Origin of the sequence: Pseudomonas sp. H3(2019) (genome assembly GCF_007713465.1) — a bacterium.
GTDB lineage: Bacteria > Pseudomonadota > Gammaproteobacteria > Pseudomonadales > Pseudomonadaceae > Aquipseudomonas.
Genome location: NZ_VMSG01000017.1, coordinates 55,537 through 112,736, shown reverse-complemented (window position 1 = coordinate 112,736; position 57,200 = coordinate 55,537). Strand labels below are relative to the sequence as shown.

51 protein-coding genes and 2 pseudogenes (2 of these 53 only partly in view) are annotated in these 57,200 nt (G+C 60.5%); 27 read left to right on the top strand and 26 right to left on the bottom strand.

All coding sequences use genetic code 11. The annotated features are described in order from the left end of the window. The 3 genes from FPT12_RS18060 to FPT12_RS18050 form a co-directional block, all read left to right on the top strand. Positions 1-718, top strand: partial view of a LysR family transcriptional regulator ArgP gene (locus tag FPT12_RS18060; protein WP_054593769.1) — the 3' portion only. Its footprint begins 176 nt before the window's first position; 718 of the gene's 894 nt are visible here — the last part of the coding sequence; the start codon falls outside the window, past its left edge; the stop codon is at positions 716-718. A 71-nt stretch (positions 719-789) separates the two neighbouring features. After that, positions 790-1,788: an NAD(P)-dependent oxidoreductase gene (locus FPT12_RS18055; protein ID WP_145018030.1), complete on the top strand. Its 999-nt coding sequence runs from the start codon at positions 790-792 to the stop codon at positions 1,786-1,788. Positions 1,789-1,888: 100 nt separating this feature from the next. Next, complete coding sequence (locus FPT12_RS18050; protein WP_178098803.1) at positions 1,889-2,731, top strand: ATPase; 843 nt, start codon at positions 1,889-1,891, stop codon at positions 2,729-2,731. Between the two features lie 59 nt (positions 2,732-2,790). Here the strand turns inward: FPT12_RS18050 and FPT12_RS18045 are convergent, their stop codons facing one another. Continuing rightward, the gene (locus tag FPT12_RS18045; RefSeq protein WP_145018027.1) at positions 2,791-4,308 is read right to left on the bottom strand and encodes an MDR family MFS transporter; all 1,518 of its coding nucleotides are present in this window, start codon (positions 4,306-4,308) and stop codon (positions 2,791-2,793) included. Positions 4,309-4,387: 79 nt separating this feature from the next. Next, on the bottom strand, positions 4,388-5,581 hold the full coding sequence (gene pobA / locus FPT12_RS18040) for a 4-hydroxybenzoate 3-monooxygenase (RefSeq protein WP_145018024.1): 1,194 nt from the start codon (positions 5,579-5,581) through the stop codon (positions 4,388-4,390). A 177-nt stretch (positions 5,582-5,758) separates the two neighbouring features. Between pobA and FPT12_RS18035 the strand changes: the two genes are divergently transcribed. Continuing rightward, positions 5,759-6,655 (top strand): helix-turn-helix domain-containing protein, encoded by an 897-nt coding sequence (locus FPT12_RS18035; protein ID WP_145018021.1) that lies wholly within the window; start codon positions 5,759-5,761, stop codon positions 6,653-6,655. 9 nt (positions 6,656-6,664) lie between these two features. Here the strand turns inward: FPT12_RS18035 and FPT12_RS27680 are convergent, their stop codons facing one another. Beyond that, positions 6,665-6,838: a hypothetical protein gene (locus FPT12_RS27680; protein ID WP_020723547.1), complete on the bottom strand. Its 174-nt coding sequence runs from the start codon at positions 6,836-6,838 to the stop codon at positions 6,665-6,667. 167 nt (positions 6,839-7,005) lie between these two features. Further along, complete coding sequence (locus FPT12_RS18030; protein WP_145018018.1) at positions 7,006-7,911, bottom strand: LysR family transcriptional regulator; 906 nt, start codon at positions 7,909-7,911, stop codon at positions 7,006-7,008. Positions 7,912-8,026: 115 nt separating this feature from the next. On the opposite strand from FPT12_RS18030, the gene FPT12_RS18025 reads away from it, so the two are divergent. Beyond that, positions 8,027-8,911: an MBL fold metallo-hydrolase gene (locus tag FPT12_RS18025; protein WP_145018015.1), complete on the top strand. Its 885-nt coding sequence runs from the start codon at positions 8,027-8,029 to the stop codon at positions 8,909-8,911. A gap of 99 nt (positions 8,912-9,010) precedes the next feature. Next, positions 9,011-9,625 carry an NAD(P)-dependent oxidoreductase gene (locus tag FPT12_RS18020; RefSeq protein WP_145018010.1) on the top strand — a complete coding sequence of 205 codons (615 nt, stop codon included), beginning with the start codon at positions 9,011-9,013 and terminating at the stop codon, positions 9,623-9,625. A gap of 66 nt (positions 9,626-9,691) precedes the next feature. On the opposite strand, the gene FPT12_RS18015 is transcribed toward FPT12_RS18020, so the two are convergent. Further along, the gene (locus FPT12_RS18015) at positions 9,692-10,573 is read right to left on the bottom strand and encodes a LysR substrate-binding domain-containing protein (RefSeq protein ID WP_145018007.1); all 882 of its coding nucleotides are present in this window, start codon (positions 10,571-10,573) and stop codon (positions 9,692-9,694) included. Positions 10,574-10,732: 159 nt separating this feature from the next. On the opposite strand from FPT12_RS18015, the gene FPT12_RS18010 reads away from it, so the two are divergent. From FPT12_RS18010 to FPT12_RS17985, 6 genes are all read left to right on the top strand, one after another. After that, positions 10,733-12,370, top strand: a complete 1,638-nt coding sequence (locus FPT12_RS18010) for a 5-guanidino-2-oxopentanoate decarboxylase (RefSeq protein WP_145018004.1) — start codon at positions 10,733-10,735, stop codon at positions 12,368-12,370. After that, entirely contained in the window at positions 12,367-13,815 is a 1,449-nt protein-coding gene (locus FPT12_RS18005; protein WP_145018001.1) for an aldehyde dehydrogenase family protein, read from the top strand. The genes FPT12_RS18010 and FPT12_RS18005 overlap by 4 nt, the downstream gene beginning before the upstream one ends. Before the next feature lie 217 nt (positions 13,816-14,032). Next, positions 14,033-15,136: an ABC transporter substrate-binding protein gene (locus FPT12_RS18000; protein ID WP_145017998.1), complete on the top strand. Its 1,104-nt coding sequence runs from the start codon at positions 14,033-14,035 to the stop codon at positions 15,134-15,136. Between the two features lie 193 nt (positions 15,137-15,329). After that, positions 15,330-16,238 (top strand): ABC transporter permease, encoded by a 909-nt coding sequence (locus tag FPT12_RS17995; RefSeq protein ID WP_103315060.1) that lies wholly within the window; start codon positions 15,330-15,332, stop codon positions 16,236-16,238. After that, entirely contained in the window at positions 16,235-17,083 is an 849-nt protein-coding gene (locus tag FPT12_RS17990; RefSeq protein WP_145017995.1) for an ABC transporter permease, read from the top strand. Before FPT12_RS17995 ends, FPT12_RS17990 begins: the two co-directional genes overlap by 4 nt. Positions 17,084-17,101: 18 nt before the next feature. Continuing rightward, the gene (locus FPT12_RS17985) at positions 17,102-18,157 is read left to right on the top strand and encodes an ABC transporter ATP-binding protein (protein WP_103315058.1); all 1,056 of its coding nucleotides are present in this window, start codon (positions 17,102-17,104) and stop codon (positions 18,155-18,157) included. Positions 18,158-18,219: 62 nt separating this feature from the next. Here FPT12_RS17985 and FPT12_RS17980 read toward each other — a convergent pair whose 3' ends face one another. Then, on the bottom strand, positions 18,220-19,149 hold the full coding sequence (locus tag FPT12_RS17980) for an AraC family transcriptional regulator (RefSeq protein WP_145017992.1): 930 nt from the start codon (positions 19,147-19,149) through the stop codon (positions 18,220-18,222). 335 nt (positions 19,150-19,484) lie between these two features. On the opposite strand from FPT12_RS17980, the gene FPT12_RS17975 reads away from it, so the two are divergent. Next, positions 19,485-19,850 carry a putative quinol monooxygenase gene (locus FPT12_RS17975; protein WP_145017989.1) on the top strand — a complete coding sequence of 122 codons (366 nt, stop codon included), beginning with the start codon at positions 19,485-19,487 and terminating at the stop codon, positions 19,848-19,850. Between the two features lie 9 nt (positions 19,851-19,859). Beyond that, positions 19,860-20,123: a hypothetical protein gene (locus tag FPT12_RS17970; RefSeq protein WP_019693304.1), complete on the top strand. Its 264-nt coding sequence runs from the start codon at positions 19,860-19,862 to the stop codon at positions 20,121-20,123. A 9-nt stretch (positions 20,124-20,132) separates the two neighbouring features. On the opposite strand, the gene FPT12_RS17965 is transcribed toward FPT12_RS17970, so the two are convergent. The 5 genes from FPT12_RS17965 to FPT12_RS17945 form a co-directional block, all read right to left on the bottom strand. After that, the gene (locus tag FPT12_RS17965; protein ID WP_054593751.1) at positions 20,133-20,765 is read right to left on the bottom strand and encodes a flavin reductase family protein; all 633 of its coding nucleotides are present in this window, start codon (positions 20,763-20,765) and stop codon (positions 20,133-20,135) included. 148 nt (positions 20,766-20,913) lie between these two features. Next, positions 20,914-22,233, bottom strand: coding sequence for an MFS transporter (locus tag FPT12_RS17960; protein WP_145017986.1), 1,320 nt, complete (start codon positions 22,231-22,233; stop codon positions 20,914-20,916). Between the two features lie 287 nt (positions 22,234-22,520). Continuing rightward, a complete protein-coding gene (locus tag FPT12_RS17955; protein ID WP_145017983.1) occupies positions 22,521-23,846 on the bottom strand; it encodes a sigma-54 dependent transcriptional regulator in 1,326 nt (441 codons plus the stop codon). Further along, positions 23,840-25,606 carry an ATP-binding protein gene (locus FPT12_RS17950; protein WP_145018129.1) on the bottom strand — a complete coding sequence of 589 codons (1,767 nt, stop codon included), beginning with the start codon at positions 25,604-25,606 and terminating at the stop codon, positions 23,840-23,842. Before FPT12_RS17950 ends, FPT12_RS17955 begins: the two co-directional genes overlap by 7 nt. 155 nt (positions 25,607-25,761) lie before the next feature. Further along, positions 25,762-27,285, bottom strand: a complete 1,524-nt coding sequence (locus tag FPT12_RS17945) for a fumarate hydratase (protein WP_008156025.1) — start codon at positions 27,283-27,285, stop codon at positions 25,762-25,764. A 251-nt stretch (positions 27,286-27,536) separates the two neighbouring features. Between FPT12_RS17945 and FPT12_RS17940 the strand changes: the two genes are divergently transcribed. The 3 genes and pseudogenes from FPT12_RS17940 to FPT12_RS17930 form a co-directional block, all read left to right on the top strand. Then, positions 27,537-28,643, top strand: coding sequence for a diguanylate cyclase (locus FPT12_RS17940; RefSeq protein ID WP_145017979.1), 1,107 nt, complete (start codon positions 27,537-27,539; stop codon positions 28,641-28,643). Beyond that, positions 28,636-29,571, top strand: a complete 936-nt coding sequence (locus FPT12_RS17935) for an iron-sulfur-binding ferredoxin reductase (protein WP_145017976.1) — start codon at positions 28,636-28,638, stop codon at positions 29,569-29,571. The genes FPT12_RS17940 and FPT12_RS17935 overlap by 8 nt, the downstream gene beginning before the upstream one ends. Before the next feature lie 70 nt (positions 29,572-29,641). Further along, a pseudogene (locus FPT12_RS17930) lies at positions 29,642-29,845 on the top strand (enoyl-CoA hydratase); the annotation flags it as partial. Between the two features lie 207 nt (positions 29,846-30,052). Here FPT12_RS17930 and pyk read toward each other — a convergent pair. Continuing rightward, positions 30,053-31,504 (bottom strand): pyruvate kinase, encoded by a 1,452-nt coding sequence (gene pyk, locus FPT12_RS17925; RefSeq protein WP_145017973.1) that lies wholly within the window; start codon positions 31,502-31,504, stop codon positions 30,053-30,055. Between the two features lie 173 nt (positions 31,505-31,677). Between pyk and FPT12_RS17920 the strand changes: the two genes are divergently transcribed. After that, the gene (locus FPT12_RS17920) at positions 31,678-32,052 is read left to right on the top strand and encodes a tol-pal system YbgF family protein (RefSeq protein WP_145017971.1); all 375 of its coding nucleotides are present in this window, start codon (positions 31,678-31,680) and stop codon (positions 32,050-32,052) included. 232 nt (positions 32,053-32,284) lie between these two features. Next, complete coding sequence (locus FPT12_RS17915) at positions 32,285-32,644, top strand: PilZ domain-containing protein (RefSeq protein ID WP_145017969.1); 360 nt, start codon at positions 32,285-32,287, stop codon at positions 32,642-32,644. A gap of 62 nt (positions 32,645-32,706) precedes the next feature. On the opposite strand, the gene FPT12_RS17910 is transcribed toward FPT12_RS17915, so the two are convergent. From FPT12_RS17910 to FPT12_RS17880, 7 genes are all read right to left on the bottom strand, one after another. Then, a complete protein-coding gene (locus tag FPT12_RS17910) occupies positions 32,707-33,096 on the bottom strand; it encodes a DUF6124 family protein (protein ID WP_145017967.1) in 390 nt (129 codons plus the stop codon). A gap of 340 nt (positions 33,097-33,436) precedes the next feature. Beyond that, on the bottom strand, positions 33,437-34,768 hold the full coding sequence (locus FPT12_RS17905; RefSeq protein ID WP_145017965.1) for a DUF58 domain-containing protein: 1,332 nt from the start codon (positions 34,766-34,768) through the stop codon (positions 33,437-33,439). 8 nt (positions 34,769-34,776) lie between these two features. Then, positions 34,777-35,778, bottom strand: a complete 1,002-nt coding sequence (locus FPT12_RS17900) for a MoxR family ATPase (RefSeq protein ID WP_145017963.1) — start codon at positions 35,776-35,778, stop codon at positions 34,777-34,779. Next, positions 35,775-36,932 (bottom strand): DUF4350 domain-containing protein, encoded by a 1,158-nt coding sequence (locus FPT12_RS17895; RefSeq protein WP_145017961.1) that lies wholly within the window; start codon positions 36,930-36,932, stop codon positions 35,775-35,777. Before FPT12_RS17895 ends, FPT12_RS17900 begins: the two co-directional genes overlap by 4 nt. Beyond that, complete coding sequence (locus tag FPT12_RS17890; RefSeq protein ID WP_145017959.1) at positions 36,929-38,467, bottom strand: DUF4129 domain-containing protein; 1,539 nt, start codon at positions 38,465-38,467, stop codon at positions 36,929-36,931. The genes FPT12_RS17895 and FPT12_RS17890 overlap by 4 nt, the downstream gene beginning before the upstream one ends. After that, entirely contained in the window at positions 38,454-39,434 is a 981-nt protein-coding gene (locus FPT12_RS17885) for a stage II sporulation protein M (RefSeq protein WP_145017957.1), read from the bottom strand. The genes FPT12_RS17890 and FPT12_RS17885 overlap by 14 nt, the downstream gene beginning before the upstream one ends. Further along, positions 39,431-40,156: an RDD family protein gene (locus FPT12_RS17880; RefSeq protein WP_145017954.1), complete on the bottom strand. Its 726-nt coding sequence runs from the start codon at positions 40,154-40,156 to the stop codon at positions 39,431-39,433. Before FPT12_RS17880 ends, FPT12_RS17885 begins: the two co-directional genes overlap by 4 nt. A gap of 171 nt (positions 40,157-40,327) precedes the next feature. On the opposite strand from FPT12_RS17880, the gene sbcB reads away from it, so the two are divergent. Further along, the gene (gene sbcB / locus FPT12_RS17875; protein WP_145017952.1) at positions 40,328-41,755 is read left to right on the top strand and encodes an exodeoxyribonuclease I; all 1,428 of its coding nucleotides are present in this window, start codon (positions 40,328-40,330) and stop codon (positions 41,753-41,755) included. Between the two features lie 100 nt (positions 41,756-41,855). Here sbcB and mvaT read toward each other — a convergent pair whose 3' ends face one another. Next, the gene (mvaT, locus tag FPT12_RS17870; RefSeq protein ID WP_005790963.1) at positions 41,856-42,230 is read right to left on the bottom strand and encodes a histone-like nucleoid-structuring protein MvaT; all 375 of its coding nucleotides are present in this window, start codon (positions 42,228-42,230) and stop codon (positions 41,856-41,858) included. A gap of 339 nt (positions 42,231-42,569) precedes the next feature. On the opposite strand from mvaT, the gene purU reads away from it, so the two are divergent. Together purU and FPT12_RS17860 are read left to right on the top strand one after the other, a co-directional pair. Beyond that, positions 42,570-43,418, top strand: a complete 849-nt coding sequence (purU, locus tag FPT12_RS17865; protein ID WP_145017950.1) for a formyltetrahydrofolate deformylase — start codon at positions 42,570-42,572, stop codon at positions 43,416-43,418. A 71-nt stretch (positions 43,419-43,489) separates the two neighbouring features. Then, positions 43,490-43,690, top strand: coding sequence for a hypothetical protein (locus FPT12_RS17860; protein WP_145017947.1), 201 nt, complete (start codon positions 43,490-43,492; stop codon positions 43,688-43,690). Here the strand turns inward: FPT12_RS17860 and FPT12_RS17855 are convergent. From FPT12_RS17855 to FPT12_RS17845, 3 genes and pseudogenes are all read right to left on the bottom strand, one after another. Then, positions 43,677-44,096, bottom strand: a pseudogene (locus FPT12_RS17855) (YbhN family protein); the annotation flags it as partial. The gene FPT12_RS17860 and the pseudogene FPT12_RS17855 sit on opposite strands and share 14 nt — an antisense overlap. Before the next feature lie 221 nt (positions 44,097-44,317). After that, positions 44,318-46,207: a methyl-accepting chemotaxis protein gene (locus tag FPT12_RS17850; RefSeq protein ID WP_145017945.1), complete on the bottom strand. Its 1,890-nt coding sequence runs from the start codon at positions 46,205-46,207 to the stop codon at positions 44,318-44,320. Positions 46,208-46,492: 285 nt separating this feature from the next. Next, the gene (locus tag FPT12_RS17845; protein ID WP_103315022.1) at positions 46,493-46,948 is read right to left on the bottom strand and encodes a DUF721 domain-containing protein; all 456 of its coding nucleotides are present in this window, start codon (positions 46,946-46,948) and stop codon (positions 46,493-46,495) included. Positions 46,949-47,254: 306 nt separating this feature from the next. Between FPT12_RS17845 and secA the strand changes: the two genes are divergently transcribed. From secA to FPT12_RS17825, 4 genes are all read left to right on the top strand, one after another. Beyond that, positions 47,255-49,990 (top strand): preprotein translocase subunit SecA, encoded by a 2,736-nt coding sequence (secA, locus tag FPT12_RS17840; protein WP_145017943.1) that lies wholly within the window; start codon positions 47,255-47,257, stop codon positions 49,988-49,990. A 138-nt stretch (positions 49,991-50,128) separates the two neighbouring features. Beyond that, positions 50,129-51,346, top strand: a complete 1,218-nt coding sequence (gene argJ / locus FPT12_RS17835) for a bifunctional glutamate N-acetyltransferase/amino-acid acetyltransferase ArgJ (protein ID WP_145017941.1) — start codon at positions 50,129-50,131, stop codon at positions 51,344-51,346. Positions 51,347-51,523: 177 nt separating this feature from the next. Then, on the top strand, positions 51,524-52,156 hold the full coding sequence (locus tag FPT12_RS17830; protein WP_145017939.1) for a glutathione S-transferase family protein: 633 nt from the start codon (positions 51,524-51,526) through the stop codon (positions 52,154-52,156). Continuing rightward, entirely contained in the window at positions 52,153-53,097 is a 945-nt protein-coding gene (locus FPT12_RS17825) for a Nudix family hydrolase (RefSeq protein ID WP_145017937.1), read from the top strand. Before FPT12_RS17830 ends, FPT12_RS17825 begins: the two co-directional genes overlap by 4 nt. A gap of 47 nt (positions 53,098-53,144) precedes the next feature. On the opposite strand, the gene FPT12_RS17820 is transcribed toward FPT12_RS17825, so the two are convergent. From FPT12_RS17820 to FPT12_RS17810, 3 genes are read right to left on the bottom strand one after another with little or no spacing between them, the layout of a single operon-like run. Continuing rightward, positions 53,145-53,726 (bottom strand): cob(I)yrinic acid a,c-diamide adenosyltransferase, encoded by a 582-nt coding sequence (locus FPT12_RS17820; RefSeq protein ID WP_145017935.1) that lies wholly within the window; start codon positions 53,724-53,726, stop codon positions 53,145-53,147. 2 nt (positions 53,727-53,728) lie between these two features. Then, on the bottom strand, positions 53,729-55,765 hold the full coding sequence (locus FPT12_RS17815; RefSeq protein ID WP_145017932.1) for a HAMP domain-containing sensor histidine kinase: 2,037 nt from the start codon (positions 55,763-55,765) through the stop codon (positions 53,729-53,731). A gap of 45 nt (positions 55,766-55,810) precedes the next feature. Further along, the gene (locus tag FPT12_RS17810) at positions 55,811-56,728 is read right to left on the bottom strand and encodes a putative 2-dehydropantoate 2-reductase (protein WP_145017930.1); all 918 of its coding nucleotides are present in this window, start codon (positions 56,726-56,728) and stop codon (positions 55,811-55,813) included. Between the two features lie 143 nt (positions 56,729-56,871). Between FPT12_RS17810 and FPT12_RS17805 the strand changes: the two genes are divergently transcribed. Beyond that, positions 56,872-57,200, top strand: the 5' portion of a protein-coding gene (locus FPT12_RS17805) for a YajQ family cyclic di-GMP-binding protein (RefSeq protein WP_019693270.1). Its footprint extends 157 nt past the window's final position; the window shows 329 of its 486 coding nt (coding positions 1-329); its start codon is at positions 56,872-56,874; its stop codon lies beyond the right edge, outside the window.

Below are 57,200 nucleotides of genomic sequence, written 5' to 3'. Positions count from 1 at the left end.
GATTGGCCGGCGTTTGCTCAACCATGTGCAGCAGGTGCGTTTGCTGGAGCGCGATCTGCAAAGCCTGGTGCCGGCGCTGGACGAAGAAGGCTTGCCGGAACGCCTGCGCATCGCTCTCAACGCCGACAGTCTGGCCACGTGGTGGGCCGAGGCGGTGAGTGACTTTTGCGCCGAGCAACATCTATTGCTCGACCTGGTGGTGGAAGACCAGACCGTTGGCCTCAAACGCATGCGCGCCGGTGAAGTGGCGGCGTGCGTGTGTGCCAGTGAGCGCCCGGTGGCGGGCGCTCGCAGCGTGTTGCTGGGCGCCATGCGTTACCGCGCGCTGGCCAGCCCGGCGTTTATTGCCCGGCATTTTCCCCAAGGGGTCAGGGCCGATCAGTTGGCGCGCACGCCGGCGCTGGTGTTTGGCCCGGATGACTTTTTGCAGCACCGCTACCTGGCGTCATTGGGCGTGGAGGGTGGTTTCGAGCATCATTTGTGCCCGTCATCCGAAGGTTTTATCCGTCTGACCGAAGCCGGTCTGGGCTGGGGACTGGTGCCGGAGTTGCAGGTGCGTGAACAGCTTGAGCGCGGTGTGCTGGTGGAGTTGTTGCCAGATAAACCAATTGATGTGCCGTTGTACTGGCATCATTGGCGCAATGGTGGCCAGTTGCTGGGGTTACTCACCGAGCATCTGGTACGTTTATCCAGGCAGTGGCTGGTGCCGTTGGACTGATGGGCAGCGTCAAGAGCACACGAAATTTGTAATGCAACACGCATGAAAAACGAAACACATCGGAGCAAGTCATGAAAATTCTGGTCACCGGCGCAAGCGGCTTCATTGGCGGGCGCTTTGCGCGTTTCGCCCTGGAGCAGGGCCTGGACGTGCGGGTCAACGGCCGCCGGGCCGAAGGCGTCGAACATCTGGTACGGCGAGGTGCGGAGTTCGTTCAGGGCGATTTGAGTGACCCGGAACTGGTTCGCGAGCTGTGCGCAGACGTCGAAGCCGTGGTGCATTGCGCGGGTGCGGTGGGGCTTTGGGGGCGCTATCAGGACTTCCATCAGGGTAACGTGCTGGTCACCGAAAACGTCGTCGAAGCCTGCCTGAAGCAAAACGTCCGGCGGCTGGTGCACTTGTCGTCACCCTCGATCTACTTCGATGGCCGCGACCACCAGGGGCTGACCGAAGAGCAAGTGCCCAAGCGTTTCAAGCATCCTTATGCGGCAACCAAATACCTGGCCGAGCAAAAGGTCTTCGGCGCCCAGGAGTTTGGTCTTGAAGTGCTGGCCCTGCGTCCGCGTTTTGTCACCGGCGCCGGTGACATGAGTATCTTCCCGCGCCTGCTGAACATGCAGCGCAAAGGGCGTTTGGCAATCATCGGCAACGGCCTGAACAAGGTCGATTTCACCAGCATGCAGAACCTCAACGAAGCCATGCTCAGCTGTTTGCTGGCGACGGGATCGGCGCTTGGCAAGGCCTACAACATCAGCAACGGCGCGCCGGTACCGCTGTGGGATGTGGTCAATTATGTAATGCGCCAGATGGAAGTCCCGCAGGTGACTCGTCATCGCTCCTACGGTTTGGCCTACAGCATTGCGGCGCTGAACGAGGGCTTTTGCGCACTCTGGCCGGGGCGTCCGGAACCGACCCTGTCACGTTTGGGCATACAAGTGATGAGCAAAAACTTCACCCTCGATATCAGCCGCGCCAGGCATTATCTGGACTACGATCCCAAGGTCAGTCTGTGGACGGCGCTCGATGAGTTTTGCGGCTGGTGGAAGGCTCAAGACCCGGGCGCAAAATAAACTCTGAACCGAGCTGGCCGCTCAAGGTCGATCAATGCGGCGAGTTCAGGGTTTATACTCGTCGCATTTAGCCATCACTGTGGTTCAGAAAGGTTGCCTCATGTCCATGCGTAACGATGCCAACGACGACTTCGATGATGTTCCGAGCCTGCGTGCCGACCCCCTCGATGACGATTTTCCAACCGCCGCTGCCCGTGAACACACCAGCGTACATGCGCGAAGCGCAAGCAGGGGCACCGTCAAAGTCCCGAACACTGGTCCATTGTGGGCTTTGGTCGGGGCGTTGCTGTTTGCCTTTGCCGGCCTTGCCTGGTGGAGCTTTCAGCAAATCTCGCTGATGGAGCAGCAACTGGTCGCGACCCAGGAAAGTTTTGCCCGCATCAGCGAGGAAGCCGCCGGGCGCTTGCAGGATATTTCCGGCAAAGTGGTCGCCAGTCAGTCGAACGTCACCAGTGACAGCGAAGCGCTGAAACTGAAAATCAAGCAACTTGAAACCAGGCTGGTGGAGCAGAACCAACAGCAGCAAGGCGTAGTCGGCCAGGCGTCGGACCTGGACAAGCGGCTGGCACAGATCGCTGCGCAAAGCGTCGAGCAACATGCCGTCAACACTCAATTGCAAACCGACCTGAAAGCCCTGAGCGCTGACGTGGCGACCCTGAAAAATACCCCGAGCGACACCAGCAAGTTCGATGCCCAGCTGAAAAGCCTCGGTGCCGAAATCACCGCCTTGAAGAAACAAGGCAACCCGAGCGCGGCGATCGAGCGCCTGGAGCAAGAATTGGTGGTGATCAAAAGCCAGCAGGACAGCCGCCCGGCCGCGGCTCAAGGCAGCAACGCCAATGTCGCCGAGTTCGACGCTTTCCGTGGCCAGGTCACGCGCAACATCACCACCTTGCAGAGCCAGATCCAGAACCTGCAACAGCAGCTCAACGCCCGACCTTGATGTGGCTGATCGTTCCCACGCAGAGCGTGGGAACGATCAGTGTAGGCGACTCGGTCTTTCTATCGAACCTTGTCTTCCCGCCCACGCAGCAACATGTTCGGCATCGCAATCGCCGCCGCCAGACCCAGCAACGACACCGCCGCGCTGACCATCAGCAAATGCCGGAAGGTCAGCAGCAGCTCGGCGCGCAAGGCGTTTTGAGTCTCGCCCGGTGCGGCGTTCAGGCCATCGAGCAAAACGTTTCCGGAACTGCCTTCGGCGATCAGCGACGAGCCGGTCAAATGGGCGAAACTCGAATCCTGCAACAGCGCCAGCAACAAGGCCGACATCAATGCCACGCCGACCGCGCCACCGAGTGAGCGAAACAGGTTGGTGGTGCTGGTGGCGACGCCGATGTCGCGTTGTTCCACCGAGTTTTGCGTACCGACCAAGGAGGTCGGGAACTGCATGCCGGCGGCAATGCCGCTGAGCATCATGAAGAAGCTGCTGATGAGCATCGCTTGCGGCGGGCTGAACGCCATGCCGAGAATTGCGATCGGGGTGAGCAGGGCGCCTGTCAGGATCATCGGTTTGTAACGACCGGTCACCGAGGTCCGGCGACCGGCGAAGTAGGCGCCCATCGGCAACCCCATCGCCAGCGGCAACAGGTGCAGCGCCGCACTGTCGGCCCCGGCCCCGGTGACGCTCTGGAAGCGCAGCGGCATCAGCACGATCAGCGAAATCGCCTGGAAACTGGTGAAGAAAATCGTGCACCAGCAGAGGAGCGCATTGCGGTTGGCGAACAGGTGCATCGGCAGCAAGGGCTCGCGTGCCCGCCGCTCATGCCAGACGAACAGCGTCAGGGTCAGCGCCGCACACGCCAGCAACCCGAGCACTTCGCTGCTGCGCCACGAATGCCCTTGGCCAACCTGAGTGATGCCCAGCAGCAACGCGGTCAGGCCGATGATCATCAGCAGCGTGCCCAAATAATCGATGACCGGCTTGCGCTGTGGCACCGGCAAACCCACCAGCGTACGGTTGGCCACCAGCCAGGCGCCGAGGCCCAGCGGCAGGTTGATCAGAAACACCCAGCGCCACGACAGGTACTCGGTCATGTAACCGCCGAGCACCGGCCCGGCCACGCTGGCCACTGCGTACATGCTGCTGAAGTAACCCTGATAACGCCCGCGTTCGCGGGGCGGCACGATATCGCCGATGATCGCCTGGCTGACCGAAATCATTCCGCCAGCGCCGATGCCCTGAATAATCCGGGCGAGGACCAGTTGCTCCATGCTCTGGGCCATGCCGCAAAACACCGAGGCCAGGGTGAACAATCCCATGCCGAAGAGCATCAGCCGCCGACGGCCGTAAAGGTCGCCGAGCTTGCCGTAGATCGGCACTGCCACGGTCATCGCCACCATGTAGCCTGCGATGACCCAGGCCAGCAGGCTGAAATCCTTGAACTGGGCGGAAATGGCCGGCATCGAGACGGCCACGATGGTTTGATCCAGCGCCCCGAGAAAGATCGCCAGCATCAGGGAGACCAACACGCTGCGGATGGCCGGTTTGGTGGATTCAGGCTGGTTCAGATTGGTCACGGGTCTAACCTGCGGGCGGTGATTAACCCGCAAGAGGCAAGGCGAGCGGGAATGCTCGCCAGTGTAAGTCGATAGCAGGCTATTCGATAGCCTCGTACGGAAGTCCGACGTAATTTTCTGCAATGGTTTTTCGACCGGCTTCGGAGTCGACGAAGTACTCGAGTTCCGATTCGCTGATGCGCTGGCTGAAGGCATCGTTGCCTTCGAAGGTGTGCAGCATCGAAGTCATCCACCAGGAAAACCGTTCCGCCTTCCAGACTCGCCGCAGGCAGATTTCCGAGTACTTCTCCAGCAATTCGGTGCGACCGTCGCGGTAGACCTTGAGCAGAATGTTGAACAGGGTGCTGACGTCGCTGGCGGCCAGGTTCAGGCCTTTGGCGCCGGTGGGCGGGACGATATGGGCCGCGTCGCCGACCAGGAACATCCGTCCGTACTGCATGGGCTCGACCACGAAACTGCGTAGCGGCGCGATGCTTTTTTCAATCGACGGTCCGGTGACCAGCGTGTCGGCAAGCGCCTGCGGCAGGCGCGATTTCAGCTCCTCCCAAAAGCGCTGATCGGACCAGTCCTCGACCTTCTCGTCAGCGGGCACCTGCACGTAATAGCGGGTACGTGTGGTCGAACGCATGCTGCACAACGCGAAGCCGCGAGCATGTCGGGCATACACCAGTTCATCGTGGACCGGCGGGGTGTCGGCGAGTATACCGAGCCAGCCGAATGGGTAGACCCGTTCGAATATTTTCAGCGTGTCGGCGGGAATCGATTGCCGTACGACACCATGGAAACCGTCGCAACCGGCAATGTAGTCGCAGTCCAGGCGCCAGGTTTCACCGTCCTTTTCAAAGGTCAGGAACGGCTCGGCGGATTTCATCCCGTGAGGCATCACGTTGCCGGCTTCGTAGAGGGTCGATGCCCCCGCCAAACGACGGGCAGCCATCAGATCACGGGTGACTTCGGTCTGGCCGTAGATCATCACGGTTTTGCCGCCGGTCAACGCGTGCAGATCGATGTGCACCTGGCGTCCATCGAGGGCCAGCTGGAAGCCGCCATGCACCAGACCTTCAGCGTCCATGCGCTGACTGACGCCGGCCTGGCGCAACAGCTCGACCATGCCCTGTTCCAGGACCCCGGCGCGGATTCGCCCCAGTACATAGTCGGGTGTCTGGCGTTCGACAATGACCGTGGCGATGCCGGCGTTGTGCAACAACTGGCCGAGCAGCAGGCCAGAGGGGCCGGCACCGATAATCGCGACTTGGGTTTTGAGGGTTTTCATTATTGTTAGGGCTCTCAAGCTTCACGCGGACAAAGTCGGTGAATGGTTTTTATGAATCGAGTGCTTGCATTTTTCGCTTGTGAGTCGGTCAATTGAAGGTGAAAACTGCGCTGAAACCTGTACATTTCGCCAATCGGGGCGATTACCGCCCGTTACGCTGAGGCCTGGACTGAAGTGATGAACAAGCCTGCCCTTCCTTCGATTCCTGTATTCAAACTCTATGGCGAGAGCCTGGACTGGCCGACCCCTGACTTGTTGCATTGCGAAACCATTTCTAAACGCAGCCGTGAACATCAATGGGAAATCAAACCCCATCGGCATGCCGATTTATGTCAGTTACTGTTTGTGTACAAAGGTCAGGCTGCGCTTGAGATCGAGGGGCAGCGCACGCAACTGAGCGAAGCCGCGATCCAGATCCTGCCACCGCTGTCGGTACATGGTTTTCGATTTTCCGAAGACGTAGAGGGATTTGTGGTGACACTGGCCGCGCCGCTGGTGGCTCATCTTCAAGCGCAACTGGGCAGTTCGGTGAATGCCCTGGCAGTGGCGGAGAGTTACGCGGCGGGAAGCCATGCGGACTACCTCAACAGCCTGTTTACAGCCTTGCAGAATGAATACGTCGGGCACCAGCCCGCACGGGAAATGCTCATGCATTCGCTGGTCAGCGTGATCATGGTGTGGGTCAGCCGCCAGGTGATCCAGCGCCGCGCCGCCAGTCAGCGACCACAGCGTGCACGCGAATACCTCAACGGTTTTATTCAGCTGGTGGAAGAGAATTATCGCCAGCACGTGAAGGTCGAGGACCTGGCACACCGGCTGGGGATTTCCGTGTCCCACCTCAACGGCACCTGCCGTGAGCTGGCGGGACAACCGGCATTGCAGATCATGCACGAGCGTCAGTTGCTGGAGGCCAAGCGATTGCTGACCTACACCAGCATGACCATTTACGAGATGTCGGATGTGTTGGGGTTCTCTGACCCGACCAATTTCACCCGGCTGTTTCGGCGCCGTGTGGGGATCTCACCGAAAGCGTTTCGGGATCGCTTGAAAGCTGATCAGGACAGCGAGGGCTAGGGGCCCTCGTTACTTGAGGTTCAGGGTCGCGGTGTGTGGAATGCACCGTTCGAAGTTGCAGCTGGCGTACTCGCGTGGCAGCTGCCGGGCCTGTTCAACGCGATAGGCGGCGGTGCCGTACAACGCCAGCGCGGCGGTGCAGGTGATAAAGATCGCGAGATACCTTCTGGTTTTGACGTTCATGGCGCTGACCTCTGAACCGGTACCCCTTATTTTTAAAGGGGTACTGATATCAGCATAGGTCAGAGGGGGGCAGCTGCAAGCTTCAAGCTTCAAGCGGCAAGCTACAAGTACAAGCCGAGCGCGTCGAGCTCTTGCTTGCAGCTTGAAGCTTACAACTTGTCGCTGCTTCAAAGCCCCGCATCCCACGCCGGTTCTTCGGGAAATCTCGACACCAGAAAATCCAGCATGCTGCGCAGCGCTGCGGGCATGTGTTTGCGTGAGGCGTACACCGCGTACATGTTCATCTGCCGTGGTTCGGCGTGAGGCAGCAGGCGCACCAGTTCGCCGCTGTGGATATGCACGCCGGCCTGGTAGCTGGGCAGCATCGCCACACCGGCACCGGCCATTGCTACGCGCAACAGCGTGCTGGCTTCGTTGGCGCTGATGTTGCCCTGCACCGGCACCGAAACCTGCTCACCGTCCTGTTCGAAATGCCAGAGGCTTTTGCCGAAGTAGGAGTGGGTCAGGCAATTGTGCTGGCTCAAATCCTCTACCCGTTGCGGCGTCGGGTGCTCGCGCAGGTAGGCGGGGGAGGCGCAGATCACCGAACGGCAAACCGTCAACCGCCGGGCAATCAGGTTCGGGTCCAGGTCGTTGCTGGTGCGAATCGCGAGGTCGATACGCTCGTCCACCAGGTTCACCGTGCGATCGAGCATTTGCAGGTCGATGCTGACCCCGGGAAAACGTTTGACGTAGGCCGCCATGGCGTCGGCCAGTTGCGCCTGGCCGAACGAGGTGCTGACGCTGATCCGCAGCAAGCCGCGTGGCGCATCGTCCGGCTCGCTGACGGCGGCCTGCATGTCGTTCGACAAATCGAGCATCTGCCGACAGCGCGGCAGGATCTCGGTGCCGGCGGCGGTCAGGCTGAGTTTGCGCGTGGTGCGGTGCATCAAGCGCGCCCCGACCCAGTCCTCCAGTTCGGCCAGATAGCGCGACACTACCGGGCGCGACAGGTCCAGATGATCGGCCGCGGCTGACTGGCTGCCGAGGTCGACGACGGTGACAAACACCCGCATTGCTTGAAGACGATCCATGATTTGCCCGCTTTCAGAAACAAACTATGTTCAAGCATCGCATTTTTTGTAGCGAGTCAGGCAACTAAGCTCTGTCCCATCGCCAAACACGGCTTATGCACAACGGAGCAGCACCATGATCGGCTTCACTTCTCTCAAGCACCTTTTACTCGCCACCGCCACCCTGGGCTTTGCCGCTCATGCGGCAGCCGCCACTCCGGCACTGACCCTGGACGTCTACAACCCAAGCGCCGCTGCGATCTTCCCGGTGACTTCGGTACTGGTCAGCGGCGAGAAAGAAGCGATTCTGGTGGACGCGCAATTCGGCAAATCCCAGGCCGAGCAAGTGGTGGAAAAAATCCGCGCCAGCGGCAAGCAACTGACCACCATCTACATCAGCCACGGTGACCCGGATTACTACTTCGGCCTGGACACCCTCACCACCGCGTTCCCAAAAGCCAAAGTGCTCGCCTCGCAGCCGACGGTTGATCACATCAAGGCCACCGTTGAAGGCAAAGTAGCGTTCTGGGGACCGAAATTAGGTGCTGATGCACCGGCAAAAACCATCGTGCCGGGTGTGCTCAAGGGCCATAGCCTGACCCTGGAAGGCAAGAAGCTCGACATCATTGGCCTGGACGGCAAGCAACCGGACCGGACCTTTGTCTGGATCCCGTCGATCAAAGCCGTGGTCGGTGGTGTGGTCGTCGCGGAAAACATCCACGTGTGGATGGCCGATACTCAAAGCGCGCAGTCCCATGCCGATTGGTTGACTACCCTGAACACCATCGACAGCCTGAAACCGAACACCATCGTTCCAGGTCATTACCTGGGTGACAGCGCACGTTCGCTGGCCGCTGTGCACTTCACCGCCGACTACATCAAGGCGTTCGACGCTGAAACGGCCAAGGCCAAAGATTCGGCCGAGCTGATCGCCGCGATGAAAAAGCGTTACCCGAACCTCGGCGAAGAAAGCTCGCTTGAGCTGAGCGCCAAAGTCGCCAAAGGCGAGATGAAGTGGTAACCCGCTGAAGTAACGACTGTGGTGATGTTGATCGTTCCCACGCTCTGCGTGGGAATGCAGCCCGTGACGCTCCGCGTCACACCTGAACTGGAGAATCTCATGAGCAAGATCGCAATCATTGGCGCCACCGGCCGTGCCGGTAGCCAACTGCTGGAAGAAGCCCTGCGTCGCGGTCACAGCGTCACCGCCATCGCCCGCGACACCTCGAAAATCAGCCCGCGTGCCGGTGTCGTCAGCAAGAATGTTGACGTTGCCGACGGTGCAGCGTTGCAAGCGGCGGTTGCAGGTGTTGATGTGGTGATCAGCGCGGCACACTTTTCGACGATCCCGGCCAGCGCGATTATCGAACCGGTCAAAAAGGCCGGCGTGAAACGTTTGCTGGTGGTCGGCGGTGCCGGTTCCCTGTTGGTGCCGGATGGCAGCAAAGTCATCGAATCCCCGAACTTCCCTGAAGAGTACAAGGCCGAGGCCACTGCCGGTGGCGTCTACCTCGACACCTTGCGTCAGGAAAAGGATCTGGACTGGACCTTCCTTTCACCGTCGGCACTGTTCGTCGAAGGCGAGCGTACCGGCACCTTCCGCGTGGGCAAGGACCATCTGCTGGTGAGCGCCGAAGGCAAGAGCTGGATCACCTTCGCCGACTACGCGATTGCGATGATTGATGAAGTCGAGAAGCCAGCGCATAGCCGTCAGCGGTTTACTGTGGGCTACTGATCCACAGGACACGGCGCGTAATGATCGTTCCCACGCGGAGCGTGGGAACGATCATAGAGGTCAGATTCACCGCGCCTGCGCCTGCACCACCAGCCATTCCATCAATTCACGCAACTGCGGCGACGGTCCCGGTTTCTGCGGGAATACCAGGTAATACCCCAGCCCCGTTTTCACCTTCAAATCAAAGGGCATGACCAGCCGTCCGGCACTCAGGTCATCGCCGATCAACGACCAATCCCCAATCGCCACCCCCGTCCCTTGAGACGCCACGGACATCGCCAGGTCCAGGGTTTCGAAATGCTGACCCTTGCCCAGTGTGCTGAGGTTGACGTCCGCCGCTTTCAACCAGGCCTTCCAGTCCCGCTGATCGCGCGTTGGGTGCAGCAGCAAATGTTTATTCAGGTCCGCGGGACTGTGCAGCGGCACCGGGCCGTCGAGCAGTGGCTGAGAGCAGACCGGTGTCAGTTGCTCATCAAACAGATGCACGGACGCCAGTGAACTGTCGGGCGGTGCGCCATACATGACGGCGGCGTCGAACTGTTCGCGATGGAAATCCACGCCATGTTGCACCGTGGTGGTCAGCTCCACCGGTACGTCCGGGCGTTCCTTTTGCCATTGCAGCAAACGCGGCAGCAGCCAGCGCATGACGCAGGTCGGGGCCTTGAGCTGCAAGGTTTCGCGGTGTGCGCCCACCTGTTCCACCGCCTCATCGATCAAACCGAACACCTGCTGGATCCGTGGCAGCCACTCGAGCCCCTCGGCCGTCAGGCTCAAACCGCGTGCCTGACGGTGAAACAGCGTGTAGCCCAAATGTTCTTCCAGCCCGGCGATCTGCCGGCTCACCGCGCCCTGAGTGATGTGCAACTGCTCGGCCGCCCGGGTGAAATTGCAGCACTGGGCCGTGATCAGGAACGTGTGCAGCGCGGGAAGGGGGGGAAGTCGTTTCATGGGACGCCAAGGCATGAGGTGAGGACATGGCGAGTATGACTTTTTATCGATTGTTGCGGCTACCCGCAGACCGTTCCAATAACGCCATGACTGAGCACTGCAGCGCGCCTTCAAATGCCGCGCGGGGCCAGCGTCTCAACGAACAAGAAGGGTAAAGATATGGCGACGTGCGGCGAAGTATTGGTCAAGTTACTCGAAGGTTACGGGGTCGAGCAGGTGTTCGGCATTCCCGGCGTGCATACCGTTGAGCTGTATCGCGGGCTGGCCCGTTCGAGCATCAACCACGTTACTCCGCGTCACGAGCAGGGTGCCGGCTTCATGGCTGACGGTTATGCACGCACCAGCGGCAAACCGGGTGTGTGCTTCATCATCACCGGTCCCGGCATGACCAACATCGCCACGGCGATGGGCCAGGCCTACGCCGATTCGATCCCGATGCTGGTGATTTCCAGCGTGCAATCGCGCAGTCAGTTGGGCGGTGGACGCGGCAAGCTGCACGAACTGCCGAACCAGGGCGCGCTGGTGGCCGGCGTTGCGGCGTTCTCCCATACGCTGATGTCCGCTGCTGAATTGCCAGGTGTACTGGCCCGTGCCTTTGCCTTGTTCCAGGCTGGCCGGCCGCGTCCGGTGCACATCGAAATTCCGCTCGACGTGCTGGTCGAAGACGCCGATGCCTTGCTCGCCAGCCAACCGGTGAGCATCACTCGCGCCGGTGCGGCGCCGTCGGCCGTGGCGCAGATGAGCGAATTGCTGGCCAACGCCAAACGCCCGTTGATCCTCGCCGGTGGCGGTTCGATTGACGCGGCGGCCGAGCTGACCCGGCTCGCCGAATTACTCGATGCACCGGTAGCGTTGACCATCAACGCCAAAGGCATGCTGCCGTCGGCGCACCCGTTGCTGATCGGTTCGACGCAAACGCTGGTGGCCACCCGCGCCCTGGTGGCTGACGCCGACGTGGTGCTGGCAATCGGTACTGAACTGGCCGAGACCGACTACGACGTGACCTTTGCCGGCGGCTTTGAAATTCCGGGCACCTTGCTGCGGGTCGACATCGATCCGGACCAGACCGTGCGCAACTACCCACCGAAGGTGGCGCTGGTCTCCGACGCACAAAGCGCGGCCCAGGCCTTGCTAGACGGCCTGGCCAAACATTCGCTCGCCGAGCGTTGCAGCGATTGGGGCCAGGCTCGCGCTGCCAGCTTACGTGCCGAGCTTGAAACTATCTGGGATGCGCCAACCCGTGCGCAGACGCTGTTCCTGCACACCGTGCAGGATGAGTTGCCGGAAGCGGTATTCGTCGGCGACTCGACCCAACCGGTGTACACCGGCAACCTGACATTCAACCCGGAGCGCCCGCGTCGCTGGTTCAACTCGTCGACCGGCTACGGCACCCTCGGCTATGCCTTGCCGGCGGCCATTGGCGCGTGGCTCGGTGGTGGTCAGGAACGCAACAGTCGTCCACCGGTGGTGTGCCTGATCGGCGACGGCGGCCTGCAATTCACCTTGCCGGAACTGGCCAGTGCGGTGGAAGCACGCACCCCGGTCATCGTCCTGTTGTGGAACAACCAGGGCTACGAAGAGATCAAGAAATACATGGTCAACCGCGACATCGAACCGGTTGGCGTCGACATCTATACCCCGGATTTCATCGCCGTGGCCAAAGGCCTGGGCTGTGCGGCACACGCTGTCAGCGGTGTCGAAGAGCTGCGCGCGGCACTGCGTGCGGCGACTGATCGCCAGGGCCCGACGCTGATCGAAATCGACCAGACCCAGTGGATGAAGGCGGTGTCGGCATGAGCTTTCCAATCACCCAGGAAGGTCTGTACATCGACGGCCAATGGTCGGCTGGCGACGAGCATTTGCGGGTCATCAATCCGGCGACCGAAGCGCTGTTGACCACCGTCAAGGGTGGCGATCAGCGCGCAGTTGATCAAGCGGTCACGGCGGCCAGCGCGGCGTTTGTGCAGTGGTCGAAAACCACCGGTGCCGAGCGCGGCGCGGTGCTGCGCAAGATTGCCAACGGTGTGCAGGCACGCCGCGAGCGCTTGATGTACTTGCAGTCGAGCAACAACGGCAAGCCACAGTTCGAAGCGGGCATCGACGTCGATGACGTGATCGCCACGTTCGAGTATTACGCGGGTCTCGCTGAAGCGCTGGACGCCGGCCAGGACCGCGTTGTGGAGCTGCCGAGCGAAGACTTCGCCGCCCGCGTGCGCCGTGAAGCGTGCGGTGTGGTCGGGTTGATCGTGCCGTGGAACTTCCCGATGGTCACCACCGCCTGGAAGCTCGCGCCAGCCTTGGCGGCGGGGTGCTGCGTGGTGCTCAAACCTTCGGAAGTCACGCCGCTGCCGGAGCTGGAACTGGCGGCGATCATCGCCGAGAGCGGTTTGCCCAACGGTGTCTTCAACCTGGTCTGCGGTACAGGGCTGGCGGTCGGTGCGCCGCTGTCGGCCGATCCGGGGGTAGCGAAAATCTCCTTCACCGGCAGCAACGCGGTGGGCGTTCAGGTCATGCAGCGTGCGGCGGAAACCGTCAAAGGCGTGAGCCTGGAACTGGGTGGCAAATCCTCGCTGCTGGTGCTGGCGGATGCCGATCTTGAGCTGGCCGTGGAGCTGGCCTGCGGCGGTGGTTTCTTCAACGCCGGGCAGATGTGTTCGGCCACCAGCCGGGTGTTGGTCGCCGATGAACTGGCGGATGAATTCCTGCTGCGCCTGACGGCGCGGGCCAAGGCGATCCGCGTGGCTGACCCGTTTGATCCCGAGGTTGAAATGGGCGCGTTGGTCAATCAGGCGCAATACCAGCGGGTGCAGGGCCACATTGATCGCGGCTTGAGCGCGGGCGCGCGGCTGGTCTGTGGCGGTGACCGGCCTGCCGATCTGCCGCATGGCTATTTTTTGCGGCCGACCATTTTCACTGAAGTGCCCCTCGACAGTGCGTTGTGGTGTGAAGAGATTTTTGGCCCGGTGCTCTGTGTCCGCAGTTTTGCCTCGGAGCAGGAGGCGATCGAGCTGGCCAACGACAGCCAGTTCGGTCTGGTGGCCAGCGTGGTCAGCGGTGATCCGCTGACCGCCGAACGGGTCGCCAACGCCTTGCAGGCCGGGTTGGTGTGGATCAACGCGCCGCAGGTGATCTTCCCGCAGACGGCCTGGGGCGGCTACAAGCAGAGCAGCATCGGCCGCGAGTTGGGGCCGTGGGGCTTGCAGGCGTTTCAAGAAATAAAGCACGTGATTCGCGCCGTCTGACGGCACGAAAACGGTCCGCGCATGCCTCGTAACGAGGCATGCGCCTGGGACATGGCACCAATGATTTTTTTTCGATTGTTGCGCGTTTTGCGTGACCTCAGGATGAACCCGCAGACCTCGCTACAACCCTTGTATTACGGGGGCTTGCAGCGGATCGAAGAGCGCGGGCGCAAGGGATGCTCCTAACTCATACCTACAACAATAAAGGGAGTCCTTCATGGGCGATCATGATCTGAACAGAAGACAATTCATCAAGACCGTCGGTGTTGCATCGGTTGCGGTGGCCGCCATGAGCATGCCGTTCATCCGCGCCAACGCCAGTGACACACGTTTTCAGGGCAAGACCCTGCGGCTGTTGACCTGGTCCGATGACACCGGGCTTGCCGCGCTGCGCAACATCGCCGCGACCTTTGAAGCCAAAACCGGCGCCAAGGTCATCGCGGACCGCACCGGCAGTACTTCGGAAATGGTCGCCAAACTGAAGGCCGGTGGTGATCGTCCGCAATACGACGTCATCACCCTGGCTGGTGTGGGCGCTGAAGGCCTGGCCGCAGCCGGCCTGCTGGAAAAGCCCGACCTGAACCGCATTCCCAACCTGATCGACGTACCGGAGAAATACCGCACCGGGGCCAACGGCCACGGCATCGGTTATCTGCTCTGGTGCAACAGCCTCGTCTACAGCAGCCGCACGCAGAAAGAAGCCCCGGACAGCTACGCGGCCCTGTGGGACGCGGACCTGGCGCCGAACATCTTCCTGCCGCCGCCGAACTGGACCGAGGCCATGGACCTGATCATCATCGCCGCCAAACTGGCCGGTGGTGACGAACACAACATCGAACCCGGCTTCAAGAAGCTCGCCGAGCTCAAGAGCCGCGTGGTGACCCTGGGGGAAAACCCGAACCAGATTGCCGAACTGTTCCGCACCGGCTCCCTGGACATGGGGGGGCTGTACGCTCCAGCGTTCTTCCCGAAACAGATCCGCGATCCGAACTACGGTCTGAGTGCAACCTTTGGCATGAAGGAAGGTTTCTACACCGACCTGATGCAGTCGGTCATGCCGAAGAACCGTCCGGGCGATACCGACCTGGCCTATGCCTTCATCAACCACTCACTCGATCCGCTGGTGCAGGGCAAGATGGCCGAAGACATCTATAACGGCCCGGTCAACGCCAAGGCAATCATCTCTGCCGAAGCGCGCAAGAGCCCGTACATCCTGACGCCGGAGCAGATTGCCGAGAAGGCGATCATGCACGACAACGCCTTCCTGGCGACTGTGCATGACCAATGGATTCGTCGTTACACGGAAATCTTCTCTTCCTGATCGAGTGTCGAACACAGCCCTTTGGAGCACCACCCCCCCCTGTGGGAGCGAGCTTGCTCGCGATGACTGCTCATCAGTCGACATTGATGTCGACTGACAGTCTGCTATCGCGAGCAAGCTCGCTCCCACAGGGGCCAATGTGGATTCAAAGCGTGTGTTCACTCAGCTGCTTTCCATTGACGAGACCATTGCTATGGAACACCAACCTCTGACCCAAACGGTCAGCCCCGTTGCCGTACGCCCGAGCTTCGGCGTTTCGCCGACGACGCGCGCCTGGTTATTTCTTTCGCCATCGATGCTGTTTCTCGGTGTGCTGATTGCCGCCAGCCTGCTGGTGTTGCGCATGAGCGTGGGCACCAAAGGCGCGGAATGGAGCGGATTCAGCCTGGCCAGTTATGCCCAGTTGCTGGAACCCTATTACCTCAAATCCCTGCTGCTGACCTTGCGTCTGGCGCTGATCAGCGCGGTGATTGCCGTACTGCTGGCGATTCCGGTGGCGTACACCATGTCGCGCCTGACCTCGCCGTTGCTGCGCCGAGTATTTCTGGCCGCCGTGCTGTTGCCGTTGCTGGTCAACCTGTTGCTGCAAAGCTACGGCTGGCTGGTGATCCTCGGACCTGGCGGGATGCTCAACCAGGCGCTGATGGGCCTCGGATTGATCAAGCGTCCGATCATGCTGCTGTACAACCAGAACGGCGTCTTGATGGGCCTGGTCCAAACCGCTTTCCCGTTGGCCGTGCTGCCGATTGCCAGTGCCATGCGCGGCGTTGCGCGCACTTACGAGGAAGCCGCGGCGACCTTGGGCGCGAGCCGCTTGAAGGTGTTTTTCCAGGTGGTGCTGCCGATGAGCATGCCGGGAATCATCACCGGCGCGACCCTGGTATTTGCCTATAACGCCAGCAGCTTTGTGGTGCCCTTGCTGCTCGGTGGTCGGCGCGTGCCGATGCTCGCGGTGATGGTGCATGACCAGATCGCCCCGCTGATGAACTGGCCAGCCGCTTCCGCTGCGGGTGTGGTGCTGATCGTCACCACGCTGGCCATCATGACCTTGTCCGAATACATCACTGGCCGTCGTCGGCGCATGCTGGAGGCTTCGCAATGAGCACGTTGATCAAGAAGCGCCTGTCGCTGTTGCCGGGCGATACCGGAAAATTTGCCGGGATCCTTTCAGGTGTCATCCTGTTTCTGGCGGTGTTGCCGATCCTGACCATGATTGTCATGTCGTTCAGTGGTTCTTCGAACCTCGACTTCCCACCCAGCAGTTACAGCCTGCAATGGTACAAGGCCGCCTGGCACACCTTCGCATCCCCGGACGCCAGTGATGTGCTGAGCCTGGGCAAAGCCATGACCACCAGCCTGATGGTGTCGTTCATGGCCATGATCTTCGCCACCCTCGTTGCGGTGCCGGCGGCTTATGCGCTGACCCGTCTGGAGTTCCGTGGCAAAGCCGTGGCACTGCAATTGATGTCGCTGCCGTTGGTGTTTCCGATGGTGGTACTGGGCCTGGCGTTGTTGCTGGTGTTCGACAGCCTGCCGTTCCAGATGACGGTGTCGCGACTGGTGATTGCCCACGTCATCCTGGCCTTGCCGTTTGTGGTGAAAAACTGCACGGCGGCGATGCTGTCCATCGGCAGCGAAGTCGAAGAGGCCGCACAAATGCTCGGCGCTTCGCCGATGCGGGCGACTGTCGATGTGGTCGTGCCGTTGATGAAGTCGGGGATCCTCGCCGGGATGCTGCTGGCGTTCATTGTCTCATTCAACGAGTTCACCGTGACTTACTTCCTCTACACCATCGATGTCATGACCATGCCTATCTGGATGTTCAGCCGCACCGTATCGTCGCTGGACCCAACCGTATTCTCGTTTGCCGTGCTGATCGTGCTGATCGACTTCGTCCTCATTTGGGCGTTGGAGAAGCTGGTTGGTGAAGGTGGCGTCTCGTTCTGATTTCTGGAGGTAATTAATATGACTGGTCTGATTCTGGAAAACGTCGAGAAACGTTACGGCACGGCGTGTGCGGTGAAGGACGTCAATCTGCACCTGCCTGAGGGCAAACTGGTGTGTTTTCTCGGCCCTTCAGGCTGTGGCAAAACCACCTTGCTGCGGATGATTGCCGGCCTGGAAACCCTTTCCGACGGCGAGATTCGTCTGGACGGCGAAGACATCGGCAACACACCGGCGCACCTGCGTAACTTCGGCATGGTGTTTCAGTCGCTGGCGCTGTTCCCGCACATGACGGTTGGCGAGAACATCGCCTATCCGCTGAAACTGCGTGGCGTGAGCAAGGCCGATCAGCAGGCGCGGGTGGTGGAGTTGCTGGAACTGATTCAGCTGCAAGAAATGATTGATCGCCCGGTTGCGAAGCTCTCGGGTGGACAACGTCAGCGCGTAGCAATTGCCCGGGCGATTGCCTCGCACCCGAAAATCCTCCTGCTCGACGAACCGCTGTCGGCCCTTGATGCCAAGCTGCGCGAATCGATGCAAGTGGAGATTCGCCAGCTTCAGCAACGCCTCAACATCACCACCATCATGGTCACCCACGACCAGCGCGAAGCCATGACCATGGCCGATATCGTGGTAGTGCTGGGGCAGAATCGGGTGCAGCAGGTCGGCACGCCGATCGAGATCTACCGGCATCCGGCCAACGAGTTCGTCGCCGACTTTATCGGCTCGGGGAACATTTTTCCGGCCACCGCGTTGGGTGACGGTAAAGTCGGTTTACCCGGTGGGGATGCGCTTCAGGTACCGATTTGCAGCAGCATCGTGGTGGGCGAAAAGGTCAAGATGCTGGTGCGTCCGGAAGACCTCCAGCTGTCGCACCCACAGGCAACCGCCGGTAATCGCTTGCTGGGCAGGGTGACGTTCGTGCGCGATATCGGCGCGACCATCGAAACCACGGTCGAGTGCTCCGGCGTGACGCTGACAGCGTTGAGTACACCGTGCCAGGGCATCGGCCTGAGCATCGGCAACCCTGTGTCGGTGACCATTCCATCCGAAGCCTGCCGCGTACTCGCCGCCTGACTTACTGGCCCTATCGCGAGCCTGCTCGCGATGAGGCCGGCACAGCCTGCCGAAAAGTCTAATTAGACGGACATCCGCAACCGCGCCAGATCCCGCAACGGCGGCGCGCCAAACAGCCGGCTGTACTCGCGGCTGAACTGCGAGGGGCTTTCATAGCCCACGCGGTAACCTGCCGCCGAGGCATCGATGCCCTCGGCGAGCATCAAGCGCCGCGCCTCTTGCAGGCGCAGTTGCTTCTGATACTGCAGTGGACTCATGGCCGTCATTGCCTTGAAGCGATGGTGCAGGGTCGACACGCTCAGGTTCACTTCCTTGGCCAACTCATCGATGCGCAACGGCTGCTCGTAGTTGCCGTTGAGCCATTTGATCGCCTGGCCGATGCGATGGCTCTGGCTGTTGGCGACGGCAATCTCATACAGTCGATGGCCCTGGGGGCTGCGCAACAAGCGATAGAGAATCTCCCGACGAATCAGCGGCGCGAGCATCGCGATGTCTTTCGGGGTGTCGAGCAAGCGCGCCAGACGCAGCACGGCATCGAGCATCGGCTGATCCAGTTGTTCGACATACAGACCGCGCCCGGCGGGGCGGGTGGGCACGCCGATGGGCCCGGCGTCGGCAATCAATGCGGTGATTTCCGCTGGGTCGATATCCAGGCGCAAGGCCAGAATCGGTTCTTCCGGCGAGACATCGACCACCCGTCCGCTGAGGGGCATCGAGACCGAGACCACTAAATAGTTGAGCGGGTCGTAGTTGAAGACTTCGTCGGCCAGCCGAACTTCCTTGCGCCCTTGGGCCATGATGCACAGGGCCGGCTGCGCGAGCACCGGGGCAAAGTCGTGGGAGTGGCTGTGCCGCGACAAAAACAACGAACCGATGGCGGTCGCGTAGCTGCCATCCTCGCAGGTATTGCGACGAATGATTGCCGAGAGCTCCACGCGCTGTTTTTCCATGTTGGCGTCCAGCGGGGCGTGAGTGGAATCCAGAGATGGCATGCAAAACATCCTCGGCCAGGAGATGGGATGAGCACAGCTTAAATTTGTGCAAGTCCAGGTGGTAGGCGAATCCTGCGCAAAACTTGCCTGATCCTGCTGTGTGGTCGGATTCAGCATAGAGAACGTGAACAGAACGCGGGAAAACTTGCTTGAAACCCCTTTGTCACATTCCAGGATCAGATCTTGCCATGGCACGGCGATAACGCTGTTTGCGTGCAGGATTGTGCAACAAGCCGGCAGGAATCGACTAACGGGCCTGGCACCTGTCGCTTAATCTCTGTCCCTGTCGCAGCTTCTCTCAGGCTGCCGATCGTCTACATCAGGGAGAGTCGAACATGTCCACGCAGATCCCCGTCAGCCATATGGCTTTTGTCCGTGCCCGTGCCGGCCGCTCGATGGAGTTGGGCGCGCGTTTGAGCAGCCTGATCGAACCGTCGCGTCAGGCCAGCGGGTGCCTGCACTTTGCCTTGCAGCATTCGTTGTGCGATCCCGAGCTGTGGCTGGTGTCCGGTTTTTGGGTCGACCAGCAGGCCATGACCGCCTACTTCGGCACCCCGGCCATGCAGATCTTTGCCGAGCTGGTGCAGGAGTTGGTGGTCAACAGCCTGGATTTTCACACCTTCAGCGAAGTGTCGGCGGCTCAGGCTCGCGGTGAATATCCGCAGTTGAACAGCACCTCACTACAGCAGTTGGCCAGCTGACGGTTTAGAATGGCCGACTTTCCATTGGCCAGGATCCGCGACATGGCACGTAAAGAGTTTGCACAGTTCGAAGCTGTTTCCGCCGTAGTACCGGGTGAAGGAGGCTACAGCGCCGCCATCGCCGTCAAAGCCCTGGGTGGCTCAGGCGCCCCGCGTTTTCACAAAATCCTCGATGAGCAGACATTCAAGACCGCCTTCGAAGCCGATCAGGCTGCCGAGCAGAAGCTTGAGCAGTTGACCGACGTCGCTGAAGACGGCGAACTGGTCTGGTAACCCTTTGGCTTATGCCTTGGTCGCCCCCGGGCGGAACATCTTGAACAAGGCCTCTGGCCCCAGCTGGAAATAATCCGCCGGCCCGCCGCCGCGCAGAATCGGTTCTGCCGCGGCGGTGTCGTACACCCCATCCTTGAGCAGCCACTTGGCAATATGCACCGCGACCACTTCGCCGAGGATCAGCCAGCTCGGCACCACTTCCTTGTCGGCGCGTTGCAACTGAATGATCTGCGTGACCTTGCACTCGAAGGACACCGGGCTTTCAGCGACCCGCGGTACCTGAATGATTTTCGAGGCTGCCGGCGTCAGCCCGGCCAGTTCGAACTCGTTGACGTCGGCCGGGACCGTCGCGCAACTCTGGTTCATCTGCTCGGCCAGCGGACGGGTGGCCAGGTTCCAGGCGAATTCGCCGGTCTGCTCGATGTTGTTCAGGCTGTCTTTACGGCCGACGCTTGAGAACCCGATGATCGGCGGAATGTAGTTGAACGCGTTGAAAAAACTGTACGGCGCCAGGTTCAGCCGACCTTCGGCATCCTGCGAGGAAATCCAGCCGATAGGCCGCGGGCCGACGATCGCGTTGAACGGGTCGTGGGGCAGGCCGTGGCCCAGGGCAGGTTCGTAGTAGTGAATATCATCAGACATGGCGGGCTCTTGCGCAGACGTAAAAGTGAAGGTTGCCATAGTGCAAGTCATTGAGGGTGAGTGCCACTCTAGGAAAGATTGATCGTTCCCACGCTACCGCGTGGGAACGATCACAGGCAGTCACCGTTGCAGTGACTGCCGAACGCGGTCAGTCAGTCTCGATCCGCGAGTGTTTGCGGGTGTCTTTCATGGTCACGTACACCAGCAACGACACCGCGATGCAGGCCGTGACATACCAGTAGTAACCGGTTTCCATGCCAATGCTCTTGAACCACAGGGCGATGTATTCAGCGGTACCGCCGAAGATCGACACGGTCAGTGCATACGGCAGGCCGACGCCCAGGGCGCGGATTTCAGTCGGGAACAGTTCGGCTTTGACCACCGCGTTAATCGAGGTGTAGCCGCTGACGATGATCAGCGCCGCCATGATCAGGAAGAACGCGCCCCACCAGGTCTGGATGGTGTGCAGTGTGGTGAGGATCGGCACGGTGAACAGAGTACCGAGAATGCCGAAGGCAATCAGGATCGGCCGCCGCCCGACTTTATCCGACAAGCCGCCGATGACCGGTTGCAGGCACATGAACAGGAACAGCGTGGCCGCCGAAATGGTGGTGGAGTCGGAGATGCTCATGCCGACCGTGTTCACCAGGTATTTCTGCATGTAGGTGGTGTAGGTGTAGAAGGCCAGGGTGCCGCCCATGGTCAGGCCGACCACGGTCATCAGTTCCTTGGGATGGCGCAGCAGGGTGCGCATGGCGCTTTCTTTGGACTTTTCTTTCTTGGTGAACGACTCGGTTTCCTCCATCCCGCGACGCAGGTACAACGCGACGATGGCACACAGCGCGCCGATGGCAAACGGAATACGCCAGCCCCAGTCGTACAGTTGTTCGGTGGTCAGGGTTTGCTGCAGCACGATCAACACGCCGAGGGCGATGAGCTGGCCGGAGATCAGCGTGACGTACTGGAAGCTCGAGAAGAAGCCGCGACGTTCCTTGGTCGCCATTTCGCTCAGGTAGGTTGCCGAGGTGCCGTATTCGCCACCGACTGACAGGCCCTGCAGCAAACGGGCGAACACCAACAGAATCGGTGCGCCGACGCCGATGGTTTCATAACCCGGGCTCAATGCAATGATCAGCGAGCCGAAGCACATCAGGTACACCGACGCCATCAGCGCGGCTTTACGCCCGGCGCGGTCGGCATACAGGCCCATCAGCCAGCCGCCGATCGGGCGCATCAGAAAGCCCACGGCGAAAATCGCAGCGGTGTTCAGCAGTTGGGCGGTGGTGTCGCCTTTGGGGAAAAAGGCTTTGGCGAAATACAGCGAGAAGGCGGCGTAGACATACCAGTCGTACCACTCGACCATGTTGCCGACAGAGCCGCTGAAGATCGATCTGATGCGGCTGGCGGTGGTCTTTTCTTTGGCAGGCACAGCGGCCGACCCAAGAGGCAGGGTTTGTGAGTTATCCATGACGGATCCTTCATTTAATTGTTTTTGTGGAGCGCGCGTAAACGCAGCCTGGGAGGGCTATAGCAGGAGCTGTGCCAAGGGGCTGATGGCCGGTTTAGAGGGGGTTGCGGGAATGGGTGAGCGGAAATCCGCTTATGGCGAGTAGGGTGATGAGCAAAAATCCGCCTACGCATGATCGTTCCCATGCTCTGCGTGGGAATGCCTCAAGGGACGCTCCGCGTCCCCCTCGCGGAAGTGACGCGGAGCGTCACGGGCTGCATTCCTTTGCTGCGCGTGGGAACGATTGATTACAGAAACATCTCTCGGCTCAGCCCATGCCGCTGCATCTTTTCATTGAAGGTCCGGCGCGGCAGTTGCAGTTCTTCCAGCACGGCTTTGATGTCGCCCTTATGCCGGGTCAGCGCGGCTCGCAGGCAGTGGGCTTCGAAAGCTTCCTGCTGGGCGGCGAGGGACTGGCCGGGCTCGATGCCGACCGGTTCCGGTTCACCCAGGCCCAGTACCTGGCGCTCGGCGACGTTCGCCAGTTCGCGCACATTGCCCGGCCAGTCATGGCTCAGCAACCGACTCAACTGCGGGCCAGTGAGCGGTGGAAAGTTGCGTCCCAGCCGCTGCGCGGCGGCGTGAGCGAAGTGTTCGAACAACAATGGAATGTCCTCACGCCGTTCGCGCAATGGCGGCAAGCGCAACTCCGCGACGTTCAGCCGATACGCCAGGTCTTCGCGAAAACGCCCGGCGCGGGCTTCATCCAGCAGGTCGGGTTTGGTCGCGGCGATGATCCGCAGGTCCACGTGAATGCTCTGGTTGGAGCCCAGCCGTTCGAGCTTTTGCTCCTGCAACACGCGCAGTAGTTTGACCTGCTGAGCCAGTGGCATGCTTTCGATTTCATCGAGGAATAAGGTGCCGCCATCGGCGTACTCAAGCTTGCCGATACGTTTGCCCTGAGCGCCGGTGAAGGCGCCGCTTTCATGACCGAACAACTCGGCTTCGAACAGCTGCTCGGGGATCGCCGCACAGTTAAGCGCCACGAACGGCTTGTCGGCGCGCGGGCCGAAATCATGCAGGCAGCGGGCGACCAGCTCTTTGCCGCTGCCGGTTTCGCCACGGATCAGCACATTCACTGGCAGCGCCGCGAGGTCCAGCACTTGCCGGCGCAGGGTCTGCAAACCACGAGAGACCCCGAGCAGGCTGGCGTCGAGTTTGCTGCGGTTATCGGCCTGCTCGTGCAGGGCACGGTTTTCCAGCACCAGCCGACGTTTGTCGAGCGCCCGGCGCAGGCTGCTGAGCAAGGTTTCCGGGCTGAAGGGTTTTTCAAGGAAGTCGTAGGCGCCATCGCGCATGGCTTCGACCGCCATCGGCACATCGCCGTGACCGGTCAGCAGGATCACTGGCAAATCGGCGTCCACTTGCTGCAACCGGGCCAGGAGTTCCAGGCCGGTCATGCCGGGCATTCGCACATCGCTGAGGATCACCCCGGGAAAATTCGCCGGCAGCTGCGTCAGGCATTCATCGGCGCGGCTGAACAGTTTGACCTCGAACCCCGAGAGGCTCAGCCATTGTTCGACGGCATCGCGAATACTGCTTTCGTCATCGACCACGATCACCGCGTTCAACATTGAATGTGCGCCTCCAGATCGATGGGCAAAGTGAGGGTGAAGATGGCGCCGTCGCCGTGATTGTCGGCGCTCAGGCGACCGCCAAGTTCATGCACGATGGCGAACGATACCGCCAGCCCAAGGCCCAGGCCATCACCTACCGGTTTGGTGGTGAAGAACGGATCGAAGATATTCGGCAGATCCTGCAGCGCAATACCGCCGCCGTTGTCGGCGACCGTCAGGCGCCACAACTGTTCATCGGCTTCAAGGCGGATTTCCAGACGCTTGAGCGGTTTGTCACGCATTGCATCGAGGGCATTGCGCAGCAGATTGATCAGCACCTGTTCCAGGCGAATTGCATCGCCGCGAACCCAGGCCGGGCGACTCAGGTGCAATACGCAGTCGATCTGTTCATCACGTAGCCGAGCGTCGAGCAGTTGCAGTGATTGATCGACCACCGATGCCAGATCCAGACGCTCGCGCAAACCGCTGGGGCTTTTACGTGCGAAGGTTTTGAGGTGGCCAGTAATCGCCGCCATGCGTGTCAGCATCTCGTCCACCGGTTTCAGCGCTTTATACGCGTCATCGATCCGACCGTGATCGAGCAGCAAGCGTAAGGTTGCCAGTTGCATGCGTTGGGCGGTGAGTGGCTGGTTGATTTCATGGGCCAGGGCCGCCGACATCTGCCCCAGCGCCGCGAGTTTGGCTGATTGCACCAGACCGTCCTGAGCGGTGCGCAGGTCGCGGGTGCGCTCTTCAACCAGGCGTTCGAGCTCTTCGCGGCTGCGCTGACGCAGCTTGGCCAGACGCCAACGCTGGCTGAGAAACAGCAGCAAAAACACCAGCGTCAGCCACACTCCGGCAGCGGCCAGCCCGGCGTTACGCAAATCTTCGAAGGCCACCTGCGGGCGCCGCAACAGGTGCAAGGTCCAGCCTTCGGTGCTCAAGGGCAGCGATTCCCACAGGTAATCCGCTACGCCATCGGGGCCGTCGACACGGGCCAGGTAACTGTTCTCGTCAAAGTGTCGGATCGGTTGATGGTCGAGCGGGGTCAGCGGCTGCTTGTCATATTGGCGCGTGGTTTTGAGCTCGGCGCGATCAGTGTCCGATAGCGTGCCCAGCAACCGATAGCGCCATCCCGGCTGATTGGCGATAAACACAATGCCCCGCGCATCGCTGACCAGCAGGGTGTCGCTACCTTGACGCCATTCGCGTTCCAGCTCCGGAAACTCGAGTTTTACCACCATGGCGCCGAGAAACTCACCGTTGTCACCGGTCACCGCACTGGACAGAAAATAGCCGGGAATCCCGCTGGTCACGCCCACCGCGTAAAAGCGCCCGGCGCCCTGGTTGCGGGTCTGGCTGAAATAAGGGCGGAAGCCGTAGTTGTGGCCGACGTAACTGCTGGGCAAGCGCCAATTGCTGGCGGCCACCGCAAGGCCGTTGTGATCCAGCAGTTCCAGGGTGGACGACTGCGCGGCACCGTTGATCTTTTCCAGTTTGCGGTTCAGCGCGTCCTGCTGCTGCGGGCTGACCGGGCCATCGAGTGCCGAACGCAGTTCCGGGTCCAATGCAAGCACGGCAGGCAGCGCGCGGTAGCGTTCGATCAGGGTATGCAGGGAATTGGCGTACAGCGCCAGTTGCTGATTGGCGCGGGCAGCATCGTCCACCTGGGCCTGGCGTTCAGCGTGGCGCATGGCCAGGGTGGCGGCGAGGGCCGCACCGGCGAGGATCAGCAGGGTGTACAGCGTCAGGCGTAATGGACGAGAAATCGCAAGCATGGCGTAAGAAACAGTCAGCAATACGGGCGCGCACCATAGCATGCAGTAGTACAGGAGGGCTTGACCAAAGACACCGTCGGCGAGCCGTAATGGATAACAAAAAAGCCGCGCTGTTTCTGCAAACAGTGCGGCTTTCTTTTCCAGCGGTTAAAGGCTTATTGCACTTCTACTGCCAGGCTTTCGCTGATTTTCTTCTGCCAGATGGCCGGGCCGGTGATGTGTACCGACTCGCCCTTGCTGTCGACCGCAACGGTCACCGGCATGTCTTTGACGTCGAACTCGTAGATCGCTTCCATGCCCAGTTCGGCGAAAGCCACCACGCGGGATTTCTTGATCGCTTGCGCCACCAGGTAAGCCGCGCCGCCTACTGCCATCAAGTAAACAGCCTTGTGGTCCTTGATCGCTTCGATCGCGGTCGGGCCGCGTTCGGATTTGCCGATCATGCCCAGCAGGCCGGTTTGCTCGAGGATCTGACGGGTGAACTTGTCCATCCGCGTGGCGGTGGTCGGACCAGCAGGGCCAACCACTTCTTCGCGCACCGGATCAACCGGGCCGACGTAGTAGATGAAGCGACCTTTCAGGTCCACCGGCAGGGTTTCACCCTTGTTCAGCATCTCGACCATGCGCTTGTGCGCAGCGTCGCGGCCGGTGAGCATCTTGCCGTTCAGCAGGACGGTTTCGCCCGGCTTCCAGCTCTGCACGTCTTCCGGGGTCAGTGTGTCGAGGTTGACGCGACGGGCCGACGGGCCGGCTTCCCAGACGATTTCCGGGTAGGCGTCCAACGGTGGCGCTTCCAGCGACGCCGGGCCGGAACCGTCGAGCACGAAGTGCGCGTGACGGGTGGCGGCGCAGTTGGGGATCATGCACACCGGCAACGAAGCGGCGTGGGTCGGGTAATCCATGATCTTCACGTCGAGCACAGTGGTCAGGCCACCCAGGCCCTGGGCGCCGATGCCCAGTTGGTTGACCTTCTCGAACAGCTCCAGGCGCATCTCTTCGATACGGTTGGACGGGCCGCGCTTTTTCAGCTCGTGGATGTCGATGGATTCCATCAACACTTCCTTGGCCATGACCGCGGCTTTCTCGGCGGTGCCGCCGATGCCGATGCCGAGCATGCCCGGTGGGCACCAGCCAGCGCCCATTTCCGGAACGGTTTTCAGCACCCAGTCAACGATCGAGTCGGACGGGTTGAGCATGGCCATTTTCGACTTGTTCTCGGAACCGCCGCCCTTGGCTGCCACGTCGACTTCCACGGTGTTACCCGGAACGATCGAGTAGTGGATAACGGCCGGGGTGTTGTCCTTGGTGTTCTTGCGAGCGCCCGCCGGGTCGGCGAGGATCGAAGCACGCAGGACGTTTTCCGGCAGGTTGTAGGCGCGACGCACGCCTTCGTTGATCATGTCGTCCAGGCCCATGGTCGCGCCATCCCAGCGCACGTCCATGCCCACGCGGACAAACACGGTGACGATGCCGGTGTCCTGGCAGATCGGACGGTGGCCGGTGGCGCACATCCGCGAGTTGATCAGGATCTGTGCCATCGAATCGCGGGCGGCCGGCGATTCTTCACGCAGGTAGGCCTCGTGCATCGCCTGGATGAAATCCACGGGGTGGTAGTAGGAAATGAACTGCAGGGCGTCAGCAACGCTCTGAATCAGGTCGTCTTGCTTGATCACGGTCATGAGTCGCGCTCCTCTAAAAGACGGGAACATTCAATAAGGTGCTTGCAGCTGGGGTGCATCGGTCGGCTGCAAACACCTTTCAAGGCACGCCGGGGTTGCTGGCGCGACGCTAAAAAGGCGCGGCAGTATAACGCGCCTCGGTTCTCGAGGCAGCTATAAGCTACAAGCGGCAAGCTGCAAGTTTTCAGCTTGCGACTTGTAGCTTGTAGCTTGTAGCTTGTAGCTGCAATTCAGCCACAGTGAGTCAACGATTGACCCATAACGTTCTCCAGAGTCTGTTGCTCAAGCGCTTTATTCTGGCGGCGGGTACCTATGCGCTGGCGTTATTGCTGCTGTGGCTGGTGATTCTCAGCGACCACTATCAAGGGCCGGTGCGCGGTGCGGTAATCGGCACGCTGCTGGTGATACTCAGCCAGTCGGTGTTGTTCGCGGTGTTTTCCACCGGGCGCAATCTGCGGTTTTCCGACCCTGGCCTGACCGAAGTTCAGGTGTTGCTGGGGCTTGGCTGGCAGACCTGGTTGATCGCTCATCTGGACTCGGCCCGCGGCGTCTTTCTGGTGTTTTACCTGTTGATTCTGCTATTCGGCCTGTTCCATCTGTCGCGCCGGGCGTTCATCCGGTGTGCGGCCTTGGTCTTTTTCAGCTTTGCGGGCCTTAACCTCTGGGAAGGCTATCACCTCGAACTGGCCGACCCGGCGCTGGCGGCGCTGCAAGTCTGCGTGTTGTTTATCGTGCTGGTCTGGCTGACGCTGTATGCCAGCTACGTTCAGACCTCGCGGCAACGCATGCGCAAGCGGCGCTTTGCCTTGCAAGCGCATCAAGACACCTTGCGCGGGATGATGCGCCAACTCGAAGACCTGGTGGCCACCGACGAACTCACCGGGCTGTTCAACCGCCGGCATTTTCTACGCCTGGCCTCGCGCGAGCTGCGCAGCATGGAAGAGGGCATGGTGCATGGTCTGGCACTGATTGATCTTGACCATTTCAAACGCATCAACGACCGGTATGGGCATGCGGCCGGCGATCAGGTGTTGCAAGCGTTCGCGGGTGTCGCCACGGCCTGCCTGCGTGAAGACGATGTCCTGGCGCGTTATGGCGGTGAGGAGTTTGTGTTGTTGCTACCCGATTGTGATCCCGAGCGCCTGACCTCCTGCTGCGAGCGGCTGCGCATTGCCTTTACCGATGTTGAGCTGGTCGGTCTGCCGGTTCAGGACCTGAGCTTGTCCGCCGGGCTGACCTTGCTTGAGTCGGGCGAAGAACTGGATGGCGCCTTGCAGCGTGCCGATCAGGCGCTTTATCGCGCCAAGCGCGACGGCCGCAATCGCTGCGCCGCGGCCTGGGAGAACATCGATGCCTGAGTTGCGAGTGGGCGAACTTCAGTGGTCGGTGGCAGCGGGCAGCAACCTGCTCGATGCCCTGAACCAGAAGGGCATGCACGTGCCCTACAGCTGCCGCGCCGGCAGTTGCCATGCGTGTCTGGTGCATTGCGTCAAAGGCGATGTGAGCGATCGACGCCCCGATGCGCTGAGCGCCGAGCAACGCCTGCAAGGCTGGCGGCTGGCCTGTCAGTGCGAGGTCGTCGATGACCTGCACGTGGCGGTATTCGATCCGCTGCGTGATGGTCTTCCCGCCACCGTTGAGGCTGCCGACTGGTTAAGCCCCAGCGTGTTGCGCCTGCGTTTGCAGCCTGAGCGTCCCCTGCGTTATCAGGCCGGTCAGCATCTGGTGCTGTGGGCCGGGAGCGTAGCACGCCCGTATTCGCTGGCCAGCCTGCCGCAGGAAGATCGCTTTCTGGAGTTTCACCTCGACTGCCGCTTGCCGGGCGAATTCAGCGATGCGGCACGCTTGCTGAAAATCGGCGACTCGATTCGCCTGGGCGAGTTGCGTGGCGGCGCGCTGCATTATGACCCCGACTGGCAAACCCAGCCGTTGTGGCTGCTGGCGGCCGGCACCGGATTGGCGCCATTGTTCGGCGTGTTGCGCGAGGCGTTGCGCCAGGATCATCAAGGCCCCATCCGGGTGATTCACCTGGCCCATGATGCCAGCGAGCATTACCTGGCCAAACCTTTGGCGGCGCTGGCGGCACAGCGTCCGAACCTTAGCGTCGAGCTATTGACGGCGGCTGAGCTGACAGCAGCTTTGGCGCAATTGCGCCTTGTTTCCCGGCAAACCCTGGCCTTACTCTGCGGGCACCCCGACAGCGTCGATGCCTTTGCCCGGCGCCTGTACCTGGCGGGGCTGCCGCGTAATCAACTGCTGGCCGATGTCTTCGTGCCGCGGGGTTGAACGCGAAATCATTTTCACGAGACTCGCCATGACCAACGCCATCCTGCTGGAATGCCACAAACCGGTGATCGCCGCAGTGGCCAAGGCGCGCGCGATGGCATTGCGCTTCGAAACACTGGCACCTGAAGCAGTGCGCATCAGCAAACAATTGATGAAAGCCCTGGACCGAGAGCAACTGCGCAAAGCGATCGAGGAGGAGGGCAACCTGTTCACTCAACGGCTGCGCTCGCCGGAAGCGATTGCGGCGTTGTTGGGGTTTATCAACCGGCATTGAGTGTGCGGTGACTGGGCGGGCCTCATCGCGAGCAAGCTCGCTCCCACAGGGTATTGTGGTGGACACATAATGTGTGAACACCTCCGGCCAATGTGGGAGCGAGCTTGCTCGCGATGGCGGCAGTCCAGACAACACATATTCAGGAGCAGAAACCAAAAAGCCCCGCCATTCACATGACGGGGCTTTTGCGTTTCAGCGATCTGAAACTCAGACCATCTTGTCGCCAACGTGCAGGATTTTCATGCCGTTGGTGCCGCCGATGGTGTGGTAGCTGTCGCCCTTGGTCAGGATGACCCAGTCGCCTTTCTCGACCACACCGCGTTTGAGCAACTCGTCGATTGCGGCCTGGCTGACTTGTTCGGGCGGCAACGATGCCGGGTCGAACGGTACGGTGTAGACACCACGGAACATGGCCGCGCGGGCCTGGGTTTCGCGGTGCGGGGAGAACGCGTAGATCGGTACCGAAGAACGAATGCGCGACATGATCAACGGCGTGTAGCCACTTTCGGTCAAGGCGATGATCGCCTTCACGCCCGGGAAGTGGTTGGCCGTGTACATGGCGGCCAGGGCGATGCTCTGGTCGCAGCTTTCGAACACTTTACCGATGCGATGGCTGGAGGTTTTGCTGGTCGGGTGCTTTTCAGCGCCGATGCAAATCCGCGCCATGGCCTGGACCGCTTCGAGCGGGTATTGGCCGGCGGCGCTTTCAGCCGAGAGCATCACGGCGTCGGTGTAGTCGAGCACGGCGTTGGCCACGTCGGACACTTCAGCGCGGGTTGGCATCGGGTTCTGGATCATCGACTCCATCATCTGGGTCGCCACGATCACCGCTTTGTTGTGGCGGCGTGCGTGCAGGATGATCTTCTTCTGAATACCCACCAGCTCGGCGTCGCCGATTTCCACGCCCAGGTCACCACGGGCGACCATCACGGCGTCGGAGGCCTTGATCAGGCCGTCGAGGGTTTCGTCATCGGCCACGGCTTCGGCGCGCTCGATCTTCGCCACCAGCCAGGCGGTGCCGCCGGCTTCGTCGCGCAGTTGGCGGGCGTATTCCATGTCGGCGGCGTCACGCGGGAAGGACACCGCGAGGTAGTCGACTTCCATTTCCGCGGCGAGCTTGATGTCGGCCTTGTCTTTTTCCGTCAGGGCTGGGGCGGTCAGGCCGCCACCGCGACGGTTGATGCCTTTGTGGTCCGACAGCGGGCCGCCGATGGTCACGGTGCAATGCAGTTCGGTGGCGGTGGCGGTATCGACGCGCATCACCACGCGGCCGTCGTCGAGCAGCAGCTCGTCGCCCACGCCGCAATCCTTGACCAGGTCCGGATAGTCGATGCCGACCACTTGCTGGTTGCCTTCGGTCAGCGGATGGCTGGTGGAGAAGGTGAATTGATCACCGATCTTCAGCTCGATGCGCTTGTTGGCAAATTTGGCGATACGGATTTTCGGGCCTTGCAGGTCACCCAGCAGGGCGACGAAGCGGCCGTGCTTGGCGGCGAGCTCGCGCACCAGCCTGGCGCGAGCCTTGTGCTCGTCGGGGGTGCCGTGGGAGAAGTTCAAACGGGCAACGTCCAGGCCAGCCAGAATCAGCTGTTCGAGAACTTCCGGCGAGTTACTGGCCGGGCCAAGGGTAGCGACGATTTTGGTACGACGGACGGACATGCAGAGACTCCTGAGTTCAAGCGCTGAGTGAGGCTACTACGGTCCGTTGGTGTAGTCATTGTTCGTTTGCACTACTTATTGCTTTCTTTATTGAACCGTACAACTTTGATTCGAAGCCTCCTGAAGATTTTCGCCAACGGGTCGATACAGAGCTCAAGACAGGAGAACCCCCCATGCGATTCGTGCTCATTGCCGCCCTTGCCCTCAGTGCCGCGGGCTGCACCCGTTGGTCGATGGACCATCATTTGAACAACGCCTACCGCGCTTATGACCGAGGCAACTGCGAGGACGCGATGCTCGAATTGTCCCAGGTTGATCGCAACAGCCGGGCGCGGCGCTATATACAGCCGGAAGTGTCGATGCTGCGCGGGCAGTGCCTGGAACGTCAGAAGCTCTACGTCGATGCAGCCCAGACTTACCAGTTCATCATCGCCCAGTACCCGGACAACGAGTACGCTTACCGTGCCCGCGCACGGCTGGAAACGTTGCAATCGTTGGGTTGGTACCCGCCGCGCAGTGGCGCCAAAAGCACGCCCGCGCCTTTGTAATGCGGGTGGTCATTTAAAGGCTGGGTGTGTGCCAGCCTTGAGCTAATCTTCGATTAGCGCGTTTTAGAATGTTCAACCTAAACGCGGTAACACCCGTGAACGGCAGTGGTAAGGCGAATGCACAACCGTGACGTTCGCACCGGGACGCGGGGACAGCGCACCTGCGCGTGGCAGGTCCGTTGCGAAGCATCAGTGCGGCCCTGCTCAAGGGCTTTCTATAGTGATACTCAGCATGTTCACTGACCGCCGGATCGAGCGGCATCAACTGCCGCATTTTCTGAGAGTGTTCAACAGCGTCACGGACAAGCCCATCGGCTTTCTCGGCCATGCGTCCGAAGACGGCCTGATGCTCATCAGTCCGTTGCCGATGATGGTGGGCGCTGCGTTTGACCTGCGCCTGAGAATCCCCGCCAGCGACGGTGTTTTGCAGGTGATCGACCTGCGTGCCTGTTGCCTGTGGTGCCATGAAGACGTCACCCCTCAGCATTACGACGCCGGGTTTGTGGTGCAACGCGCACCGCCCGAATACGGGCAACTGGTCAGCGCCTTGCGACAGTACTTCAGCTTTTACCCGCTGCCAGCTTCGGCTTAAGCCTTACCCACACATCGGAAGATCAAAAGATCGCAGCCTGCGATCTTTTGACGTTCAACGCGCTACAGCTGAAGCCCATAGTTGATTGGCTGAATCGGGTACTCGTTGTCCAGCGCCTTCTCCACCAACAACAACCCGTGCTCGGTCAACTGATGGATCGCCAGCGCCAGGTTGCGGTGCTTGTCTTCCAGGTCATCGGACAGGTCGAGGATCAAGGTGCTCACCGAGCAGAAGGTCTCGTAGGTGTAGGCCATCAAGGCTTCGTTATTGATGTCGGGAAGCACGGCGAAGAACTTTAGCGAGCGCCGTTCATAGTCGCGCGGGTTGCCGGTGCCAGGTTTGAGGTAGTGGTCCAGCGCCTTGTGCGCGGCGGCGTGGAGTTTTTTCGAGTCGGGGGAATCGTAGGGGGAAACGTTGTCGTGTTCGGGGGGATTAGGTGTGGCTTTGAACATTTTCTTACTTCCTTTAATGGGGCTGCCACCGATTCGCGACTAAACGAAGGGTGGCGGCTGTACGCAGGTTAGTCGACCGGGGAAATAAGAAGCCGGCGCGCCCGAGGGCGCCCTGCGCACAGCCACCATCAAGTGCAGGGATAGGGAATACCTGACTGGATGACGCTTGTGCACCTTACTTACAACCACGGGCGACTAAACCCGATCGCTGATGGGCAGCGACAGGACTCACGTTAGCCGGGGCGGCCAAGGCGCACAAGCGGGCGGATTCTGGCGGATCTGTAGGCTGCGGCGCAAGGATTTGTAGCCTCAGGCCGGTCACATGGTTGTGGTAAGACTTTTAGAGCGCCCCGGCCCTTTTCCAACTCAAATACCGCGTCACCAACGCCGCGCCCAGTTCGCTGGGCCGCACGTCCAGCACCGGCACTCCATGAGCACTCAACCGCTCATGGAGTTCGGCTCTGGCATTCAAATAGTCCAGCGTTCCGCAATAGGCGAGAGCGTCGTCCAGGGTTTGCACTGGCGTTTGTCGCACGGTGTCGAGCACCTCTTCACGCAAACTGGCGACCAGCACGCGATGCTGTTTGCCCAGGCGTTTGACGGCGCTCAACAGTTCTTCGTCGTCTTCATCGCGTAGGTTGGTGATCAGCACCACCAGCGCCCGACGTTTTTGTCGGGCCAGCAATTGGCTGGCGGCGGCCTGGTAGTCGGCCGGACGTTGGCTGCTGCCGAGGTCGTAGACGGCGTTGAGCAACACATTGAGCTGGCCCGTGCCTTTGACCGGGGCGAGGTAGCGCGGGTGTTCGTTGGCGAAGGTACAAAGACCGACGGCGTCGCCCTGACGTAACGCCACATAGCTGAGCAACAGACAGACATTGAGCGCATGGTCGAAATGCGCCAGTTCAGCGTCCTGGCTGCGCATGCGTCGGCCGCAGTCGAGCAGGAAGATGATCTGCTGGTCGCGCTCGTCCTGGTACTCACGGGCAATCGGTGTACGTTGGCGGGCGGTGGCTTTCCAGTCGATCTGGCGCAGGCTGTCACCTTCGCGAAATTCGCGCAGTTGATGAAACTCCAGACCCAACCCGCGACGTTGCCGCTGGCGCACGCCGAGCTGGCTGAGCCAGTTGTCGACGGCCAGTAACTGCGCGCCGTACAGGCGGGCGAAATCCGGGTAGACGCGGGTGCTGTCGGCGACGCTCAGGTAGCGCCGGGCGGACCATAAACCGAAGGGGCTGGGCAGGTTGATTTCGCAGCGCTCGAAGCTGAAGTGGCCGCGCCGCAGAGGGCGCAGGCGATAACTGATCAGGCAGTGCTGGCCGGGTTGCAGTTCGACCGTTTGCGGCAGGTGTTCGAAGCTCAGGCCGTCGGGGACGTGGTCGAACAGTTGCACGTTCAGTGATTGCCTATAGTCGTGCGCAATCTCCACATGGACTTCGCCCCAACGTCCGAGCGCGAGGCTGCCGGGCATCCGACGTTGCACGCGGGGTGACGGCAGGCGCATGAGCCGGACGGCATCGAGCAGCGCCAGCAATAGAAGCGCCAGCAGCAAGCCCCAGTTGATCGACAGCAGGCTCGGTGCAACGCTGAAACCCAAGGCCCTGAATGTGCCCAGCACGATGCTCAGGCCCAGCAGGACGGCGAGCCAGATCAGCAAGAGACGGGTGGGTTTCATGGCTGTGGTCACATCCTTGGTGCCGGAACCTGATCAAGCAACTGCCTGAGCACCTGATCGACTTCCAGCCCTTCGATGTCCAGCTCCGGGGCGATTCGCACGCGATGGCGCAACACGGCCAGTGCGCAGCCTTTGATGTCATCCGGAATCACGAATTCGCCACCGCGCAGCAGCGCCCGTGCCCGTGCTACCCGCACCAGGGCAATCGTCGCCCGTGGGCCGGCACCGAGGGTCAGACCGGGCCAGTTGCGAGTGGTGCGCGCCAGGCGCACGGCGTAGTCCAGCACCTGTTCGTCCAGCGGCAGGTCGCTGGCGATCCGTTGCAAGGCCAGTACATCCTTGGCTTGCAGGACGGTGCGCAACGGTTGCACATCGAGCATGTCGGCGCGGGTCGAGCGGCTGACCTGACGGACCATGTTCAACTCTTGATCGGCATCGGGGTAGTCCATGCGCACCTTGAGCATGAAACGGTCGAGCTCCGCTTCGGGCAGGGGGTAAGTGCCTTCCTGTTCAATGGGGTTTTGCGTCGCCAGCACCATGAACGGTTGCGCAATCGGCAGGGCGCGGCCTTCAAGGGTGACCTGGCGTTCCTGCATGGCTTCGAGCAACGCGGCCTGGGTTTTCGCCGGAGCGCGGTTGATTTCGTCGGCCAGCAACAGGTTGGTGAACAGTGGGCCTTTACGCAGTTTGAACTGTTCGGTTTGCAGGTCGTACACCGCATGCCCGGTGACGTCGCTGGGCATCAGGTCCGGGGTGAATTGAATGCGCGCAAACTCGCCACCGAAGCAGCGGGCGAGGGCACGCACCAGCAACGTCTTGCCCAGCCCCGGAACACCTTCGAGCAGCACATGGCCACCGGCAATCAGCGCGGTGAGTACATCGTCAATCACCGTGTCCTGGCCGATGACGGCCTTCTGCAATTCAAGGCGCACCGCTTGCGCCAGTTGGCTGGCGCGCTGGCGTTGTTGGGTGGCATGGGTCAGGCCGGCAGGTTCGATGGAGTCATTCATAAGGCATTCCTGAGGATTTGCAGGTGGGCGACCTGACGGCTGAACTCGGCGCTGGACAACCGCTGTCCGGGCTGAGGGGCGAGTGCCTGGCTGATGGCGCGGGTCGGTTGACCGGTCAGGCGCGCGAGCACCTGCCATTGTTCGGCAACGCCGAGTTGTTCGAAGCCTGGGTGACGGTGTCGGGCGCGGCGCAGTACATCGTGTTGCAGAGCCAGCAGCAGGTTGTGCTGACCGCTGCGACGCAGCATGAAGTTTGCGCTGGCACGCAAGTGTTCCTGAAGTTGCCGACGGGCTTTGGGAGCCGGAGCCTGCACCGGGCCCTGACGTAACCCGGCATGCCAGATCCACAGGCCGATCAACGCGATGAGCGCCACCAGTGCCTGCGGGAAATAACGCAGCAGCAAGGTCAGCAGGTTGTCGTGATCGATATTGAAAAGCAGGGTCACGCCGGTGTCCGAATACAGATACCAGAGCAGCCAGGCGTTGTCGTATTGGCCGATGTTCGGGTTCTTCCACAGTTCGGCATCGGTGACCACCGTGATCGAACCCTGGCCATAACTGATTTGCATCATGTGAGTGGCAAGCGCGCTGTTGGCCCACGACTGAGCGAGGTTTTTCGGGTCTTCGAGGTGGAACTGCGGATCGAAGCTGGCGTAGGCCGGAGCGTCTTCGTCTTCGAGATAGAGTTTGGTCAGGTTCGGGTAAGGGTCTGCTTCGGCGCCAGGGGGTGGATTGCCGAGATCTTTGCTCATGGATTGATGCAGTTGCACCCGGTCGAGCAGCAGGTCGCCGCTCTTGCCGGTTTTTTCATCCCACAAGGCTTCGGCCACAAACAGTAAACGTCCACCGGCACGGGTCCAGTTCAGCACCTGATCGGCCTGGCGCGGGGTCATGTTGGCGCGATCACCGAGCAGTAACAGGCTCTGTTGATGCGGTTCCAGATACGGCAGGATGTCGAGGCTGTTGGCGTGAGTCACGGTCAGCCCTTGTTGACGCAAAAAGTGTTCGGCCGCCAGATATGGGTTGGCTCGAGCTTCGGGGGAGGGACCGTGGTCGATGACTTCCTGATAGGGCGTGGCCTGCTGGTACAGATAAACAGCCAGTGCAGCGAGCAGCCCGGCAATCAGCAGGCCAGGGATCAGGCGCCGATTCAACGCGCAGCTCCCGGGCCGAACAATGCCCGCCAGCCGTCACACAGTTCCTGTTGCAGATGCGCCGGTGGCAAGCGATGCCCATAGGCCATGTTCTGCCAGTGCACCGTCAACGTGCTGCTGAAAGTTTGCAGAGCCGGTTCTTGTAGCTGTTGGACCCGTTCCAGCACCTGGCCCTCGGTGTCGGCGGTTTTCAGCGGGAGGTTGAAGTCGTGCAGCAAACGGCTGAGCAAGGCCCGGTAGAGCAGCCCGAGGGCTTCGCGGGGCTGGGTCGACCAGAGGCTTTCGACGCTGGCGGCGATGTCGTCCGGCAGGGTCTCGCGGCCGAGGTCAAGGCCGAACAGTTGCGCCGGCACCGGGTGTGCGGGCGTATGACGCAGTCTCGGCCGGCGGCTGACAAAGGTCCGCAGCCAATCGCGGTAGCGCCAGATCAGTAACGCGAAGGCACCGATGACACTTGCCCACAGCAGCACCTCGATGACCTGCGCCAGGCCGGCGAAGCGCTGGCTGTCCAACAGTGCGAAAAACGCTTTGAGCCAACCCGGTGTTTGCGTGTTGGCAGGTTGATCGGGCGTTTCTTTACCAAAGCGATAGTGGGTAACGGTCTGCGGATTCTTGAACGGTGGCGTGTCGAGTATGGCCTTGATGCTGTTGCTGGCGGCCTGGCTGGTCAGTGGTTGCTGGAGCAGGCGCGGGCTGTCGGGGGCGTCGGCGGGTTCGGCGGCCCAGAGTGGCTGCGTAGCGGGCAACCACAGTAACCCGAGCATCAGCAGGCAGGCAGCGACGCTGCTCAGGCGTTGGCGCAGACGGCGGAACACCAGTTCGATATCCCAGGCTTCGAGTCGGGTGCGACGGTTCAGGTACAGGCTGAAACCGCAGGCCACATAGATCGGTTCCCACATGATCAGGATCAGCGCGTAGAGCGCATTGATCAGGTGGTCCAGCCAGAGCCAGTCTTGCTCAGGGGTGGCGATCAGTGTTTGCCAGTCCCAGTTCAGTTCGATTTGCGCGGGCAACAAAAGATAGAACAGCACCATCAGGCCGATCCACAGGGCGACTTCCAGATGAGCGCCGATCAGCGTCAGCCAGCGTGCTGCGCCGCGATCGCGTTGTTGCAGCACGGCCAGGCGCTGCTGGCGTGCCAGACCGCTGAGCTCTTCAAGCTGCACGACCGGCATGATGAAACTGCGACTCAGGCCAAAGCGCCGCCATGTCAGGCTGGCCAACAGCTGTGGTTTGAGCAGTCGCGGCCATTGGCGCAGCGCCTGCCTCAAGGTCGGGGTTTCGCCGAACAGGGCGCTGGAGAGGATGTACAGCGGCAGCCGTTCGAACGCCGGTTTCAACCACCAGAACAGCAGCACGGCAATCGAGGGCGAGTCCCACAGCAACAGGCTCAGCAGGGCAAACAGCGGCAGCGTGACGATGGCCCAACTGGTCATCAGCAGGCGGCGATGTTGCTGGCTCAGCAGAACGCCGAGGTCCATGGCTTCCCAGGTGGTGCGAGGGCGGATGACCACGCTGGCGTCACTCAGGCGCATGGCGTGTACGTCCGGCAACCATAAGGTAAGTCGCCATCACTAACCAGAGGGCTGCCCCCACCAGGTATTTGATCAGCGGTGCAAGCCCGGTGCGGGATGACCAATAGGCTTCGATAAACGCGGCAAGCAGCAGAAACAGCATGACGCCGCAGATCATCAAGACACTTTTATGCGCCGCCAGGCGCAGTGCTTCACTGCGTGGCAAGCGACCGGGGGCAATCAGCGCCCAGCCCAGTTGCAAGCCAGCCGCACCGGCGAGGGCGATGGCACTGAGTTCGAAGGCACCATGGCCGACGACGAACGACCAGAAGTTCTCCCCGTAGCCGATGTGCGTCAGGTGACCGGCAACCGCACCGATCATCAAACCGTTGAAGAACAGAAAAAACACGCTGCCCAGGCCAAACAGCAATCCGCTGGCATAGGTCTGAAAGGCGATGCCGATGTTGTGCATGATGTAGTAACCGAACATTACCCAGTCATCGCTGGCTGCACGTTCACCCAGGCGCCCCAAGTGACCGGCTGCCGGGTCGTACATGCTTTGCATCTCGGACACCTGTCCGGCCGGGACCAGGCTATAAATCAGCTCGGGGAACAGATACACCAGCACGCCGATTCCGATCAGCGAACCGAAAAACAGCAGGCTTGAGACCAGCACGAAAGGCCATTGCTCACGGACCAGGCGAGGAAAACCGGCGAGGACAAAGGACAGCAGATGGGCGCCGACCCGGCCGCGATGGCGGTAAAGCTGCTGGTGCCCGCGCAGTACCAGCTGTTGTAAAGGGTCGATCAGGTAGCTGCTGTAGCCGCGCTCCTGTGCCAGCGCGAGGTGCTGGCACAACCGCCGGTAATCCTTGGGGAACGAGGTGCCATCGTTGGCGTCGGCTTTGCCACGTTCGAGCAAATCGAGCCGCCGGGCAAACTGATCCCATTCGGTTCGATGGCGGTTTTCGAAAAGGCTCTGTTTCATGTCGGCCCCAGCAAACGGCGAGCGATGCCATTGAGCTTGGCAACTGCATGGGGCGGTGAGACGTGGAGTGGTTCCGCGAGGATGCCGGCGAGTTCGTTGACCCGTTCGCTGGAGAGCTCGGCCTGACGCTCGGCGAAACCCAGCACCGCGCGTTGCTCATTGAGGGTCAGCGCAAAGGGCGGGTGCAGTGCCAGGGCCTGCGGAATCTGTGGTCGGGTGACCGCTTGTTCTTGGTAGATCACCAGTGTGCCGGCCGCAATATCGCCCAGCCGTTTGAAGGTCGGATGTTGCAGGCAACTGATGGCACCGAGGCTGTAGCCGAACGGCAGCATGTCGACGAACCGCAACAGGTTGCGGATCAGCGAGGCCGACCAGCCAACGGGCGTTCCATCGTCATGCACGACGCGCAGCCGCATCAGTTGTTTACCGGGCGAGCAGCCCTGGTTGAGGACCTCGAACAGCACCATGTACCACCAACTGACCAGAAACAGCAGCACCGAGCCCAGCCCGATGCCGAGTTTCCCCAGCAAGGCCAGGGCGATAAACAGCAGGCCCAGCACCAGCCCGCGCACCCCCAGGTCGATGGCAAATGCCAGTACACGGGGCATCAACCCGGCCGGTCGCAGTGGCAGATCGATGCCTTCCGGCGTTTCAACCTGATACCGCGTGTCCAGTGGCGGGGGCAGCGTTGCTGTCCTTGGCAGTGCTGACGTCATGCGCATGATCGACCTGGGGTGGATTCAATACCGATCCGATGCTAGCAGCGTTCGCAGCGCTAGCGACATAACTATGTATGACAAGGTATCAACGAGAAATGCTTGAATAGCAAGATTGCTGGTCGGCGCCGCGCTTGAACGCCTAGACTTCGCCCGTCTCAAGTTCAGGAACGCCCCGTGACCTCCATCTTCTGGTACGACTACGAAACCACAGGCATCTCACCGCGCTGTGACCGTCCGCTGCAAATGGCCGGGATTCGCACCGACCTCGACCTCAATGAGATCGACGAGCCGGTCAATCTCTACTGCCAGCCAAGCGACGACATCCTGCCTCACCCGGCGGCGTGTGTGATTACCGGCATCACCCCCGGCCGCCTGGCCGGGCAAGGCCTGAGTGAGGCCGACTTCATGACCCGGGTTCATGCGCAGCTCGCCGCTCCCGGAACCTGTGGTGCCGGTTACAACACCTTGCGCTTCGATGATGAAATGACCCGTTACAGCCTGTACCGGAATTTCTTTGATCCGTATGCGCGGGAGTGGCAGGGCGGCAACAGTCGCTGGGATCTGATCGATGTGGTGCGCGCGGCGTATGCGTTGCGCCCGGACGGTATCGTCTGGCCTGAAGAGGAAGGTCGCGTCACGTTGAAACTCGAACGCCTGACCGCCGCCAATGGCATCGACCATGGCCAGGCTCACGATGCGTTGTCCGACGTGCGAGCGACGATTGCCCTGGCGCGGTTGATCCGCGACAAGCAGCCAAAACTCTATGACTGGCTGTTCAAACTGCGCAGCAAGCAGAAGGTCATGGATCAGATCCGGCTGTTGCAACCGATGGTGCATATCTCCGGGCGTTTCTCGGCAGCCCGCAGCTATGTCGGGGTGGTCTTGCCGCTGGCCTGGCACCCGCGCAATCGCAATGCATTGATTGTCTGCGACCTGCATCTCGACCCGCAGGGACTGCTCGATCAGGACGCCGAGACCTTGCGTCAGCGTTTGTACACTCGCCGCGAAGATCTGGCCGAAGGCGAATGGCCGGTGCCGCTCAAACTGATTCACATCAACCGCTGCCCGGTGGTGGCTCCGTTGTCGGTGTTGCGCGCCGAAGACCAGCAGCGACTGCAACTGGACATGGCGCAATATGAAGCGCGCGCACTGCGTCTAAGTGACGCACAAGAAGTATGGAGAGATAAAGTTCTGGCCATTTATGCCCGCGAGGATTTCTCGCCGAGCGAGGACCCTGAACAACAGTTATACGACGGCTTCATTGGCGATCGGGACCGGCGTTTATGCGAACAAGTCCGAAATGCGGACCCGATGCAATTAGCGCAAGAGCAATGGCCGTTCGATGATGATCGTTTGCCGGAATTATTATTTCGTTATCGTGCCCGTAACTTTCCCGAGACCTTGAGTCACGAGGAGCACGAACGCTGGAAATTATTCTGTCAGCAACGTTTGTCAGACGCGCGATGGGGAGCACCCAATACCTTGCAGGGTTTTAATGAGGCGATGACCGAGTGGTCACTTAGTGCTACAGCGATTCAGCAACAGGTACTGGACGAGTGGCGCGAGTATGTCGACTCATTACGCAAGCGTTTGGAGCTTTGAAACAAGCTGTACAAATACCTGAAGGCGGGGCATAAAAAAACGCCAGCGGACGCTGGCGTTTTTGGGTGTTCGCAAATGAACCTGCGAAGCGGGTTGCGGCTTAGCCCAGCAGGGTAGCCCAGCCTTCAACCACGTCACCGCCCCACTTGGCTTTCCACTCTTTCAGCGTCTTGTGGTTGCCACCTTTGGTTTCGATGACTTCGCCGTTGTGCGGGTTTTTGTATTGTTTAACCTTGCGAGCACGCTTGGTGCCGGTAGTTTTTACAGCGCCGCGTGGCGCTTTAACTTTGGACTCTGGATCCAGCAGGGCGATGATGTCGCGCAGAGACTTGGAGTATTCGCCCATCAGGGTACGCAGTTTGCCTTCGAATTCCAGCTCGGTTTGCAGTTTGTCGTCTTGGGACAGGTTCTTCAAACGGGCTTGCAGCTCTTTGATAGCTTCTTCGGTGGCACGGTATTCGTTGATCAAGGACATGAGGACTACCTTATGTTGGGCGCTGGATGACAGGGTACAGTGGCGCAATAATAGTCAGGGTGTTTCATCAAGTAAACATTTAAGCCGGCTTTTATTTAATTTAATTAGAGTGTTCAGCGAAAAAAGCCTCACGCGGCTGTTAAAACTTGTCAGGGATTCATCACAGATACTCACAAAAGCCCGCTTGCGTATTTCGCTAAAGAACATTGTTGCGCGTTCAGATGCCGCCAGTCGACAGGGCGAGGCAGTGCTCTGCCGGGCTGGGCGTCATGAATACTGCAGTTTTGCTGCGCAATCGCTAGAATGGCGGCCTTTGCGAAGTTCTGGAGTTTTTCCCCCATGCGCACTTTTCGGCTAGTGATTGCTTGCCCGGACCGCGTCGGTATCGTTGCTAAAGTCAGTAACTTTCTGGCGTCACACAATGGCTGGATCACTGAAGCGAGCCATCACTCGGACAATCTCAGTGGCTGGTTTTTCATGCGTCACGAAATTCGTGCCGATTCGCTGCCATTCGGCCTTGAGGCGTTTCGTGAGGCGTTTGCGCCGATCGCCGAAGAGTTCTCGATGAACTGGCGTATCACCGACACCGCGCAGAAAAAACGCGTGGTATTGATGGCCAGCCGCGAATCCCACTGCCTGGCCGACTTGCTGCACCGCTGGCACAGTGACGAGCTGGACTGTGAAATCTCCTGCGTGATTTCCAACCATGACGACCTGCGCAGCATGGTCGAGTGGCATGGCATTCCTTATTACCATGTGCCGGTGGACCCGCAGAACAAAGAGCCGGCATTTTCCGAAGTGTCGCGACTGGTCAAACAGCATGACGCCGAAGTGGTGGTGCTGGCGCGTTACATGCAGATCCTGCCGCCGGAACTGTGCACCGAGTACGCCCACAAGGTGATCAACATTCACCACAGTTTCCTGCCATCGTTCGTCGGCGCCAAGCCGTACCACCAGGCGTCGATGCGTGGCGTGAAGCTGATCGGCGCGACCTGCCACTACGTGACCGAAGAGCTGGACGCCGGTCCGATCATCGAGCAGGACGTGGTGCGCGTGAGCCACAGCGACAGTATCGAAGACATGGTGCGTTTCGGCCGTGACGTCGAGAAGATGGTGCTGGCCCGCGGCCTGCGCTATCACCTGGAAGACCGCGTGCTGGTGCATGGCAATAAAACCGTAGTGTTCTGATTGCCGAGTGCTGATTAGATCGTTCCCACGCAGAGCATGGGAACGATCTACGCAAGAGTGAGGTAGGGGAGATGGCTGATCCACTGGATAAGGCAACATCCAAAGCCCCCGCGACATTGGGCGAGGGGTGTCTGAGCCGGTACGATCCAGATGAGCTGAGCCCTGAAGACGGCACGGAGTTTCCCGGTGCCGCGCAGTTGTGGGAGCAGTTGAAGCCAGATGTTGACGATGAAACGGTGGGCCCTGAAAAGATCGCCCCTAAGCCTGTTTGATCTTCATCAGTTTGTTCAGTAGTGGCTTACCGGCCATCAGCAAGAACACCGGTGCGCCGGCCAGCAAGTAGAAGTAATAGGTCACCGCTCGCCAGATCAGAATCGCAGCCGCCGCCGTCGACTTTCCCTCTATCGGCGCCAACAGCGCTGCCGACGTCAATTCCGCCGCGCCGGCACCGCCCGGCAACAGGCTGAACTGCCCGGCGCTGAGTGACAGCATCTGGATCAAAAAGCTCCAGGCCCACTGAAGATCCGTGCCCAGCCCCCGCAAGGCTAGATACAACACGCTGTAGCGCAGTAACCAGTGCACGCAGGTCAGCGCAAATACGGTGATCAGTGTGTGTACAGGCAACTTGAGTGTTTCCGTGAAGGCCGCAAGAAAGTGCAGCAGCTTGCGTGCCCAACGACGCCAGGCACTGCGCGCGCTCCAGACCAGGCCAGGGGCGTTGACCCGGGAGAAATTCGGCAGACGGTACATGCACGATAACCCTCCCTTCTATCCGTTGTTCTCCTTAGGGGTGACCCTTATGAAGGATAGATGTTTGGTTGGGGATGTGTGGCGGGGAGTCAGCGAGGTTTTGTGTTGGTTGACTGGCCGTTATCTCGCGATAACGGCCAGATCAGGTACTAGATACGGAAACTGCCTACCAAGTGCTTCAGGCGTGCCGCTTGCTGCTCCAGGTCGGAACAGGCGCGCAGTGTTGATTGCAGGTTTTCCACGCCTTCCTGATTCAGGGTGTTGATTTCGCTGATGTCGACGTTGATCGACTCGACCACGGCGGTTTGCTCTTCGGTGGCGGTGGCCACCGACTGGTTCATGCCGTCGATCTCGCCGATGCGCAAGGTCACGCTGTTCAGGCGTTCACCGGCGAGGTTGGCGATCTCTACGCTGTCCTGGCTGTGACGCTGGCTGTCGCTCATGGTACTGACCGACTCGCGGGCGCCGACTTGCAGCTCCTCGATCATGGTCTGCACTTGTTGCGCCGATTCCTGGGTGCGGTGCGCCAGGTTGCGCACTTCATCGGCGACCACTGCGAAACCACGTCCGGCCTCACCGGCCCGTGCCGCTTCAATCGCCGCGTTGAGCGCCAGCAGGTTGGTTTGCTGGGAGATGCTGGTAATCACCTCGAGAATCTGCCCGATGTTTACGGTCTTGCTATTCAGCGACTCGATGTTGGTGCTGGAGGCGCTGAGCATGTTCGACAGCTGATTCATCGCGGCAATGCTGCGGTCGACCACTTGCTGGCCATCTTCGGCCAGGCTGCGCGCATCGCTGGCCTGGTGAGAGGCTTGCGCCGCGTTACGGGCGATCTCCTGAGCCGCCGCGCCCAACTGATTGATCGCGGCCGCCACGCTGTTGGTCCGGCTCGATTGTTCGTCAGAGTTGAGCATCGACGAGTTCGATGCGCTGACCACTCGCAGAGCGACTTCGTTGACGTGCTCGGTCGCCGACGACACTTCGCGGATCGAACCGTGGATACGCTCGACGAAGCGGTTGAATGCGCTGCCCAGGATGCCGAACTCGTCCTGGCTCTGGATGGTCAGGCGGCGGGTCAGGTCGCCTTCACCGTCGGCAATGTCCTGCATCGCGCGGGTCATGACGTGCAGTGGCTGGATCAGGATACGGATCAGCATACCGAGCAAGGCGATGATGATCGCCACGGCAATGATCGTGGCAATGATCGCCGAGGTACGGAAGCTGCTGAGCATCGCGAAGGCTTTGTCTTTGTCCACCGACAGACCGACGTACCAGTTGACCGATGGCAGGCCTTTGATCGGGGTGAAGGTGACGATGCGGGTTTTGCCGTTGACCTCGACTTCACTGATGCCGCCGCCGATACGCGGGGTATTCGTCGGGTAAGCCTCGCTGAGGGACTTCATCACCATGCTTTTGTCCGGGTGGACCAGGATCTTGCCGTCGGCACTGACCAGGAAGGCGTAGCCCATGCCACCAAAGTCACGCGCGGTCAGGGTGTCGATCAGGGTTTGCAGGCTCAGGTCACCGCCGACCACACCAATGCTTTGTCCGGCTTTTTTCGAGGCGGTGGCGATGGAAATGATGGTCTGGCCGGTTGCCGCATCGATATACGGTTCGGTGAGTGTCGAGCCGTTGCTGTTTTCCGCGCCTTTGTACCAAGGGCGAACTCTTGGGTCGTAGCCGTCCGGCATCTTGGAGTCCGGGCGGTTGATGAACGTACCGCTGGCATCGCCCAGGTACCGGGCCATGAAGGTCGATGCCAGGGCATTCTGCTCAAGCAGGTTGGCAACGTTGCCGTGTTCGGGGTTGAGAGCGATGTTCTGGGCCAGGTTTTCCACCATGAGAATCCGCCCGGCGAGCCAGGACTGGATATTGGAGGACGTGACATCGCCCATCTCATGCAGGTAATTGTCCAGGTCCTGGCGAATCGCGTTGCGCTGTAAATAGTCGTTGTACAGCGTGAACGAAGCGAAGGCGGCAATGACGATGAGCGCGGCTGCAAGCAGGATTTTGTGGCTGAAGCGCAGGTTTTTGTTCATGGCTTGTGGTGTCCGCTTAGGTATTTTTGTTGGGGCGTATTGCTTGAAAAAGCGCGCAAACCAGGCGCTATCGCACGTAAGCTGATATTTCCGTCTTTCCTTAGGGAATTATCGGACCTGATTCTCTGTCTGGTCTCTTGCTTGTATCTATCGGCTGAGCAGGACTAAAACTTAGGGGCTTGAAATCGGCGATGCGACAGGCGGCCAAAAAGCGAAAGATCGCAGCCTGCGGCAGCTACACCCATCCAAGGAGCTGCCGCAGGCTGCGATCTTTTGATTTTGCTTCTAGGTCTTCGGTTTGGCGTGCGCCGCGAGGCGCTCCAGCGCTGCGCGCAATTTCGGATCGCTGATGCCGTCGGCGGTGGCCTGAATGGTCGCAGCCGCATCGCTCGACAGGTCCATGGTGTGGCCGACGGCGCCTTGCTGCACGGTCGGTGGTTGTACCTTGAACAGGATTCGCGTCAGGCTGGCGAACTCGTCGAACATCTGTAGTTGCCGTTGCAGACGCTTTTGCTGATAGCGCAGACGGGTTGCCCAATGACCGTCGGTGACGATCAGCAACAGGCTGCCCTCGCGCCACGACGCCACATGACAATGTTCACGGGCGGCCGGCTGCAGCTGGCTTTCCAGCAAACGCTGTAAATGACCCAAGCGTTGTGCGTGGCCGAAAATGGCTTTTAACGGTTTGGCTTCGCGAAGCAGAACGGCGGGTGCTCTGGCCGTAAGAGGGCGAAATGCCATGATCAGACACCTGAAGTAACAGAGCCGCCATGGTAGCAGAAAGCACTTGATGCGCCTGAGCCATTGCTTTGTGAGCGCTTTACTCATTAAATCAATGAGTAACTTCTGGCGTGAATGGCTTGAAGTTCAGCAAAATGCCCTTATTTTAAGTGAGCCCCGTAACAGCGCTGTGCATGCATCGTGGAACAACGCCACTTTCCTCACCATCGTTTCCGGGTAGAATGCTCGTTCGCATGCGGCCATGAGGGCTGCACGGGCGACTCACGGGGCCGCCCTCCATCCCTTTGTGTGGAAGATCCTGCCGATATGTTTGCGCCTTTGTTAAAGAAACTTTTTGGAAGCAAGAACGAGCGTGAAGTCAAACGCATGCTCAAGACGGTACAGATCGTCAATGCCTTCGAAGAGCAAATGGTGGCCCTTTCGGACGATCAGCTGCGCGCCAAGACTGATGAGTTCAAGGCCCGCATCGCCAAAGGTGAAAGCCTCGACAAACTGCTGCCTGAAGCCTTTGCGGTTGCCCGCGAAGCCGGCAAGCGGGTGATGGGCATGCGCCACTTCGACGTTCAGTTGATTGGCGGCATGACCTTGCACGAAGGCATGATTGCCGAAATGCGTACCGGTGAAGGCAAGACCCTGGTGGCGACACTGGCGGTTTACCTGAACGCGCTGTCCGGCAAGGGCGTGCACGTTGTTACCGTGAACGACTACCTGGCTCGTCGTGACGCCAACTGGATGCGTCCGCTCTATGAATTCCTCGGCCTGACCGTTGGTGTGGTTACGCCGTTCCAGCCGCCGGAAGAGAAGCGTGCTGCCTACGCCGCCGACATCACCTACGGCACCAACAACGAATTCGGTTTCGACTACCTGCGCGACAACATGGCGTTCAGCATGGAAGAAAAATTCCAGCGCGAACTCAATTTTGCCGTGATCGACGAAGTCGACTCGATCCTGATCGACGAAGCCCGTACCCCACTGATCATCTCTGGTCAGGCCGAAGACAGCTCCAGGCTGTACATCGAGATCAACAAGCTGATCCCGCAACTGGAACTGCACGTCGAGGAAGTGGAAGGCGTCGTCACCAAGGCCGGTCACTACACCATTGACGAGAAGACCCGTCAGGTCGAACTCAACGAAGCCGGTCACCAGTACATCGAAGACGTGCTGACCGGTATCGGCCTGCTGGCTGAAGGTGAGAGCCTGTACTCGTCGCACAACCTGGGCCTGCTGACCCACGTTTATTCCGGTCTGCGCGCGCACAAACTGTTCAACCGCAACGTCGAATACATCGTCCAGGACGGCCAGGTCGTACTGGTCGATGAACACACCGGTCGTACCATGCCGGGTCGCCGTCTGTCCGAAGGCCTGCACCAGGCCATCGAAGCCAAGGAACACCTGAACATCCAGGCCGAGAGCCAGACCCTGGCGTCGACCACGTTCCAGAACTACTTCCGTCTCTACAACAAGCTGTCCGGCATGACCGGTACGGCGGACACCGAAGCGTTCGAATTCCACCAGATCTATGGTCTGGCGGTGATGGTCATTCCGCCGAACAAGCCGCTGGCGCGTAAAGACTACAACGACCTGGTGTTCCTCACCGCGGACGAGAAGTACGCGGCCATCGTTGCCGACATCAAGGAAAGCATGGCTCAGGGCCGTCCGGTTCTGGTGGGCACCGCGACCATCGAAACGTCCGAGCACATGTCCGGCCTGCTCGTGAAGGAAGGCATCGAACACAAGGTTCTGAACGCCAAGTTCCACGAAAAAGAAGCTGAAATCATCGCTCAGGCCGGTCGTCCGGGTGCACTGACCATCGCCACCAACATGGCCGGTCGTGGTACCGACATCCTGTTGGGCGGTAACTGGGAAGTGGAAGTCGCCTCCCTTGAGGATCCGACCCCGGAGCAGATCGCCCAGATCAAGGCCGACTGGCAGAAGCGGCACCAGCAAGTGCTCGAATCGGGCGGTTTGCAGGTGATTGCCTCCGAGCGCCACGAATCGCGCCGTATCGACAACCAGCTGCGTGGTCGTGCCGGTCGTCAGGGTGACGCCGGTTCCAGCCGTTTCTACCTGTCGCTGGAAGACAGCCTGATGCGCATCTTTGCTTCTGACCGGGTGAAGAACTTCATGAAGGCCCTGGGCATGCAGCCTGGCGAAGCGATCGAGCACCGCATGGTGACCAACGCCATCGAAAAGGCTCAGCGCAAGGTTGAAGGTCGTAACTTCGACATTCGCAAGCAACTGCTCGAGTTCGACGACGTCAACAACGAACAGCGTAAAGTGATCTATCACATGCGTAACACGTTGCTGGCCGCGGACAACATCGGCGAAACCATTGCCGACTTCCGTCAGGACGTGCTAAACGCAACGGTCAGCGCGCACATTCCGCCGCAATCGCTGCCTGAGCAGTGGGACGTCGCCGGTCTGGAAGCGGCCCTGCAAAGCGACTTCGGGGTGGCACTGCCGATCCAGCAATGGCTCGACGAAGACGATCACCTGTACGAAGAAACCCTGCGCGAGAAGCTGTTGCAAGAGCTGCTGGCGGCGTACAACGAGAAAGAAGAGCAGGCGAGCGCCGAAGCGCTACGCACCTTCGAGAAGCAAATCGTGCTGCGCGTTCTGGACGACCTGTGGAAAGACCACCTGTCGACCATGGATCACCTGCGTCACGGTATCCACTTGCGTGGCTATGCGCAGAAGAACCCGAAGCAGGAATACAAGCGCGAGTCGTTCACGCTGTTCTCCGAGCTGCTGGATTCGATCAAGCGCGATTCGATTCGTGTACTGTCGCATGTTCAGGTTCGCCGCGAAGATCCGATCGAAGAAGAAGCGCGTCTGCGTCAGGAAGCCGAGGCATTGGCCGCACGCATGCAATTCCAGCACGACGAAGCCCCAGGCCTCGAGCAACCGGAATTATTGGGTGAAGAGGTCGATGTGGCGCTCGCTGCCGCTCCGGTGCGCAACGAGCAGAAGCTGGGCCGCAATGAGCTGTGCTACTGCGGTTCGGGCAAGAAGTACAAACACTGTCACGGCCAGATCAACTAAGATTTCTGCCAGACATTGAAATACCCGCGCCGCGACCGGCATCAGCCGTCGCGGCGTTTTACCATTTAAAACACCGATGCCAGGTTAAAAAGAACAGGGCGACGACGGTGCAGACATTACATTAAGAGGAGCGCTTTCATGGCTGTTGGTCTTGGTCCTTTGCCAACGTTGCACCCGGTTGCCGGATTTGAACTCGGTATCGCTTCGGCCGGCATCAAGCGCCCCGGGCGCAAAGATGTCGTGGTCATGCGCTGCGCTGAAGGTTCTACGGTTGCCGGCGTGTTCACGTTGAACGCGTTTTGCGCAGCGCCGGTGATTCTGGCCAAACAACGTGTACAAGGCCCGGTACGTTACCTGCTGACCAACACCGGCAATGCCAACGCCGGTACCGGTGAGCCTGGTCTGGCTGCCGCCGAGCGCACCTGCGCCAAACTGGCTGAATTGACCGGCGTCGATGCCAGTCTCGTGCTGCCGTACTCCACCGGCGTGATCGGTGAGCCGCTGCCGGTCGAGAAGATCGAAGGTGCGCTGCAAGCTGCCCTCGACGACTTGTCGGAGAACAATTGGGAGGCCGCGGCCACCGGGATCATGACCACCGACACCCTGCCAAAGGGTGCGAGCCGCCAGTTCCAGCATGAAGGCGTGACCATCACCGTCACCGGTATCAGCAAAGGCGCCGGCATGATTCGCCCGAACATGGCGACTATGCTCGGTTACATCGCCACCGACGCCAAAGTCTCCCGCGACGTGTTGCAGAACCTGTTGCTGGACGGCGCCAACAAGTCGTTCAACCGCATCACCATCGATGGCGACACCTCGACCAACGACTGCTGCATGCTGATCGCGACAGGCAAGGCTGCACTGCCGGAAATCACCGAAGCCAGCGGTCCACTGTTCGCGGCGCTGAAGCAGGCGGTGTTTGAAGTGTGCATGGATGTGGCCCAGGCGATCGTTCGCGACGGCGAAGGCGCGACCAAGTTCGTCACCGTTGAAGTCAACGGCGGAGGCAATCACCAGGAGTGCCTGGACGTCGGTTACACCGTGGCGCATTCGCCATTGATCAAGACCGCGCTGTTCGCCTCCGATCCAAACTGGGGGCGCATCCTGGCGGCCGTTGGTCGTGCCGGCGTGCCGAATCTGGACGTGAGCAAGATCGACGTGTTTCTTGGCGAAGTCTGCATCGCCAGCCGCGGTGCCCGCGCCGCGACTTACACCGAAGCCCAGGGTTCGGCCGTGATGCAACGCGAAGAAATCACCATTCGTATCGAGCTGGGTCGCGGCGATTGCAGCGAAACCATCTGGACCACCGACCTGTCTCACGAATACGTGAAGATCAACGCCGAATACCGCACGTAATTACGTTTAGACCGTATCGCTCCAATCGCGAGCAAGCTCGCTCCCACATTGGACCCAGCTGTACACAACTATAGTGTTCACTGAAAATCTACTGTGGGAGCGAGCTTGCTCGCGATGACGGACGACCAGACACTGAAGATTCTGGCCTGTTCCCCCCTTACGAGAAGGCGCCTGAACATGAGCTACCACCTGATCATCGGCGACAAACTGTATTCTTCCTGGTCCCTGCGCGGCGCTTTGGCGCTGGAGCTGGCCGGTGCGACCTACACCGAAGAACTGATCAAGCTGAACCAGCCGGACACCCGTGAACGCCTGCTCAAGCATTCGCCGACTGGCAAAGTCCCGTTGCTGAAAACCGAATACGGGACCATTGCCGACTCGTTGGCCATCGCCGAGTACCTGGTCGAGCGTTTCCCGAACGCCAACCTCTGGCCGAAGGACATCGCCGCCCGCGCCCAGGCCCGTTCGGCGTGTGCGCAGATGCACAGCGGCTTCTTCGCCATGCGTGGCAACATGCCGTTTGACTTGAGTCATGATGCGCCGCTCTCACCGATGCCGCCTGAAGTGCAGGTGGAGATCGAGCGGATGCTGGCGTTGTGGGCTGAATGCCGCGCGGTCGCAACCGAAACCGGCCCGTTCCTGTTCGGTAGCGTAAGCCTGGCAGATGCCTTCTTTGCACCCATAGCTGTGCGCTTGCGTACCTATCAAGTCGCGTTGCCGGCGGCGGATGCCGCCTATGTCGAAGCGATTTATCAATGGCCAGCCTTCAAGGCCTGGCAGAAAGCCGGCCTGGAGGAAATAGTGCGGTGAAACGAGTTCATGTAGCAGCGGCTGTCATCCGTGATGCCAGCGGCAAGATCCTCATCGCTCGCCGCGCCGATACCCAGCATCAGGGCGGTCTGTGGGAGTTTCCCGGCGGTAAGGTCGAGGACGGCGAAGCGGTGCAAGCGGCACTGTCGCGCGAGCTGCAGGAAGAGTTGGGTATCGTGGTCAGTGCCGCTCGGCCATTGATCAAGGTTCAGCATGACTATCCAGACAAACAAGTATTGCTGGATGTCTGGGAGGTCTCGGCGTTTACCGGCGAACCCCATGGCGCCGAAGGTCAGCCTTTGGCATGGGTGACGGCGCGTGAACTGCGCGACTACGAATTTCCGGCCGCCAACCAGCCGATCGTGGCGGCTGCGCGTCTGCCAGGCGACTACCTGATTACCCCGGAAGGTCTGGAAACTCCAGAGATGCTGCGCGGTATTCAGAAAGCCATCGCCGGTGGGATCAAGCTGATCCAGTTGCGTGCCCCGAATGGCTACGACCCGCAATACCGCGATCTGGCGGTAGACGCCGTGGGGTTGTGTGCCGGTAAAGCGCAACTGATGCTCAAGGGGCCGTTCGAGTGGTTGGGGGACTTCCCGGCTGCCGGTTGGCACCTCACCGCCGCGCAACTGCGCAAATACGCCAGTGCCGGGCGTCCGGTGCCAGCCTCGCGCTGGTTGGCGGCGTCCTGCCACAACGCTGAAGAGCTGAGCCTGGCGGAACAGATGGGCGTGGACTTCGTCACCCTGTCACCGGTTCAGCCGACCCAGACTCATCCGGATGCGTCGCCACTCGGCTGGGAGCAGGCTTCGCAGTTGATTGCGGGCTTCAGCAAACCGGTGTTTCTGCTCGGTGGTGTGGGGCCTGCCGAACGGCAAAAAGCCTGGGAAGCGGGCGCGCAGGGCGTGGCGGGGATTCGGGCGTTTTGGCCTGAGGCGTAACGCCCGACCTGATGATCGTTCCCACGCAGAGCGTGGGAACGATCAGGTCAGGTTTTGGGTTTGGTTGCTGCTTGCCAAAGAATCTCGGCAATCCCCTGGCGCTTGGCAATCAACCGGGCCGCCACAAACAACAGGTCCGACAAGCGATTGATGTACGCCAGGCCAACCCCGGCCAACGGCTCCAGCGCGTTCAGTTGCTGACAACGTCGCTCGGCACTGCGTGCCAGGCTGCGGCAGATATGGGCTTGGGCAATCAAGGCTGAACCACCAGGCAGAATGAAGTTCTCCAGCGGTCCCAGCTCCTCGTTCCAGGTATCGATCGCCGCTTCCAGGCGTTCGACTTCTGCGGCATTCAAGGCCTGATACACCGGCATTGCCAGTTCGCCCCCCAAATCGAACAGCCGGTGCTGACACGGCTCAAGCACCTCGATCACCTCGCCGAGGCCAGGATGCTCGGGGCATTGCTCGGCCAAGCCAGCCAACAACAATCCCAACTGACTGTTCAGCGTATCGACTTCGCCGATGGCTTCGACCCGCGGATGGTCCTTCGGCACGCGGCGACCGTCGCCAAGCCCGGTTTCACCTTTGTCGCCGGTGCGGGTGTAAATCTTCGACAAGCGAAAACCCATGCTTAGCGCTCCAGTTGTTTGAGTTCGTGAGAGGCGAGCGGGGTGCCCGCCAATGGCAGGCGCAAGGTGAAGCAGGTGCCTTGGCCGAGGGTCGATTGCACTTCCATCTGACCCTTGTGGTTGTTGGTGATGATGAAGTACGACACCGACAGTCCGAGGCCGGTGCCCTGGCCGATTTCCTTGGTGGTGAAGAACGGTTCGAAGGTGCGTTTGCGCACGTTCTCGCTCATGCCCACGCCGTTGTCTTCGACCTGGATTTCCGCCCACGGCGGGTTCAGTCGGGTGCGCAGAATGATGCGTCCCGGCTCTGTGGCGTCTTCGCGTTGGTGAATCGCCTGAGCAGCGTTTTTCAGCAGGTTGAGCAGCACTTGTTCCAGTTCGTTGGCGGTGCCGGGCACTGGCCCCAGTTGCGGGTCGAACTGACGAATGATGGCCTGGCCCTTGAAGTCGAAGCCGATGGCCAGGTCGAAGTCGTTGCTGGCGATCTCCACGGCTTGATCGATCAGTGCCGGCAGGTCGCACGGGGCCATTTGGCGGTTGCTGCGACGACTGAAACTGAGCATGTGGGTCACGATCTTCGCGGCCCGGGCGCCGGCCTGTTGAATGCCGTCGAGCAGTTGCGGTACTTCGCGGTTTTGCAGGTAGCGATTGACGCTGCCCAGTTCGATGCCGATCTGTTCGGCGGTTTCGATGTTCTTCGGCAGGTCGGCCGACAAGCGCCGGCGAATGTTCTGCACGTTGTGCAGGATCGCTCCCAGGGGGTTGTTGATTTCGTGGGCCATGCCAGCGGCGAGGCCACCGACAGAGAGCATTTTTTCCGACTGCACCATCATTTCTTCGAGGGACAGGCGCTGGGTAATGTCGTCGATCCGGATCACCACGCCGCGTCCGGCACCGCCCATCAACGGGTAAAAGGTCAGCGCGTAATGCTTGGGTTCGTCATCCTTGATCCAGGTGACGCGCTCGATCTTGACCACGCTGTGCTGCTCGACGGTTTCCTTGAGTTGCGGCAGGAACGGTTTCAGCGGTTCAAAGGCGAGGAAGATCGGCTGGTTCAGCGCTTCGTCCAGACGGGTGCCGGAAAGCGCGCTGGCTTCCTGGTTCCATTGGGTCACGTAGAGCTGTTCATCAAGGGCGATCAGCGCCGAAGGCATCGAGTCGATGATGCTGTTGAGGTAGTTTTGAAAACCGGTGAGTTTCTTCTCGATCTTGCTCCGCACCTGGACTTCCAGTTCCAGTTTACGGTTGGTATGACGGGTTTCTTCGGCCAGGCCCTGGGCCTGGTCGTAGGCGGCCTGGGAGTCGTCCCGCGCGCGCTTGAGTTGCTGTTCGCGGGCTTCGATGCGCGAGAGCATGGTGTTGAAGGCTTCGGCGAGGCTGCCGATTTCGTCGTGGTTGCCGCGAGACGCACGCAAGGCGTAGTTTTCTTCGCGAGTCACCTGCCGGGACAATTCTTCGAGTTCATGAATCGGCCGGGTGATCAGGCGTTTGATCTGCCGGGCAATCACCAGCCACAACAGCACGCTGAAAATCAGAATCCCGAGGCTGGCGGTCAGGGTGCCAGTGTAGAACGCCATCGGCAATTCGCTGCTGGCCACCAGCAGCAGATGACCCGGCGCCTCGCCCGGGCGCAACAGGGTGATCAGCTGATTGCTGCGAAACTCGGAGGCCTGCCAGGCCTCGATATTTCGATAGTGCTCGGGCAGCTTGAGTTTGTCGCCGTGCTGCACCTGCGCCAGGCGCAGGCCTTTGCCGTCATACAGCGCTGCGGCGCGTAGCGGTGAATAGCTGTTGAGTTCGTTGAGCAGCCGTTGGGCTTCTTCGGGAGAGTTGAGCGCCTGGTCAGCGATGGACGGGTTGGCCGCCAGCCGGCCGATGGTCTGCAAGGCCTGCGGGGCCATGCTTTCCTGGGAGATCCAATAGGCGGCGCTGATAAAGGTCAGGTTGGCCACCAGCAACACGGTGGTCAACAGCACCAACAAGGCGGCCAGCAGTTTCTGGCCGACCGGCAGGTTTTCAAGGCGCTGGCGCAATGGCATCGGGGTCGTCGCTAAAAAGGAACAGGAAGGCAGCGTAGCCGTTGCTCAGTCGCTGGGCAATCCGCGTGCGTGCAGGTGCGTAATCAACCGTTGCTGCAATTGATTGAGGTGCGGCAGCACCAGTTGGTGTCTCGACGCAACAGTGCAGGCATGCCCCAGCAGATAGCTGATCTCGGTTCGGCGTTGATTGGCGACATCCTGGTACATCGACGAGTAGTTGGCGGCCGTCGCTTGAATCACCCGCTCGACTTCTTGTTGCAGGTTCTGCGCAGCGCCCGGCTGACCGCAACGCTTCAGCAATTCGCTCAACTCGGCACAGAGGGTGGCGACTTCGCACTGGTGCTGTTGCAAGCCGCCGTTGCGGCAGTCATGCAGGACTGTCAGGGGATTGATTGCGCAATTGAGCGCCAGTTTGCGCCACAGACGGGTCAGGATGTCTGTACTCCATTCGTGCGGGATGCCGGCGACGCTGAGGTCATCCAGCCAGATCGGCGGGGTAGGGTGGCAGGCATCGCCGAGCCAGGTGTACCCATGACCGGCAAATACCACGCGCCAGTCGCCATCGCGAAACGCGCCTTCAGTGCTTGAGGCAAAGATGCAGCGCGCCTGCGGGACACGTGCGGCGACGGCGTCCTGACTGCCGAGGCCGTTCTGCAACAGAATCAGCTCGGCGTTGGGGGCAAGACGCGGCGCCAATTGCGCCACCGCACTTTCGGCGTCGTAGGCTTTGCAGGCCACGAGCAAGCGGTCTATCGGACCAGCGCTGTCGACAGTCTCGCCGGGAATCGCATACTGCTGCGCTTCGCCCTGTTCGACCAAGGTCAGCCCGCTGGCGGCCTGATAGGCCTGCAAGCGCGCGGTGTCGCGCAGAATCAGTTTCACTGGCAGGCCAGCCCGTGCCAGACGCGTGGCCCACAGAGTGCCCAGACTGCCGGCGCCAAGGACGTGCCAGGTGGTCGACATCAGTTTTTTGCTCGGATTGGCAGGCGCATGTGAGGCTCGCAGCGTAGGAAGGTAAAGACCCGTTATAATCAGCGCGGATTTTAACCGCAAGCCAGGCGTGTTCCATCGCTATTGAGCGCGCCCTTTTTTATTGGAGAGATTACATGCCGTCGTTCGACGTGGTATCCGAACTGGACAAACACGAACTCACCAACGCGGTCGAGAACGCCGTCAAGGAACTCGACCGTCGTTATGATTTGAAAGGCAAGGGCAGCTTCGAGTTCAAGGAAAAGGACCTGACTGTCAATCTGACCGCCGAGGCCGACTTCCAGCTTGAAGCGATGATCGAGATCCTCAAGCTGGCACTGGTCAAGCGCAAGATCGATGTGCAGTGCCTTGAGGTAAAAGATGCCTATGCTTCCGGCAAGCTGATGAAGCAGGACGCCGTGCTCAAGGAAGGCATCGACAAGGAGCTGGCGAAGAAGATCGTTGC

Bases quoted from the DNA above. Each gene is read 5' to 3' on its own strand.
- FPT12_RS18055 (WP_145018030.1), top strand. From the start codon at position 790: ATGAAAATTCTGGTCACCGGCGCAAGCGGCTTCATTGGCGGGCGCTTT.
- FPT12_RS18050 (WP_178098803.1), top strand. From the start codon at position 1,889: ATGTCCATGCGTAACGATGCCAACGACGACTTCGATGATGTTCCGAGC.
- pobA (WP_145018024.1), bottom strand. From the start codon at position 5,581: ATGAAAACCCTCAAAACCCAAGTCGCGATTATCGGTGCCGGCCCCTCT.
- FPT12_RS18035 (WP_145018021.1), top strand. From the start codon at position 5,759: ATGAACAAGCCTGCCCTTCCTTCGATTCCTGTATTCAAACTCTATGGC.
- FPT12_RS27680 (WP_020723547.1), bottom strand. From the start codon at position 6,838: ATGAACGTCAAAACCAGAAGGTATCTCGCGATCTTTATCACCTGCACC.
- FPT12_RS18030 (WP_145018018.1), bottom strand. From the start codon at position 7,911: ATGGATCGTCTTCAAGCAATGCGGGTGTTTGTCACCGTCGTCGACCTC.
- FPT12_RS18025 (WP_145018015.1), top strand. From the start codon at position 8,027: ATGATCGGCTTCACTTCTCTCAAGCACCTTTTACTCGCCACCGCCACC.
- FPT12_RS18020 (WP_145018010.1), top strand. From the start codon at position 9,011: ATGAGCAAGATCGCAATCATTGGCGCCACCGGCCGTGCCGGTAGCCAA.
- FPT12_RS18015 (WP_145018007.1), bottom strand. From the start codon at position 10,573: ATGAAACGACTTCCCCCCCTTCCCGCGCTGCACACGTTCCTGATCACG.
- FPT12_RS18010 (WP_145018004.1), top strand. From the start codon at position 10,733: ATGGCGACGTGCGGCGAAGTATTGGTCAAGTTACTCGAAGGTTACGGG.
- FPT12_RS18005 (WP_145018001.1), top strand. From the start codon at position 12,367: ATGAGCTTTCCAATCACCCAGGAAGGTCTGTACATCGACGGCCAATGG.
- FPT12_RS18000 (WP_145017998.1), top strand. From the start codon at position 14,033: ATGGGCGATCATGATCTGAACAGAAGACAATTCATCAAGACCGTCGGT.
- FPT12_RS17995 (WP_103315060.1), top strand. From the start codon at position 15,330: ATGGAACACCAACCTCTGACCCAAACGGTCAGCCCCGTTGCCGTACGC.
- FPT12_RS17990 (WP_145017995.1), top strand. From the start codon at position 16,235: ATGAGCACGTTGATCAAGAAGCGCCTGTCGCTGTTGCCGGGCGATACC.
- FPT12_RS17985 (WP_103315058.1), top strand. From the start codon at position 17,102: ATGACTGGTCTGATTCTGGAAAACGTCGAGAAACGTTACGGCACGGCG.
- FPT12_RS17980 (WP_145017992.1), bottom strand. From the start codon at position 19,149: ATGCCATCTCTGGATTCCACTCACGCCCCGCTGGACGCCAACATGGAA.
- FPT12_RS17975 (WP_145017989.1), top strand. From the start codon at position 19,485: ATGTCCACGCAGATCCCCGTCAGCCATATGGCTTTTGTCCGTGCCCGT.
- FPT12_RS17970 (WP_019693304.1), top strand. From the start codon at position 19,860: ATGGCCGACTTTCCATTGGCCAGGATCCGCGACATGGCACGTAAAGAG.
- FPT12_RS17965 (WP_054593751.1), bottom strand. From the start codon at position 20,765: ATGTCTGATGATATTCACTACTACGAACCTGCCCTGGGCCACGGCCTG.
- FPT12_RS17960 (WP_145017986.1), bottom strand. From the start codon at position 22,233: ATGGATAACTCACAAACCCTGCCTCTTGGGTCGGCCGCTGTGCCTGCC.
- FPT12_RS17955 (WP_145017983.1), bottom strand. From the start codon at position 23,846: ATGTTGAACGCGGTGATCGTGGTCGATGACGAAAGCAGTATTCGCGAT.
- FPT12_RS17950 (WP_145018129.1), bottom strand. From the start codon at position 25,606: ATGCTTGCGATTTCTCGTCCATTACGCCTGACGCTGTACACCCTGCTG.
- FPT12_RS17945 (WP_008156025.1), bottom strand. From the start codon at position 27,285: ATGACCGTGATCAAGCAAGACGACCTGATTCAGAGCGTTGCTGACGCC.
- FPT12_RS17935 (WP_145017976.1), top strand. From the start codon at position 28,636: ATGCCTGAGTTGCGAGTGGGCGAACTTCAGTGGTCGGTGGCAGCGGGC.
- pyk (WP_145017973.1), bottom strand. From the start codon at position 31,504: ATGTCCGTCCGTCGTACCAAAATCGTCGCTACCCTTGGCCCGGCCAGT.
- FPT12_RS17920 (WP_145017971.1), top strand. From the start codon at position 31,678: ATGCGATTCGTGCTCATTGCCGCCCTTGCCCTCAGTGCCGCGGGCTGC.
- FPT12_RS17915 (WP_145017969.1), top strand. From the start codon at position 32,285: ATGTTCACTGACCGCCGGATCGAGCGGCATCAACTGCCGCATTTTCTG.
- FPT12_RS17910 (WP_145017967.1), bottom strand. From the start codon at position 33,096: ATGTTCAAAGCCACACCTAATCCCCCCGAACACGACAACGTTTCCCCC.
- FPT12_RS17905 (WP_145017965.1), bottom strand. From the start codon at position 34,768: ATGAAACCCACCCGTCTCTTGCTGATCTGGCTCGCCGTCCTGCTGGGC.
- FPT12_RS17900 (WP_145017963.1), bottom strand. From the start codon at position 35,778: ATGAATGACTCCATCGAACCTGCCGGCCTGACCCATGCCACCCAACAA.
- FPT12_RS17890 (WP_145017959.1), bottom strand. From the start codon at position 38,467: ATGCGCCTGAGTGACGCCAGCGTGGTCATCCGCCCTCGCACCACCTGG.
- FPT12_RS17885 (WP_145017957.1), bottom strand. From the start codon at position 39,434: ATGAAACAGAGCCTTTTCGAAAACCGCCATCGAACCGAATGGGATCAG.
- FPT12_RS17880 (WP_145017954.1), bottom strand. From the start codon at position 40,156: ATGCGCATGACGTCAGCACTGCCAAGGACAGCAACGCTGCCCCCGCCA.
- mvaT (WP_005790963.1), bottom strand. From the start codon at position 42,230: ATGTCCTTGATCAACGAATACCGTGCCACCGAAGAAGCTATCAAAGAG.
- purU (WP_145017950.1), top strand. From the start codon at position 42,570: ATGCGCACTTTTCGGCTAGTGATTGCTTGCCCGGACCGCGTCGGTATC.
- FPT12_RS17860 (WP_145017947.1), top strand. From the start codon at position 43,490: ATGGCTGATCCACTGGATAAGGCAACATCCAAAGCCCCCGCGACATTG.
- FPT12_RS17850 (WP_145017945.1), bottom strand. From the start codon at position 46,207: ATGAACAAAAACCTGCGCTTCAGCCACAAAATCCTGCTTGCAGCCGCG.
- FPT12_RS17845 (WP_103315022.1), bottom strand. From the start codon at position 46,948: ATGGCATTTCGCCCTCTTACGGCCAGAGCACCCGCCGTTCTGCTTCGC.
- secA (WP_145017943.1), top strand. From the start codon at position 47,255: ATGTTTGCGCCTTTGTTAAAGAAACTTTTTGGAAGCAAGAACGAGCGT.
- argJ (WP_145017941.1), top strand. From the start codon at position 50,129: ATGGCTGTTGGTCTTGGTCCTTTGCCAACGTTGCACCCGGTTGCCGGA.
- FPT12_RS17830 (WP_145017939.1), top strand. From the start codon at position 51,524: ATGAGCTACCACCTGATCATCGGCGACAAACTGTATTCTTCCTGGTCC.
- FPT12_RS17820 (WP_145017935.1), bottom strand. From the start codon at position 53,726: ATGGGTTTTCGCTTGTCGAAGATTTACACCCGCACCGGCGACAAAGGT.
- FPT12_RS17815 (WP_145017932.1), bottom strand. From the start codon at position 55,765: ATGCCATTGCGCCAGCGCCTTGAAAACCTGCCGGTCGGCCAGAAACTG.
- FPT12_RS17810 (WP_145017930.1), bottom strand. From the start codon at position 56,728: ATGTCGACCACCTGGCACGTCCTTGGCGCCGGCAGTCTGGGCACTCTG.